A 54,930-nucleotide genomic window follows, 5' to 3' on the forward strand; every position below is an offset into this window, starting at 1 on the left:
GCGGCGGCAACGACTCCCCCAGCAACGACACCCTCGCGGTGAGGTCGGCGGCCTCGTCGCACCACCGCTTGGCGTCGTGGGCGTCCACGTGCCACAGGTCGCCCACCAGCCGGGAAGTCCCCCGATCGCCCGTCTGCTCGGCGACCCCGGCGGCCTCGAGCGCGGCGATGTCCTCCAACAACCGGAACTGCTCGGCGCGCAGCGCGACCATCCGCGCCCGAGCACGCTCGAGCAGCACCCGCCCGGCCGCTCCCAGTGATTCGCTCACGTGTTCGAACCTAGCGCCGACCCCCGACACTCCCGCCCAGGACGCTGAGACCCGTCTCAGGAAGACCCGGACCCGGCGCCGTCGGCGAGGCGGTGCGCCGACGCCGCGAAGGTGTCCGCGGCGCGGAGGCGGGCGCTGAGGGAGCGCTTGCCGACGTCGGTGAGCCGGTAGCGGCGGGGGTCCGAGGACGGGCGGCTCACGAGGCGGTTGCGCTGGAGCCGGTGCAGGGTGGGCACGATCCGGGAGTAGGGCAGGTCGAGCGCGTCGCCGACCTGCCTGCGCAGCGTCTCGGCGATCTCGTCGTGCCGCTTCGCGCCGTCGGCCAGCGCGGCCAGGACGAGGGCGTCGATCTGGCCGCGGTCGCGGATGCGGGCCCGCGAGCCGGTCGGGCGTGCAGTGGTCATGGTCAGCAGGATCGCCCGCCTCGACCGGCGCACAAACGACGCCGAAGGGCTCAGCACACGGGCCCGGACGGCCCATTCGCCCAGGTCACGCGGCCCCGGTCGCCCGGGGCGCCGTGCGCGCGAGGACCTCGTCGTACAGGTCGCGGTAGCCGCGCGCCATGACCGCGGGGGTGAAGCGGCGTCGGGCCGCGGCGCGGCAGGCGTCCCGGTCGAGGGTGCGGTCGGCGCCCGCGGCGAGCAGGTCGGCGAGGGTGTCCTCGTCGTCCCGCGCCACCAGCAGACCTGTGCCGGGCTCGTCGAGCAGCTCGGGCAGGCACCCGCGGGCGTAGCCGACGACGGGCGTGCCCAGCGCCAGCGACTCCACGATCCCGGTGCCGCCCGGCTCCTCCCACCGCAGCGGGCAGAGCTGCGCCGAGGCGGAGGCCACGAGCCGGTCGCGTGCGGTGCCGCCCAGCGCGCCCACCCACCGGACGCGGTCGCCGTCGAGCAGCGGGGCGACCCGGTCGCAGAACCACGCGACGTCCGGGTGCTCCCGCGCCCGCGGGTCGGTGGCGAGCGCGTCCGCCAGCGCTGCCTCGGAGTGGTGGGGCCCGACCGGGCCCGCGAGCACCACCCGGCGTCCGGTGCGGTGCGCCAGGCGGGCGGCGACGTCCTGGCCCTTGCCCGGGGTCAGGCGCGCGAGCACCACGAGGTGGTCCTCGACGCCGACGTCCGGCCCGGGGCGGTCGGCCAGCGGGGTGGCGAGGTGGACGTGCCCGAGCGCGTGGCGGCGCAGCGCGGCCGGGGCGCCGGCGAGCTGGGCCGCGGACACGCCGTTGACGACCACCCGGCCGCGACCGTCGAAGCGCCCGTAGAGCTCCGGGTGCTTGCCGAGGTCCCAGTGCAGCGTGTGCAGCACCGGGACGCCCGCATCGGCGTAGGCGACCAGGCCCCACGCCTCGAGGTGCGAGTGCACGAGGTCGACCCCGCCGTCGACCCCGCCGTCGCCACCGTCGCGGCCGCGCAGCTCCCGCAGGACCGCGTCGACGTGGGCGGCGGCCACGCCCATGACGCGGTTGTAGGGCGCCGCGATGTCGGCGAACCGCGGCTCGGGGAACGTCGTGATCTGCTCGTCGACCTCGAGCCGGCTCGCCCCGACCGTCGCCAGCACCACCCGGATCCCGAGCCGCCGCAGCTCCGGGACGAGCGTGGCGAGCACCGCCTCGATCCCGCCGTAGCCCTGCGGCGGCACGGGCAGCCACGGGCCGGCGTCGACGAGCACCGTCAGCGGCCGGCCCATCACGCCACCGGCCGCGAGGCTGCGAGGACCTCGCGCAGCGGCGGGCGCTCCTCCACCGCCACGTCGGTCTCGACGACCTCGCGGTCCAGCCCTCCCGGCCCCGGCTCGGACGGGCGCCGGAACTGCACGAGCGACGTCGCGGGGACGCAGGTCAGGGCGCCCTCGCGGGCCATCCGCGCCGCCGCCGCGAGCTGGATCTGCGCGGACATCCGCCCGAGGGCGGCCAGGTCGTGGTGCCGGTGGATCCGGACCCCGAGGTCGACCTGCGCCATGGCGTCGAGGCCGACGTGGTCGAGGACGTCGACGAGCATCGCCAGCTCGACGCCGTAGCCGGTGGCGAACGGGATGGCCTCGAGCAGCTCCCGGCGGGCCGCGAACTCGCCCGCCAGGGGCTGGACGAACCCGGCGAGCCGCGGCCAGGCGAGGTTGAGCAGCGGGCGGGCGACCAGCTCGCTGACCCGCCCGCCGCCGTCGACGTCGACGGTGCCGTCGCCGATCAGCGGCCGGTGGTAGAAGCCCTTGACGAACGCGACGTCCGGGTCCGCGAGCAGCGGTCCGAGCAGGCCGGTGACGAACGCGGGCTCGACGTCGCGTAGGTCGGCGTCGATCGCGGCGACCAGGTCGCCCGTGCTCGCGGCCAGGCCCTTCCACAGGGCCTCGCCCTTGCCGCGCGCGGGCGGCAGGTCCGCGAGCACGGCATCCTGGCCGACGACGGCCGCGCCCGCGGCGGCCGCGATCGCGGCGGTGGCGTCGCGGGAGCAGGAGTCGACGACGAGCACCTCGTCCACGAGCCCGGTCCGCTCGACGAGCGCCTCCCGGACGACGGTGACGATCCGGCCGATCGTCGCGGCCTCGTCACGGGCGGGGAGCACGACACTGATCCGCCGACGACCCTTGCGTTCGACCATCCGGTCGACGAGCCACTGCTCGGTACGGCTGGTGCGGCGCGTGAGCCACTGGCGGACCTCGGGAAGCACGCGGCGTGGTGCCCGATTCCCTCGTCCGGGTACCAGGGCGGCCGTGCACACCACGGGCTGTCGTGTCGGGATCGTCGGCGCGGGCGGGGTCGCCCGCCGGCACGCCGCGGCGCTGGCCGCGATGCCGGACGTGGCGGTGATCGGCGTGACCGACCCGGACGCCGCCCGCGCCGCGGACCTCGCGGGGACGGTCGCCACCACGCCGGCGGACGACGTCGACGACCTCGTCGCGCGCGGCGTCGATGCGGTGTGGGTGTGCGTGCCGCCGTTCGCGCACGGCGAGGTCGAGGAGCGCCTCGCGGCCGCCGGGGTCGCGCTGTTCGTGGAGAAGCCGCTCGGCCTCGACGTCGCGATGGCGCAGCGGGTGGGCGCGGCGGTGGCGGCGTCCGGGGTCCCGACGTCGGTGGGCCACCACTGGCGCTCGTCGACGGTGGTGGCCCGGGCGCGCGAGCTCCTCGCGGGGCGCACCGTGCGGCTGGTGGGCGCGACGTGGCTGGACAAGGTGCCCCCGGTGCCGTGGTGGGCGCAGCGGGGGTCGTCGGGCGGCCAGGTGGTCGAGCAGGCCGTGCACGTCCTCGACCTCGCCCGGCTCCTGGCCGGCGAGGTCACCGCGGTGCACGCCGTCGCCGACGCCGCCCCACCGGCCGGCGGTGACGTGGACTCGGCCACCGCCGGCACCCTGCGCTTCACCGGCGGCGCGGTCGGGACGCTCGCCGCCACCTGCCGCCTGGGCTGGAAGCACCGCGCGGGCGTCGAGGTCTACGCCGACGACCTGGCGCTGGGCGTCACCGAGGAGCAGCTGACGGTCCGCGACGGCGACGGGTCCTGGTCGGTCGAGGTCGACCCGGCCGACGCCCGCACCGCGGCCGACCGGGCGTTCGTCGACCACCTCGCCGGACGCGCCCCGTCCGGGCCGGGCGCGGTCGTCGGCTACGACGAGGCCCTGCGCACCCACCGGCTGGCCTGCGCGCTGGCCGACTCCGTGGCGTCGGGCGCGCCGGTGGTGCTGGATGCCTGAGGCACGGGTCCTCGTCGTCGACGGCCCCGGCCGCGTGCGGTTCGTGCCCGACGAGCCCACCGGTCCCCGCCCCGAGGGCGGGTTCGACGTCGTCACGCGGTTCTCGGGACTGTCCGCCGGCACCGACCTGAGCTGGGTGAAGGGCACCAACCCCATGCTCGCGACCGCCTGGGACCCGGAGCTCGGCCTGTTCGACGACACCCGTCCCGGCGCCGGCTACCCGGTGCGCAAGGTGGGCTACATGCAGGTCGGGGAGGTGGTCGACGCCGGCCCCGCGTCGGGGCGCACCGCCGGCGACCTCGTGGCGATGACCTACGGGCACCGCACCGCGCACCGTGCCGACCCGGCGACCGAACGGGTCGTCCCGCTGCCGCCCGGCCTCGACCCCGTGCTCGGCATCTACGCCGCGCACATGGGCCCGATCTGCGCCAACGGCGTGCTGCACGCGGCGGCCGAGGACGGCGGCGACACGCTCGACGCCGGGGTCCGCGACCGCGTCGTCGCCGTCGTCGGTGCCGGCGTCGTCGGCCTGCTGACCGCGCTGTTCGCGGCCGAGCTCGGGGCGGCGTCGGTGACCGTGCTCGACCCCACGCCCGGCCGGCGCGCCGTCGCCGAGGCGCTCGGTCTCGCCGCCCGGGACCCCGACGAGCCGGGCGCCGTCGCGGACCTCAAGCGCGGCTGGCGCCACGGCCCGGGCGACCACGGCGCCGACGTCGTCTTCCAGTGCCGCGGGCGGGCGACGGCGCTGGCGACGGCCCTGCGGCTGCTGCGGCCCCAGGGGACGGTCGTCGACCTCGCGTTCTACGCCGACGGTGCCGACGCCGTGCGGCTCGGCGAGGAGTTCCACCACAACGGGCTCGGGGTGCGGTGCGCGCAGATCGGGCGCGTCCCACGGGCGCTGCGCGGGACCTGGGACCGCGACCGCCTCTCGGCCCTGACGCTGGACCTGCTCGCGGCGCGGGGCGACGACCTGCTCGCGCACCTGGTCACCGACCGCGTCCCGCTGGCCGACGCCCCCGAGCACCTCGTGGCGCTCGCGGACGGCCGCCGGCACGCCGGCATCCAGACGGTCTTCACGGCCTGAACCCGCTCGCGGTCCGCTCGGCCGCCGTCCTAGCCTCCGCCCCGTGGAGACGACGACCGGCCGGGAGGCCGTGCGCGAGGCGCTGGCGGCGGCCGGGGCGCCGCGGGAGATCCGGACGTTCACGACCGCGGTGCCGTCGGCGGCGGCCGCGGCCGAGCAGCTGGGCTGCCCGGTGGGCGCCATCGCCAACAGCCTCGTGTTCACCGCCGGCGACGGGGTGGTGCTCGTGCTGGCGTCGGGCGCCCACCGCGTCGACCCCGGCCGGGTCGCCGCGCACCTGGGCGTCGCCAAGCGCCGGGTCAAGCGCGCCGACCCCGAGACCGTCCTGCGCGCGACGGGCCAGCGTGTCGGCGGCGTGGCGCCCGTCGGGCACCCGGCGCCGCTGCCGTGCGTCGTGGACGTCGCGCTGACCGCCTTCCCGACGGTCTGGGCCGGCGCGGGCGACGAGTACGCGATGTTCCCGACGACGGCCGCCGAGCTCGTGGGGCTCACCGGCGGGACGCTGCTGGAGGTCGCCGCCGGCTGAGCCGTGGCGCCGGTCGCCGTGACCGTCGGCACACCTCGAGATATGGACGCTGTGTCCTTATCGTGGTTCTATATGGGCACATCGTCCACATCAGGACCCGGAGGAGACCATGAGCAGCACCGAGACCACCCGCACCGCGCTCGTCACGGGCGGCTCCGGCGGCATCGGCCGGGCGGTGGCCGAGCGCCTCGCCGCCGACGGGATGGCGGTCGGCGTCCACTACGCGGGCAACAAGGCCCGGGCCGAGGAGGTCGTCGGCGCCATCGAGGCCGCCGGCGGGCGGGCGATCGCCGTCGGCGGCGACGTCGCCGACCCCGAGGAGATGGCCGCCGCGTTCGACGCGGTGGAGCAGGCCTTCGGCGGCGTCGACGTCGTCGCCAACACGGCCGGGATCATGATCCTGGCCCCGATCGCCGAGCTCGACCTCGACGACCTCGACCGCATGCACCGCACCAACATCCGCGGCACGGTCGTCGTCGCGCAGCTGGCCGCGCGCCGCGTCCGGGCCGGCGGCGCGATCATCGCCTTCTCGACGACGGTGACGCGCCTGTCCTTCCCGACCTACGGCGCCTACGTCGCCAGCAAGGGCGCCGTCGAGGCGCTGGTGCCGGTGCTCGCCCGCGAGATGCGCGGCCGCGACGTCACCGTCAACGCCGTCGCACCCGGGCCGACGGCGACCCCGCTGTTCCTCGACGGCAAGTCCGAGGAGCAGGTCGCGTCCCTCGCCGCGGCCCCGCCGCTCGAGCGCCTCGGACAGCCGGGCGACATCGCCGAGGCCGTCGCGTTCCTCGCCGGACCCGCGCGGTGGGTCAACGGCCAGACCCTGTTCGCCAACGGCGGGCTCGCCTGAGGCACGGAGGAGAGATCATGATCATCGTCATCAGCGGCGCCTCGAGCGGCTTCGGCGCCATGACCGCCCGCGCGCTGGCGCAGGCGGGACACACCGTCCACGCCGGCATCCGCGACACCGCCGGCCGCAACGCCGGCGCCGTCGCCGACGCCGCGGCCTTCGCCGCCGAGCACGGGGTGGACCTGCGGACCGTCGAGCTCGACGTCGCCGACCAGGCGTCGGTGGACGCCGCGGTCGCGCGGGTGGTCGCCGAGAGCGGCGGGCTCGACGTGGTGGTCCACAACGCCGGGCACATGGTGCTGGGCCCGACCGAGGCGTTCACCCCCGAGCAGCTCGCGAGCGTCTACGACACCAACGTCGTGTCCACCCAGCGGCTCAACCGCGCCGCGCTCCCCCACCTGCGCGCGCAGGGCCACGGGCTCGTGCTGTGGGTCGGGTCGACGAGCACGCGCGGCGGCGCCCCGCCCTACCTCGCGCCGTACTTCGCGGCCAAGGCGGGGATGGACTCGCTCGCGGTCAGCTACGCCGCCGAGCTCGCCCGCTTCGGCATCGACACCTCGATCGTCGTGCCCGGGTCGTTCACCAGCGGCACCAACCACTTCGCGCACGCCGGCCACGCGGCCGACGAGGCGGTGGCCGCCGCCTACGAGGAGCGCTACGGCGGGCTGATGGACCAGGTCGGGGCGCGCCTCGCCGAGCTGGCCCCGGCCGACGCCGATCCCGCCGAGGTCGCGCGGGCGATCGTGCGGGTCGTCGACACCCCGGCCGGCGAGCGCCCGTTCCGGGTGCACGTCGACCCGGCCGACGACGGTGCCGAGGTCGTCAACGCCGTCGGCGACCGCGTCCGCACCGAGTTCTACCGGCGCATCGGGCTCGACGACCTGCTGCACCCCCGGGCGCTGGCGTGACCGTTACCGTCACCCCGGTGACCGAGCAGCAGACCCCGCGGCGGGGCCGTGGGCGCCGACCCGCGGACGAGGTCCGCGGTGAGGTGCTCGCCGCCGCGGGGGATCTACTGCTCGCCGAGGGCATGGCCGGCTTCACGTTCGAGCGCGTCTCGGCGATCTCGGGCGCGAGCCGGACCACGCTGCACAAGTGGTGGCCCTCCCGCGGCGCGCTCGCGGCCGAGGCGTACTTCCGCACGGTGGAGAGCACGCTCGCCTTCCCCGACACCGGCGACATCGCCGCCGACCTCACCGAGCAGCTGCTCGCCTTCGTGCGGCTGATGACGCGGACGGCCGCGGGGCGGGTGATCGCCGAGCTGATCGGGTCGGCGCAGACCGACCCGGAGCTCGCCGCCGCCTACCGCGAGCACTACTCGGCGCCGCGCCGCGCGCTCGCGGTCACCGCGGTCGAGGCGGCCCGCGACCGCGGCCAGGTGCGCGACGACGTCGACGCCGAGGCCGTCGTCGACCAGCTGTGGGGCGCCTGCTACCACCGGCTGCTGATCCCCGACCAGCCGCTGACCGAGGCCTTCGCCCGCACGCTGGTCGACCAGCTCGTGCGGGGCCTCAGGCCCGCCTGAACAGGAACAGCCCGTACTGCCACACGGGGTCGATCCACTCGGTGTCGAGCGCGAAGCCCGCGGCCGCGGCCTCGGCGACGAACTCGGGGCGCCCGAACTTCACCGAGTAGCCGTGGACCAGCGAGTCCCCGCGGCGCAGGTCGAGGGTGTGGTCGAGGCCGCGGAAGGTGACCGTCTGGTCCTCGGTGGCGTAGAGGTGCCCGACGACCGCGGAGACCCCCGGGTCCCACCGGGCGCGCGGGTAGAACCGGTCGGTGCGGGCGTCGCCGTCGAAGACCCGCGTGAAGTGCTCGAGCTGGTTGAGCCGGAACCGCGCCTGGGCGGTGGCGCCGGGCGGGTCGTTGTAGGCGGCCTCGAGCACGTCGCCGGGCTTCCAGAGGTCGGCCGTGACGAGGAAGTGGTCGCCGGGCTCGAGGGTCGCGGCCACGTCGTCGAGCAGGGCGGCGCGCTCGCCGGTGGTGGTGTTGCCGACGGCGCTGCCCAGCCACACGACGGTGAGCGGCCCGGGCCGGTGCTCGCGCAGGTGGGCCAGGGCGGCCTCGTAGCGTCCCCACAGCCCCTGCACGGCCAGCCCGTCGATCTCGGCGGGCAGCTCGGCCGCGCTGCGCTCGAGCATCGCGCGGGTCACGTCGATCGGCAGGTAGGTCGTCGGGCGCCGTCGCTGACAGGCCCCGAGCAGGAGGCGGGTCTTGGCCGCGCTGCCGCTGCCCAGCTCGGCGACGTGGGCGCCGACCCGCTCGGCGACCTCGTCGGCGTGGCGCTCGAGCAGCCCGAACTCGGCCGGCAGCAGGTAGTAGGACGGCAGCTGCGAGAGCTCGACCCACAGGTCCGCGCCGACGGCGTCGTAGCCGTACCAGGCGGGGATGCGCGGCGGTGTCTCGCGCAGGCAGGCGACGACGGCGTCGCGGTCGTCCCAGGACGCGGCGTCCTCGACGGACTCGACGGTGAGGATGTCGAGTGACGTCGACGGTGTCGCGGTCACGCGTCACCCCCCGCGCGCATGAAGGTGACGACGAGGACGTCCCGGCGCGCGGGCTTCGCCGGGTCGACGGGGCGGATCGGGTCGACGCCGTGCCAGGTGCGCCGGTCGTCGCCGACCAGCAGCGTCCCGTGCTCGGCCAGCGTCGTCGTCAGGATCTCCCGGCCGTCGCCGTCGACGACCGTGCTCGTGCCGCCGGTGGCGTTGCCCCGGTCGACGAGCAGCGAGGACACCAGCGTGACCCCGTCCTGGTGGCGCCCCTCGGGGGTCGCGTCGCCGCGGCTGTCGGCGGAGCCGAGCACGCGGAACGGGTGGACGTGGACGTCCCAGCGCGGCGGGTCGTCCAGCGCGGCGGCGATCCCGCCGAGCAGGGCGAGGACCCCCTCGAGGATCGGGTCGGTGAGGAAGGCCTCGGTCAGCGGCTCGAAGGCGCGGCCCTCGTCGACGAACAGGGGGTTGGTGTCGGCGGGCTGGCGGAACTCGCCGTGGGGCGTGAGCTCGCGCCGCCCGTCCGGGGTGACGGCGAACCGGCCGTACCGGCGGCGGCGCTCAGTGCCCGAGCGCGCGGCGTAGGGGTCGGCGGCGAGGTCGTCCCAGTGGTCGGCGAAGGCCGCCCAGCGCGTCTCGTCGGCCGCGAGGAGGCGCAGCACGTCGGCGCCCGGCACGACGTGGGCGCCGGGGTCGACGACGGCCGCGCGGGCCCGGTCGAGGACGGGGTCGTCGCCGGTGTCCGTGGCTGCCTCCGTGGCGGGGGTCCGGGGGGTCCGGTGCTCGCTCGTCACACGCATGGACGTTCGGCTACCCACCCGGACGGGCGTCCTGCACGCGGGGCGACGGTGGCGCGCGACGAGGTTCGGCGTAGCATTGACGAGGCGCTACTGGATCGATCCGGAACCTCCTCGGCTCCGGATCCCCGGCCGGCGCCCGGGACCGCCCGGTCGACACGCCGGGAGGCCACCGCTCCCCGTACACCCTGTTGCGAAGCGAAGGTTCCCGTGTCCCTCAGCACCACCCCCGAGCCCGAGGTCGACGCCCTCGACACCGAGATCGCGGAGCTGCGCCAGCTCCTCGACCGGCTCGACGGCCTGACCCACCAGGCGCGCACCCGTCTGCGGCGCATCGAGCAGCACCGCAACGGCGTCGACGCCCGCTGGATCGACCGGACGCGCTGACGATCGTCCCCCAGGCCCGCCCCGACCCCGTCGGGGCGGGCCGACGTGTGTCCGGGCCCGCTCAGGCCGCCAGCGCCGCGTAGCGGCCCTCGCGGTCGACCAGCTCGGCGTGCGTCCCGCTCTCGACCACGCGGCCGTGGTCGAGCACCGCGATGCGGTCGGCGTGGCGCACCGTCGAGAGGCGGTGCGCGATCGTCAGCGTCGTGCGGTGGCGCGCGAGGTCGTCGAGGGCGAGCTGCACCGCGCGCTCGGTCTCGGTGTCCAGGGCGCTGGTGGCCTCGTCGAGGACGAGCACGCGTGGGTCGCGCAGCAGCGTGCGGGCGATGGCGATGCGCTGCTTCTCGCCGCCGGAGAACCGGTGGCCGCGGGCCCCGACCATCGTGTCGTAGCCCTCGGGCAGCGCGGCGACGACGTCGTGGATGCGCGCCGCGCGGGCGGCCGCCTCGACCTCGGCGTCGGTCGCGTCGGGCTTCGCCGCGCGCAGGTTCTCGCGCACGGTGGTGTGCAGCAGGTAGGTCTCCTGGCTGACGACGCCGACGACGCGCGCGAGGTCGGCGAGGCGCAGGTCGCGCAGGTCGACGCCGTCGATCGTGATGCGGCCGGCGTCGGGGTCGTGGAGGCGGGCGACGAGCGCGCCGAGCGTCGTCTTGCCCGACCCGGTCTCCCCCACCAGCGCGAGCGTGGTGCCGGCCGGGATGGTCAGGTCGACGTCGTCGACGGCGGGGCGGTCGCCGCCGGGGTGGGTGAACGTGACGCCCTCGATCCGGACCTCGCCCCGCACGTCACCCAGCTCGACCGGGTGCTCGGGGTCGGCGATGTCCACGGTCAGGTCCTGGTACTCGAAGATCCGCGCGAACAGGGCCAGCGAGCTGGCGACCTGCACGCCGACGTCGAGCAGGCCCGAGAGCGGGCGGAAGATGCCGGCCTGCAGCGAGGTGAAGGCGACGAGCGTGCCGATCGAGAGCTCGCCGACGGTCCAGGGCAGCCCGGCGCCGAGGTAGATCAGGGCCGGGATCGCGGCGAAGACCACGCTCATCGTGGCCATGCGCCAGCGGCCCGCGAGCTGGGAGCGCAGCTCGAGGTCGGTGAGGCGCGCCGAGGACGCCGTGAAGCGCTCGACCAGCGCGGGGCCGGTGCCGAGCGTGCGGTGCAGCGCGGCGGCGTCGACCGACAGGCCCTCCTCGATGGTGACGTTGAGGTCCGCGAGCTCGCGCTGGCGGGCGGCGGTGAGCTCGCGGCGCATCCGGGCGACGCGCCGGCTGATGAGGATCGCCGGCGGCAGCACCACGAGCGTGACCAGCGAGAGCTGCCAGGACAGCGCGACCATCGCGACGGCGGTCGCGACGACGGTGGTGAGGTTGGCGGCGATCGACGTCGCGGTCGAGGTGACCACGGTCTGCATGCCGCCGATGTCGTTGGTGATGCGCGACTGCACCTCACCGGTGCGGGTGCGCGTGAAGAAGCCCAGCGACTGGCGCTGCAGGTGGGCGAAGACGTCGGTGCGCAGCCGGTGCATGACGCGCTGCCCGACGCCGGTGGAGATCCAGGTCTGGACGACGCCGAGCGCGGCGGTGACCGCGGCGACCGCGACCATGCCGCCGGCGAGCCAGGCGAGCAGGGGCAGGTCGCGGTGCGGGAGCGCGTCGTCGATGACGGCGCGCAGCAGGAACGGCGAGGCCATCGCGACGATCGACGACGCGGCGATGACGGCGACGACGACCGCGAGCGGTCCGCGGTGCGGGCGGAACAGGCGCGCGATGCGCCGGAGGGACACGTGCCGGGCCTGTTCGGCATCACGGGCGCGGGTCTCGGGAGAGGTGTCGACGGGGCGGGGCAAGGGGCGGCTCCCTGCGGTGGGGTGGCGGTGGTGGTGGTGGCCTTGTGCTGAGGCAACCTCAACATGAGGCTACAACAGCACCTCGCCTAGACTATTCCCCGTGGAGGAGGACGGCTCGCTGGCCGCGGCGTTCTGGCAGGTCGCCCGCCGCCTGCGACACCAGTCGCGCGAGGCCCTCGCCCCCTGGGGCGTCTCGCCCTCGCAGCTGCGTGCCCTCGACGTGCTGCTGCGCCACGGCCCGGTGCGCCCCGGCGGGCTCGCCGAGCACCTGCACATCGCCCCGCGCTCGGCCACCGAGGTCGTCGACGCGCTCGCCGAGCGGGGTCTCGTCGAGCGCCGCCCCGACCCGGCCGACCGCCGCGCCACCCAGGTGGTGGTCACCGACGCCGGCACCGCGCTGGGCGAGGCCGTCCGCGCGGCGCGCGCCGCCGAGGCCGACCGCGTGTTCGCCGTGCTCTCCGAGGCCGACCGGGCCGAGCTGCACCGCCTGCTGCGCCGGCTCGCCGAGGACTAGACCCGTTTCGTCCCGCGGGACTCGCGGCCGCCCGCGTCCACACGGTCATGATCGCAGGCCCGGTCGGGCACCCTGCGCCATGACGAGCAGCAGGGGACGGACGCTGGCGACGGCCGCGCTCGCGGGCGCGGGCGCGGGGCTGGCCGGCGTGGCCGCGATGACGGCGCTGGAGAAGGTCGAGCAGGCGGTGCTCGGCCGGCCGTCGTCGTACGTGCCGGCCCGGACGCTGAAGGCGGTGCTCGGCGGCGACCCGTCCGACGCCGAGCGCCCGCCGGCGTGGAACCACGCGATGCACTGGGGCACCGGCGCACTCGTCGGCACGCTGCACGGCGTCTGGGCCGCGCTCGGGATGCGGGGCCCGCGCGCGCACCTCGCCCACACCGCGGTCCGGCTGGCGACCGACCAGACGCTCGAGAACGCGACCGGCATCGGCGCGCCGCCGCACACGTGGCCGTGGCGCGAGCAGGCGGTCGACGTCGCGCACAAGGCGGTGTACTCGCTGGTCACGGGCCTGGTGGCCGAGCGCCTCGTGGCGCCGGAGCTCGAGTCGCACCGGGGTCGGGTCAGCCACTGACGCTCACGCGGCGTCCAGCACCTCGCGGAGCGTCGCGGCGAACTCGTCGGGCTTGCCCGGCCAGCCGAACTCGCCGTCGAGGAAGCCGCCGTGGTGGCTCGGGAAGACGACGGCCTCCCGGCCGAGCGCGGCGGCCGTGGCGCGGGCGGTGCGCGCGGTGTAGGTGTCGCCGCTCTCCTCGCCAACGGCGACGACGACGCGGGTGGGCACGGTGGTCAGCCGGTCGACGTCGAGGACGTAGTCGGTGACGGCGAGCGAGCGGTCGGACAGCAGTGGGTCGTCGCGGGAGCCGTCGTCCTCGGCCGGCATGCCGAACGCCGCCGGGTCCGGGGCCGGCTGGGCGAAGTAGGCGTCGGTGAACTCGCCGGACCACGACGACATGGCCATGAAGCCGGCCATCCCGTGCCCCCAGCCCTTGGCCTGGTAGGCCTCGCGGAACCCGCGGGACGCGCGGTCGGTGGCGGCGGCGTCGGGCAGCACGCCGGTGATCGGCGGCTCGTGGGCCACGAGCGTCACGACGTCCTCGGGGTGCGCGGTGACGAGCTGCAGCCCGGTGACCGCTCCTCCGCTGCTGCCGAACACCTCGACGGGACCGGCGCCCAGCTCGGCGACGAGCGCGTGCAGGTCCTCGGCCTGGGTCAGTGGATCGTTGTCGGTCCGGCCGTCACTGCGGGTGCTGCGCCCGAGCCCGCGCGGGTCGTAGGTGACGACGGTGCGGTCGGGGAACCGCGTCGCGAGGGCACGGAAGCCGCTCGCGTCCATCGGCTGGCCGATCATCAGCAGCACCGGGCGGCCGTCGGCGGGCGGCAGCGGGCCCTCCACGTCGTAGACGATCTCGGCGCCGGCCGTCGACAGGACACGCGTCTCCACCACGACTCCTCGGGAGGGTACGAAAAGAGGACCAAGGAGTTGGAGCGTTGCATTCCCCGTGCGGAGGGTCAAGGACGGTGATGAGGTGACCCCATGCCGGAGTCGGACCCCGCCGCCGCGACCACGATCGTCACCACCCCGGAGCAGGAGAAGCTGCGCGGCGAGGTCCGCGAGCTGTGCGCCCGCTTCCCGGACTCCTACTGGCGCGAGCGCGACCGGGCCCGCGAGTACCCCGACGCGTTCGTCGAGGCGCTGACCGAGGCCGGCTACCTCGCGGTGCTCATCCCCACCGAGTACGGCGGCGGCGGGCTCGGGATCACCGAGGGCTCGATCGTGCTCGAGGAGATCAACCGCTCCGGCGGGCACTCGGCCGCGTGCCACGCGCAGATGTACACGATGGGCGCCCTGCTCAAGCACGGCAGCGAGGAGCAGAAGCAGACCTACCTGCCCGCGATCGCCGACGGCACCCTGCGCCTGCAGGCCTTCTCGATCACCGAGCCGGGCGCGGGCTCCAACACCACCGACATCCGCACCACCGCGACCCGCGACGGGGACTCCTACGTCCTCACCGGGCACAAGAACTGGACCAGCCGCCTCGAGCAGTCCGACCTCGCCCTCGTCCTCGCCCGCACGGCGCCCCGCAGCGAGGACCCGGCGGAGCGCACGCGGGGCATCAGCCTCTTCCTCGTCGACCTGCGCGAGATCCGACGCGACCAGCCCGACACGCTGCAGGTCACGCCGGTGCGCACGATGTTCAACTACGCCACCAACGAGGTGCGCTACGAGGGCATGCGCGTGCCCGCGAGCGCGCTGATCGGCGAGGAGGGCCGGGGTTTCCGCTACGTCATCGACGGGTGGAACGCCGAGCGCATCCTGCTCGCGGCCGAGGCGGTCGGCGACGGCTACTGGTTCATCGGCCGGGCGACGGACTACGCGAACGACCGCCAGGTCTTCGACCGTCCCATCGGCGCCAACCAGGGCGTGCAGTTCCCGCTCGCCCGCGCCTACGCCCAGGTCACCGCCGCCGACCTCATGCGCTACCGCGCGGCGGCCCTGTTCGACGCCGGCGAGAAGTGCGGCGAGCAGGCCAACCTCGCGAAGTTCCTGGCCAGCGAGGCGAGCTGGCAGGCCGCGAACGCCTGCCTCGACACCCACGGCGGCTACGGCTTCGTCGACACCTGGGACGTCGAGCGCAAGTTCCGCGAGACGCGGATGTACCAGGTCGCGCCCGTGAACAACAACCTCGTGCTCGCCTACGTCGGCCAGCACGTCCTGGGGCTGCCGCGCTCCTACTAGGTGCGCTTCGCGGCCCTCCGAGGTGGCGGACCGGTCGGGGGGCGCCCCTCAGCGCCCGGCCTGCGCCCGCCGCGCCGCCCCGATCACCTCGGTGAGCGCGCCGTGCAGGTCGCGGAGCTCGCCGACGTCCATCGCGAGGCGCTCGACGATCGCCGGCGGGATCCGCTCGGCCTCCACGCGGAGCGCGACACCGGCGTCGGTGAGGCGCACGGCGAGCGAGCGCTCGTCGTCGCGGCTGCGCTCGCGGGTGAGGTAGCCGGCGGCCTCGAGACGCTTGAGCAGCGGCGAGAGCGTGCCGGGGTCGAGCTCGAGCCGGCGCCCCAGCTCGGTGACCGACAGCGGCGCCTCCTGCCAGAGCGCCAGCATGACGAGGTACTGCGGGTGCGTGAGGTTCATCGGCTCGAGCAGCGGCTTGTACACCGAGATCACGGTGCGGGCCGCCACCGCGAGCGCGAAGCACACCTGGTTCTCGAGGGCCAGGGGGTCGACGTCGTCGGGGAACGCCGGCAGGGCCTTCTCGAGCGCGTCCATCACGGCCTCCCGGTCTCGCCGGGGCTGTGGTGCAGCTCCCGGTGCCCCCAGCTTACGTGGTGCACATACTATTGGGGTGCAAACCATTGGGGCAGCGAGCATGGGAGCCCGCATGACGCCCGAGACGCCCGTCCGCCGGCCGAACCCCCTGCGGTGGCTCTGGTACGCCTACGGGGGCGGGCTACCCGCGCGCCACGCCTCCTGGGTGCTGCACGACACCACGTGCCGGACCTGGTGGTTGCGCCACGTCCTGCGGGCGATCGTGCAGATCGCCCCGTTCGTCATCGCCATCATCGTGTTCGTGCCCGGCCCGCTGTGGCTGCGGACGATGTGCGCGCTCGGCGGCGCGATCATGGGCCTGATCTTCTCGATCAGCTACCTGCACGAGACGGCCGAGCACCGGCTGGTCAAGGCGGGCTACCCGCTGGGCACCGGCCCGGCGACCCGCGCGGAGCGCACCGCCGACCGGGACGCCGCGGCGGCCGATCGCTACGCCGCGCGCTACCGCATGCCGCCCGGCGACTGAGGCCCTCGCGCGCTCCGCGCCCACGTCCACGCCCGCCTGGACAGCGGCACCGGCGAGGTCCTCGACCGGCGCGCCCGCTCGTCCTGCGCGGGTGAGGCACGCGCCCGCGGCGCCGCGACACGCTGGGTCGTCGTCGAGGCGAGGAGGAGAGACGCGATGGCCGACACGAAGCGCACCCCGGCACAGTGGGTGGACGCGATCTACTGGCGGGAGCCGCAGTCGTACGGCACCGACGTCGACGACCGGACCCCCTGGATCCGCTTCGCCGCCGTGATGATGATGCTGATCGGCGCGTTCGCCGTGATCCAGGGCCTGGTCGCGCTGCTGAGCCCCGACTTCTACGTGACGAACGGCGACGGCCGCGTGCTCGTCGTCCTGTCCGCCGCAGGCTGGGGCTGGGTCCACCTCGTGCTCGGCGTGCTCGTCGCCGCGGCCGGTGTCGGGGTCCTCGCCGACCAGCTGTGGGCGCGGGTGGTGGGGATCGTCCTCGCCGCGATCAGCGTCGTGGTCAACCTGGCGTTCATCGCGGCCTACCCGATGTGGGCGGTCGTCGTCATCGCCCTCGACGTCGCGGTGATCTGCGCGCTGGTGGTCGGCCGCCGGTTCCCCCGCACCTGAGGGCGCCGGACAGCACCGCCGGACAGCACCGCCGGACAGCACCCCGGGGTGCTGTCCGGCGGGCCGCTCAGCCGAGGATCCGGCGCTTCTGCTCCTCGAACTCCGCGTCGGTCAGCACGCCCTGGCTGCGCAGCTCCGCGAGCTCCTTGAGCTGGCTGATCGTGTCGCCGCCGCCACCCGCGGGTGGTGGGGGCGGCGGAGGCGCGGACGAGGGCTGCGGTTCGTACGGCGGTGGATACGACGGCGGTGGATACGACGGCGGCGGGGCGGACGCGGCCTCCTGGGCCGCCCACCGCCCGGCCTGGCGGCGCGAGACGCGGTTCGACACCGCGGTCGCCGTGCCCGCCACCAGCGCGGTCCGTGCGAGTCCCCGCAACAGTCCCGGCATGTCCCTCACCCCGTCCCGTCCGCCCCGACGGCCGCGGGCGCGGCGTCGAGGGAGGCCATCACGAGGTCGACGGGGATCCGTCCCCCGGCGACCAGCTGCGCCCCGCCGCGGCGCAGCGCCGAGGCCAGCGGCGCCGCCCACACGTTCTCGTAGACGAGGACCACCGCGGTCGCGCCCGGCGCCAGCACCGAGCCGGCCTCCGCGAGGTCGCCCTCGTCGAGCAGCCCGGACGCGGCGCCGTGGAACAGCGCGAGGTCGAGGGACCCGTCGCCGTCGAGGTCGGCGATCTCGATCCGCGTCACCGAGCGGTCGTCCTCCTTGCGCAGGAAGACCAGGTCGAGGATGCGGATCAGGCCACGGTCCACGAGGTCGAGCAGCAGGGGCAGGCCCTCGCCGGTCGCCGCGCCCGGGGGGAACTCGACGATCAGGTAGTCGATGGGCCCGGTGTCGGGCGGCTGGTCGTCCACGGTCTCCTCCTTCCGTCGGCCCCCGCACGTCGGGAGGCGGGGCCGTGCTCGACGCTCCCGTGCCGGCGACGCCGGGGCATCGCCCGCGGTGGGTGACCGGGCGGGCCCGCCGACCCGGGCCGCCGGCCGGACCGATCATCCCCGCCGGGTGAGCCGCGCGCGCCCGCGCGGTTGTTGTCTCGTGACACCGCCTGGAGGAGGGGTGACCGTGTTCCTGATCTGGTACCTGCGCCGCATCAGCCGGACCGCCCACGACGTCCCCTGGGTCCACCTGGCCATCGGCCTCGTGGGCAACCTCGCGTTCGTCGTCGGCAGCCTGTTCTTCCTCAGCCCGGCGCTGACCCGGGCCGGGACCTGGCTGTTCGTCGTCGCGTCCTGGGGGCTGCTCATCGGCGTGCTCGGCGAGATCCTGGTCCGCTACGAGACGCGGCGGCGGGCGGCGTCCGCCGGGCAGGCGGGGACCGCCCCGGCCGCCGTCGACGGGTGAGCCCTAGGCCGCCGCGGCCTCGTGCGCGGGGCCCGGTGCCGGGCCCAGCCGGGCCGCCGCGACGTGGGCGACGACCACCGCCACGATCACCAGCGGGGTGACGACCAGCCCGTCGTCCGCGAGCAGCAGCACGGCGAGCAGCACCGAGGTCAGGGGCAGCCGCAGCATCACCACGGACATCGCGCCGATGCCCATGGCGACCGCCGGCACGAGCGAGAGCCCGGGCAGCGGGGCGAGCGCGAGCCCGCCCGCCGCCCCGAGGAACATCGCCGGGAAGATCGGGCCGCCGCGGAAGGCGCTGAGGCAGATCAGGTAGCCGAGCCCCTTGCACACCACGAGGACCACGAGGGCGCCCACCGAGTACCGCGCGGGGTCGGCGAGCAGGGCCGGCAGGGCCTCCTGGCCCGAGAAGAGCACGTCGGACGAGGAGTGGCCGGTGGTGAGCGCGTAGAGCGTCGCGAGGGCCGCGACCACCAGCCCCGCGAGGGTCGTCAGCAGGAGCCGCGACCGGTCGACCAGGTCGCGCACCCGCAGGGCGAGCCGCGAGATCGTCGTGCCCAGCAGCGCGGCGGCGATGCCGATGACGACGGCCCAGCCGAACTGGGCGACGGTCGGGTGCGCGAAGTCCGGGAGCCCGGGCAGGGCGAGGGACACGGTGCCGAGCCCGGTCAGCGAGTCCAGCCCGAGGAAGATCAGCGAGCCGATGCCGGACGCCAGGAGGCCCGGGAGCAGGACCAGGCCCAGCGTCGCGCCCCCGATGCCCGCGGCCTCCATGAGCAGGAACGCACCGAGCAGCGGCGAGCCCAGCAGCGTGCTGATCGCGGCGAAGCTCCCGGTGCTCGCGACGACGGTCACCGCTGACGGGGCGGGCGACGAGCGGGCGGCCCGGACCGCGAGGACGGCGAGGCCGCCGCCGATGGCGATCAGCGGCGCCTCGGGGCCGAGCACGGCCCCGAACACCAGGGTCCCGGCGGCCGCGAGGACCACGCCCGGGAGCTCCCGCGCGGTCGGCGGCGGGTGGGGCGCGAAGCCGTCCGCGGGCGAGTGCCCGCCGTGCCCGGGCAGGTAGCGGATCGTCGCCCCGACGAGCAGCCCGCCGACCGCGAGCACGGGCAGCGGCCACCACGCGGGCGACGGGCCGAGGCCGAGCGCCGCCGGCAGCCGGACGAACAGGGCCTCCTGGAGCACCGCCACGCCCTGGAGGAACCCGTACGCCAGGGCCGAGATCGGCACCCCGATCACCGCGGCGAGCGCGAGCAGCCGCAGGTAGGCCGGCGAGCGGAGCAGCTCGGCCGGGCTGGGGCCCGCGGCCGGCCCGTCCGACCCGTCCTGGCTCGCACCGGACGTCGCCGCCTGGTGGTTCCCGGTCGTCCCCGCGGACATCACGACGCCCCCGGGACCGTCGCCACCGGGATGGCGGTGCTCGAGGCCTCCCCCGTCATGCGGTCCAGGTCCGCCTCGATGACCCGGACGAACGGCGTCGCGCGGAGCACGGCCGTCACACCGCGCCGCCCACCGGGCGCGCGTCCCGCTCCGGCGGCACCGGGATCGTGTGGGTCGTCGACGCGGCGGCGGCCGCCAGCTCGGCGGCGTTCGGCCGCGGCCGCCGGCCCGCGCGGCGGGCGAGCGGGATGCCCAGGACGCTGATGATCGCCAGCGCGATCACCGCGCGGGAGAAGGCGGTGGCCAGGGCGTCGGGAGGGGCGGCGCCGGCGGCGGTCCGCGCGGCGTCCGTCGAGGTGTAGATCCCGGAGACGATCGCGGTCACGACGGCGCCGCCGACGTAGCGGGCCATGTTCGAGATGCCCGACGCCGCGCCGACCTGGGCCGGCGGCACCGCGGCCGTCGCGGCGGACGACGCGGGCCCGTTGGAGAAGCTCAGCCCGACGGCGACCGCGAGCAGGCCCGGCAGGAACCACAGGTAGGTCCACGAGGCGTCGACGAACGCCAGCGCGACGAACCCGCCGGTGAGCAGCACGAAGCCGAGCACCACGACGGGGCGGGCGCCGATCTTGTGGGCGAGGGGCGTGATGACGGGCGCCGCCACGACGACGAGCGCGGCCACCGGCAGGCAGGCGAGCCCCGCCTCCAGGCTGCTCATGCCGAAAGCGACGGGGTCCTGGAAGTACAGGCTGAGGAGGAACGAGATGCCGGCGATCGCCCCGGCGCCGATGAGGATGGCGACCGTCGAGCCGACGAGCAGGGCGTTGCGCAGCAGCCCGAGGTCGACCAGGGGCGCGGGGACGCGGCGCTCGACGAGGACGAAGCCGACGGCCGCCAGGGCCGAGACGACGAAGCAGCCGATGGTCGCGGGCGAGCCCCAGCCCCACGTCCCGCCCTCGGTGATCCCGAAGACCAGGGGCGCGAGGATCGCCGCCACGAGGACGGTGCCCCAGAGGTCGATCGAGCGGGGACGGTCCGGGTCGCGCGACTCGGGGACCGCGGCGAGGACCCACGGGATGCAGGCCGCGGCGATCGCGGCGTCGATCCAGAACAGGCCCTGCCAGCCCGTCGCCTCCGCGAGCACGCCGCCGACCACCGGGCCCGCGGCGGCCCCGGCCGCCGAGGCGGCGCCCCACAGCGTCACCGCGCGCAGCCGCGCCGGTCCCTCGGTGGCGACCGAGAGCAGCGACAGCCCCGTCGCGAGGATGGCGGCGCCGGACGCGCCCTGGATCACGCGCCCGAGCACGACCACCTCGCCCGTGGGCGCCAGGGCGATGAGCACGCAGGACGCCACGAAGAGGCCCAGCCCGGCCACGAACATCAGGCGGCGCCCGAAGACGTCGCCCATGGCCCCCGTGGTGACGATGGTGGCCGCCCCGACCAGGAGGTAGCCGGTCACCGCCCACTGCAGCAGCGAGATCGGCGCCGCGAGGTCGGTGCTGATCGAGGGCAGCAGGATGCTCACCGCCGAGGTGTTGGCGTTCACCACGAACGTCGAGAGGCAGCTCGTCGCGAGCACGCTGCCCGCCCCCCGGATCCTGGGCGCCTCCGTGTCGGTCATGCGGCGAGCCTGCGGCCCCGGCCGGGGTCCTCGCCTCATCCACTCCGGGTGAGTCCCGGCCCGTCTCATCCGGTTGGGGTGAGGTCCGCGAGCCCGCCGCGGAGCACCGTCGGCCACCACGATCCGAGGTGTGCCCTGGAGGAGATCATGACCGAACAGCAGACCCCGCCGGTCTCGGGACCGACGATGACGCCCCGTGCGAACGGGAGGACGGCTCCCCGCGACTCGGGCGCCTGGACGGGGTGGGTCCGCTTCGGCGGCGTCGTGATGACGATCATCGGCGGCTTCGCGGTGATCCAGGGCTTCTTCGCGCTGTTCTCGCCGACCTACGTGACGCTGACGGGCGCGGGCGTCCTGTTGCTCGACCTCACGGCGTGGGGCTGGCTGCACATCCTGCTCGGCGCCCTGGTGCTGGCCACCGGCCTGGCCCTCGTGGGCAGCGCGCCGGGCTGGGCCCGCGGCACGGCCATCGTGCTGCTCGCGCTCAACACGATCGTGCAGCTGGCCTACATGCCCGCCTACCCGATCTGGTCGCTCGTCCTCATCGTCCTCGACATCGTCGTGATCTTCGCGCTCATGGTCACGTGGGACGAGGCCTCCGCCTACTGATCCGCCTACTGATCCGCCTATTGATCCGCCGACGGAGCCACCGGACAGGAGGCCGCCGACGAGGCCCGCCCGGGTGACGGGCGGGCCTCTCGTGCGGGTGACGGGAGGGATGCGGCCGTGGAGCCCGAGGCACCGTCGAGACGACGGGTGGCGCTGGTCCTCGCGCGCGCGACGGTCACGATCGTGCTGCTCGTGACGGTCTACTTCGCGCTGCCGCTGCGCGCACGGGAGGACGACGGGACGCTCGTGCTGTTCCTCCTCGGGCTCGCCGCGCTCGTCGCGATGGTCGTCTGGCAGCTCCGCGCGATCACGACGGCCGTGCACCCCGCCCTGCGGGCGGTCGAGGCGTTCGCCAGTGCGATCCCCCTGTTCCTGCTGATCTTCGCGTCCGCCTACGTGGTGCTCGACGGGACGCGCCCCGGGACGTTCACCGAGCCGATGTCCCGGGTCGACGCCCTCTACTTCACCGTCACGGTGTTCGCGACCGTCGGGTTCGGCGACATCGCCCCGGTCAGCCAGACCGCCCGCGTCCTCGTGACCGGGCAGATGGTCGCCGACCTGCTCGTGCTCGGTCTCCTCGTCAACGCGATGCTCGAGGCGGTCCGGCGGGGGCGGTCCCGCCGCGCGGCTCCGGGCGTCCGCCGTCCTGGCCCCCACCCGACCCCACCCGATCGCGAGGAGTGATCGCCGTGCCCGCGAGTCCCGTGACCCCGGTGCCCCCCACGCCGGAGGAACCGCCGCCGGCAGCGTCGGCGCCGCCGGCGCCGTCCACCGGCTGGCACGTCGACGTGCCCCTCCTCGGCCCGGTGGGGTGGCCGCCGACCGGCACGCTCGCCTTCGTCGTCGTCCTCGGCGGCCTCGTCGCCGTCGACATCCTCGCGTGGCCGGTGGCGGTGGCGATCGGCGCCGGCCACGTCCTCGCCCGCGACCACGACCACCGGATCCTCCGGGAGGTCGGCGAGACCCTGCAGGAGGCGTGATGCTCGACGACGCCGAACGCGAGTCGCTCGCCGAGACCGCACGGCAGCTGGCCCGCACCGATCCCCACCTGGTCGCCCTGCTGCGCGACGGCCACGCGCGCCGCCGCCGCGTCGTGACCGTCACCGTCTGGGTGGTCGGGGTCGTCGCGTCGCTGCTCGTGATGGGCCTGCTCGTCCTCGGCCTCGGGTGGCAGGCGCTCCTCGTCGCGACGCTGGCGACCCTCGTCCTCGGACACCGCCGGGTCCGCGCGCTGCGGCGCCGGCAGCGGCGTCCGTGAGGGGCCCCTGGCGCGACGTACCGGGCGGGTCGTTCCTCCACGGCGACCCGCCGGGTCGCCTCGTGCACGTCGACGGACTGCGCCTCGCGGCGTACACGGTCACCAACGTCGAGTTCCTCGCGTTCGTCCGGGCCACCGGCTACGTGACGAGCGCCGAGGCGTACGGCTGGTCGTTCGTGTTCGCGGGCCTGCTCCCCGACGGCCTGCCCCCGACCCGCGGCGTCGTGGACGCGCCGTGGTGGCGCCGGGTCGCCGGCGCCTGCTGGTGGCGTCCCGAAGGGCCCGGCTCCGCCGTGGCGCGGCGCCCCGACCACCCCGTCGTGCACGTGTCCTTCGACGACGCCGTCGCCTACTGCCACTGGGCCGGGGTCCGGCTGCCCACCGAGGTCGAGTGGGAGCGCGCCGCCCGCGGCGGGCACGAGGGCCGGCGTTTCCCGTGGGGCGACGAGCTCACGCCCGGCGGGGAGCACCGCATGAACGTCTTCCAGGGCACCTTCCCGACCCACGACACCGGCGACGACGGGTACGTCGGGACCGCCCCGGTGACCGCGTTCGCCCCCAACGACTACGGGCTCCACCAGACCACGGGCAACGTCTGGGAGTGGTGCGCCGGTCCCGACCCCGCCGTCGCGACGCCCACGCGGGGCCTGCGCGGCGGGTCCTACCTCTGCCACGCCTCCCACTGCGAGCGCTACCGGTGCGCCGGCCGCACCGAGAGCGGGCCCGACAGCAGCGCGGGCAACGTCGGGTTCCGGGTCGCCGCCCGGGCCTGAGCTACCGGTCCAGCGGGTGCGCCTCGACGACCGTGAGCCCGAGCAGGCGCAGCTGTTCGAGGATGCCGTGCAGGTGGGCGTCGTCGACGACGGTGCCGCGCAGCACCGCGCCGGGCCGGACCTCCTCGACGTCCATGTCGCAGAACGCCTCGCGGGCGGTCCCCGTGAGCAGGCCGTCGACCCGGAACTCGTAGCGCCGATCGGTCATCCGGTCCTCCCCGCGTCGCGGAACCGGAGCGTCGCGGACGGGCGGGCGCCCGCCCTCACCCGCCGAGGATGGTCCGGGGCCCGGCCGGTCCCGTTCATCCCGGTGGGGTGAGCCCGGACGTCACCGGGCCCGCGACGGTCGAGGACCGACAGGGGGCCCGCCGGCCCCCGCGGACCCGGGAGAACACCGACGATGAGCCCGTCCGACCCTGCGCGGAGCATCCTGCCGATCCCCGACCGTCCCGCTCCCGGGCTCACGACCTACGACGCCAAGGACCCCGACACGGCGTTCGCGCCCATCGAGCCGCTGCTCCCCCCGGCCGGCGCGCCGAACGTGGTGGTCGTCCTGCTCGACGACGTCGGCTTCGGGGCCTCGTCGACCTTCGGCGGACCCTGCCGCACCCCCACCGCCGACCGGCTGGCCGCGCGCGGCCTGCGCTACAACCGCTTCCACACGACGGCGCTCTGCGCGCCCACCCGGCAGGCCATGCTGACCGGGCGCAACCACCACTCCGTCGGCATGGGCAGCGTCACCGAGACGGCGACCGCCGCGCCGGGCTACAGCTCCGTGCGGCCGAACACCAAGGCCCCGCTGGCGCTGACGCTCAAGCTCAACGGCTACTCGACGGCCCAGTTCGGCAAGTGCCACGAGGTGCCCGTCTGGCAGACCTCCCCGGTGGGCCCGTTCGACGCCTGGCCGACGGGCGGCGGCGGGTTCGAGACCTTCTACGGCTTCATCGGCGGCGAGAACAACCAGTGGGAGCCCTCGCTCTACGACGGCACGACCCCGGTGGATCCGCCGCGGACCCCCGAGGAGGGCTACCACCTCACCGAGGACCTCGCCGACCGCGCCACCGCCTGGATGCGCCAGCAGAAGGCCCTCGCCCCGGAGCGGCCCTTCTTCCTCTACTTCGCGCCCGGCGCCACGCACGCCCCCCACCACGTGCCGAGGGAGTGGGCCGACCGCTACCGCGGCGAGTTCGACGACGGGTGGGACGCCGCGCGCGAGCGCACCTTCGCCCGGCAGAAGGAGGCGGGGGTGGTCCCGCCGGAGGCCGAGCTGACCGAGCGGCACGAGGAGATCCCGGCCTGGGACGAGATCCCCGACGATCTCAAGCCCGTGCTGGCCCGCCAGATGGAGGTCTACGCGGGCTTCCTGGAGCACACCGACCACCAGGTCGGCCGTCTCGTCGACACCCTCGACGACCTGGGGATCCTCGACGACACGCTGGTGTTCTACATCGTCGGGGACAACGGGGCGTCCGCGGAGGGGACGCTGCAGGGCGCGTTCAACGAGATGGCCAACTTCAACGGCATGGCCGCGCTGGAAACGACCGAGTTCCTGCGCAGCACGATGGACCGGCTCGGCTCGCCGGAGTCCTACAACCACTACGCGGTGGGCTGGGCGTGGGCGATGTGCACGCCCTTCCGGTGGACCAAGCAGGTGGCCTCGCACTGGGGCGGCACCCGCAACGGCACGGTCGTGCACTGGCCCCGGGGCATCACCGACCCGGGCGGCCTGCGCTCGCAGTTCACCCACGTCATCGACCTGGCCCCCACGATCCTCGAGGCCGCCGGCATCCCCGAGCCGACCGCCGTCAACGGCGTGCAGCAGTCCCCGATGGAGGGGACGAGCATGCTCTACACCTTCACCGAGCCGGACGCGGCGGAGCGCCACGACCTGCAGTACTTCGAGATGGTCGGCAACCGCGGCGTCTACCACCGGGGCTGGAGCGCGGTGACCAAGCACCGCACGCCCTGGCTGATGATCGGTCACCAGCCGCCGCCGTTCGACGAGGACGTCTGGGAGCTCTACGACGGGGACAGCGACTACAGCCAGGCCCGCGACCTCGCCGCCGACAAGGCCGAGGTCCTCGCGCACCTCCAGCGGCTGTGGCTCATCGAGGCGACCAAGTACGGGGTGCTCCCGCTCGACGACCGGGCGGCCGAGCGCCTCGAGCCGACCATGGCGGGGCGGCCGACCCTGATCCGGGGCAGCTCGCAGCTCTTCTTCCCGGGCATGGGGCGGCTCTCGGAGAACAGCGTGCTCAGCATCAAGAACCGCTCGTTCGCGGTGACCGCGGAGATCGACGTCCCGGACGGCGGAGCGAACGGGGTCCTCATCGCGCAGGGTGGGCGGTTCGGTGGCTGGTCGGTCCACCTGTCCGAGGGCCGGCCGACGTTCTGCTACAACGTGCTCGGCATCCGGATCTTCACGGTGCGCGGGGACGCGCCCGTGCCCGCCGGCCTCCACCGGGTACGGGCCGAGTTCGCGTACGACGGCGGCGGCCTGGGCAAGGGCGGGGACGTGTCCCTGTCCGTCGACGGCACGGCGAGCGGGTCGGGCCGGGTCGAGATGACGCAGCCCGTGGTCTTCTCGGCGGACGAGACGGCCGACATCGGACGGGACGAGGGCACGCCGGTCAGCCCCGACCACACGGCGGCGACGAGCCGGTTCACCGGGCGGATCCACTGGGTCGCGCTCGACGTCGGCGAGGACGCCCACGACCACCACCTCGACCCCGAGGAGCGGCTGCGCATCGCCATCGCCCGCCAGTAGGACCACCCGCCCACCGACGTTCTCCCCGACGTCGACCGAACGGCCGGTGACCAGCCGCTTCCGCGCCGTCGCCGACTGGTCCGAACGTCCCTTCCTCCAGGGCCGGAGGACCCAGGATGAACGGGGAGGTTGCCCGATTCCGGGGAGGTCGCGCGAGACCTAACGTGGCCATGGCCAGCGATCCGCGCAGCCACCCGAGGTCAACCAGATGGCCCACGTCCCCCGCACCCGTCCCCCGCAGCTCTCGGCCGGCCACGTCCGTCGCCGGGCGCTCGAGGACGTCCTCGAGCGGGGCGCGGACCGGGACCTCACGGTGCTCTCGGCGCCGCCGGGGTTCGGCAAGACGTCGCTGCTCGCCGCGTGGGTGGGCGACGACCACGGGCGTGCCACGGCCTGGGTGTGCCTCGAGCCCGAGGACCGCGACCCGCGCCGTCTCTGGAGCGCGGTCCTCGCCGAGCTGACGGCGCTCTCGGCGGTCCCGCCGTCCAGCCGCCTCCACCGCCTGGTGGTGTCCCGGTCGACGGTGGCGCCCGAGTTCCTCACCGAGCTCACCGCGGCGATCACCGCCCTGCCGTCGCCGGTGCGGCTGGTGCTCGACGACGTCCACCACCTCGCGGATCCGCTCTCCCGGCAGGGGCTGGCGATGCTCCTGCGCGACACCGGCGACCGGCTCGGGCTCGTGCTCGCGGGCCGGCGCGACCCCCCGCTCCCCCTGCCGCGCCTGCGGATGGACGAGCGGGTCACCGAGCTGCGCGCCGAGCAGCTCGCCTTCTCCCCCGCGGAGTCGGCGGCGCTGCTGGCCGCCTGGAGCCCGTCCCTCACGCCCGCGCAGGTCACGGTGCTGCACGAGCGCACCGGCGGCTGGGTGGCCGGGCTGCGGCTGGCGGCGCTGTCGCTGCGCGACCACCCGGACCCCGACCGGTTCCTCGACGGCTTCTCCGGCGACGAGCGACCGGTCGCCGACTACCTCGTCGACGAGGTCCTCGCCGGGCTCCCGGAGTCCCGGCGCGAGGTCCTGCGCCGGATCAGCGTGGCCCCCGAGGTGCCGGCGGGGCTCGCGCCCCGGCTCGCCGGCCGTGACGACGCGGCCGAGGTGCTCGACGACCTCGCCCACACCACCGGCCTGGTCGCCGGCAGCGGCGCCCGCGGGGACGCCTACCGCCTCCCGGAGCTGCTGCGCTCGCACCTCGTGGCCGACCTCGGCCGGCGGGGGCCAGGGCTCGTGGCGGCGCTCGAGAGGACCGCCGCCGTCTGGTGGGCCGCGCAGGGCGCGCCGGTCGAGGCGCTCCGGCACGCGGCCCGAGCCGACGACCCGGCGCTCCTCGCCGACCTCGTCGGACGCTGGGCCCCGTGGCTCGCCGGCCGGGGCGAGCACGCGGCGCTGGCCGCCGCGGTGGGGTCGTCGGAGCCGGTCGGCGACGCCCGCCTCGCCACCGCCGCCGCCCACGTCCACCTCGCCCGCGGGGAGGACGACCTCGCCCGCGCCGCCCTGCGCCGGGCCCGCCGCGACCGGCGGCCTGGCGCCGACGCCGCCGCGTTCCGCGCCGCGACCGAGCGGGTCCTCGGCCGCGCGCTGCCCGTCGCGGACCGCGAGCCGGTGCCCGCCGAGCCCGCGCTCGCGGCGCACGCGCGGATCGGGCGCGGCGCGGCCGCCGTCCGCGCCGACGACCCGTCCCGCGCCCGCACCGAGCTCGGCGCCGGCCTCGCCCTGGCGCACCGGCTCGGCCTCGACGGGCTCGCGCACCGCGGCCGGTGCCTGCTGGCCGCCGCGCTGTGGATCGCCGGCGACGTGCCGCGCGCCGGGGCCGCGGCGGCCCGGGCGCTCGCCGAGCCCGGCGCCGACGGCCCCGGGAGCGCACCGTGGTCGGCGCTCGCGCGGGCGGTCGCCGCGCACGCGGCCCTGCTGCACGCCGACCCGGGGGCGGCGCGGGCCCTGACCGGCGCCGGCGAGGAGGTCGCCGACCCGGTGGTGCGCTTCGCCCTGCTCTGCGCCCGGGGCGGGGCCGCGGTCGACCTCGGTGAGCGGACCGCCGGGCTGCTCGCGCTGCAGGCCGCCCGGACCGCGCTCGGCGACACCGTCGTACCGGGCGCGCTGGCCGCCACCGCGGCGCTGCTCGAGCACCGCGCCGCGGTCGGCCTGGGCCACGCGACGGCGGCCGGCGCCGTCACCGCCTGGCTCGCCGGCCGCGACCCGGCGAGTCCCGCCCTGGCCCTGGTGCGCGGGTGGAGCGCGGCCGCGGCGGGCGAGCTCGCCGCTGCCCGCACCGCGATCGCCGTCCTGCTCGCGCCGCCGGCGCGCCCGTCGCCGGACGCCCTCGACGTCGAGGCCTGGCTGCTCGAGGCCCGGATCCGCCTGGCCCGGGCGGACCGACCCGGGGCCCGGGCCGCCGCGCGGCACGCCGTCGACCTCGCCGCGCCGCGCGACGCGCTGCGGCCCTTCGTCCACGCCGACGGCGGCGTCCGCGCCCTGCTGGTCGACGAGCTCGCGACCGGCGCCGCGCGGGCCGGGTTCGTCGCGCGGGCCCTGGCGGCGGGCGCGACGTCGCCGGCCGGGATCGCGCTGAGCGGCCGCGAGCACGACGTCCTGGCCCGCCTGCCCTCGCTGGAGAGCTTCGACGAGATCGCGGGCGACCTCGACGTCTCGATCAACACGATCAAGACCCACGTCCGGGCGCTCTACGGCAAGCTCGGGGTCACGACCCGGCGGGACGCGGTGCTCGTCGCGCACGAGCAGGGCCTGCTGGGGTGACGGGCGAGCGCCCGGGGCCGTCACCCCGGACCGTCCTCGCACTGCTCGCCGCCCTCATGCTCGTCGACTTCGCCGACCGCCAGGTCCTCGTCGCGGCCTTCCCGTACCTGCGGGCGGAGTGGGGCCTCGACGACGCGACGCTCGGCGCGCTCGTGTCGGCGGTGACGCTGACGGTGGGGCTGGGCGCCCTGCCGGTCGCCGCGCTCGTGGACCGGTGGAGCCGGGTCCGGGCGATCGCGCTCATGGGGACGGTGTGGAGCGCGGCGTCGGCGGCGTCGGCGGTCGCCCCGGGACCCGGCGCGCTCCTCGCCGCGCGGATCGGGGTGGGAGCCGGCGAGGCGGGCTACGGGCCCGCCGGCGGCGCGCTGCTCGCCACCGTGTTCCCGGCGACGCGCCGCGCGGCGGTGCTCGGCGTGTTCCAGGCGGCCGGGCCGCTCGGGACCGTCGTGGGGATGGCGCTGGGCAGCGCGGTCGCCGCCCAGTGGGGCTGGCGGTGGGCGGTCGGCCTGTTCGCCGTGCCGGGGCTGCTGCTCGCGCTCGCCGTGCTGCGGGTGCGCGACTACCCCACCGTCCGCCGCACGCGGGTGCGCGGGACGGTCGCCGGGGTCCTGCGCACCCGGACCGTCGTCGCCACCGTCACCGGCATGGTGCTGCTGCTCGTCGTCGCGTCGGCGCTGTACACGTGGCTGCCCACGCACCTCGAGCGCGACCTCGGCCTCGTCCCGGCGGCGGCGGGCGGGCTGGCCGCGGTCGTCGTGCTGGCCGGGGTCGCCGGGACCGCGGGCGCGGGGGTGCTCACCGACCGCGCCGCCCGCCGGGACCCCGACGTCCGGCTGCGGACGCCGCTGCTCGCCGGCCTCGCGGCGGCCGCGCTGCTCGTGCCGGCGTTCGCGGTCGTGCCCGCCGGTGCCGTCCAGGTGGCCCTCGTCCTGCTCGGGTCGGCGGCCGTGACGGCGGCGATCGGGCCCGCGGCGGCCGCGATCGTGGACGTCACCGACCCCGGGGCGCGGGCGACCGCGGTCTCCGTGCTGGTCGTCGCCCAGAACCTGCTCGGGCTGACCGTCGGCCCGGTCCTGGCCGGGACCCTGGCGGGGGCGGTCGGGCTCGCCACCGCGCTCGCGCTCGTCGCCGGTCTCGGGGTGGTCGCCGCGGTGGCCTTCCGGCTCGCGGGACGCACCTACCCCGGCGACCGCGAGGCGGTGGCCGGCCGGGCACCGCCCCGGGACCCCGCGCCGGCGGTCGGGGCGTAGCGCGGTGGCCGCCCACCGCGCGACGTCCGGGCCCGTGGTCGCGGGGCCGTGGACGGCGGACCCGGCAGCGACGACGGGCGCCCGGCGCGCCGAGGCCGAGCACGCCGTCCCCGTGGCGACGCACGTCGTCGGGCGCCCGCGCCTGCACGCCCTGCTCGACCGGGCCGTGGCCACCGCCGCGGCCACGCTCGTGGCGGGGCCCGCGGGCTGGGGGAAGACGCTGCTCGTCGGGTCGTGGCTCGCCACCGGCGCCGGTGGGAGGGCGGTGGCGTGGGTGACGCTCGAGCCGGGGCACGACGAGCCCACGGTGTTCTGGGCCGCGCTCGCCCGGGCGGTGGGGGCGCAGGCCGGACCGGCGACCGCCGCGGCGCTCGCGCGGATCCACGCCCGCCCCGGCGGCCGGCTCGCCGACCCCGACGAGCTGCCCGGCGCGTTCGCCCGCGCGCTGCGGCAGGCGGAGCGCCCGGTCGTCGTCGTCCTCGACGACCTCCACGAGGTGTCCTCGGCGGCCGTGCACCAGGGGCTGCGCAGCCTCGTCGAGCGGCCCGTGCCGTCGCTCGCGCTCGTCGCCACCAGCCGGCGCGACCCGCCGTGGCCGATCACCCGGCTGCGGCTGGCGGGCCTGCTCGCCGAGATCCGGCCCGACGAGCTCGCCTTCCGCGACGAGGAGGCCGCCGCCCTCTTCGCCCAGCTCGACGTGCGGGCCGACGACGAGCACGTCCGGGAGATGGTCGCGCGCACGGGCGGCTGGGCGGCGGGGATGCGGCTGGCGGCGCTCGACCTGGCCACGCGTCCGGACGTCGACGCCGCGGTCGCCGCGTTCTCGGGCGACGCGCACAGCGTGTCGGCGTACCTGCTCGACGAGGTCCTCGGGCGCCAGCCGGCCGAGCTCGTGGCGTTCCTCGAGCAGATCAGCGTCGTCGACCTCGTCTGCGCCGACCTCGCCGACGCGCTCACGGGGCGCACCGACGGCGAGACGATGCTCGCGGAGCTCTCCGCCGCGCACCTGTTCGTCCAGGCGCTCGACCACCCGGGGCGGTGGTACCGCCTCCACCGCCTGGTCCTCGACGTCCTGCGGGCGCGCCCGCGGCCCCGCCGCGAGCGGCGCGACCGCCACCGCCGGGCCGCCGAGTGGTTCCGCCACCACGAGATGCCGCTCGAGGCGCTGCGCTCCGCGCTGCGCGGGGAGCTCTGGGCGCTGGCCGCCGACGTGGCCGGGGCGCACCTGGTCGCGCTCGTCCTGCGGGGCTCCGCCGACGAGGTCGCCCGCGCCCTCACGGCGGTCCCGGAACCGGTCCTGCTCGACCGGCCCGAGCTCGCGGCAGCGCTGGCCGCGGCCCGGGTGGCGGGCGGCGACACGACGCAGGTCGGGGCCCTCGTCGCGGCGGCCCGGCGCGGTGCCGACGCGCTCGGCGGGCGCCGGCACCGCCTCGAGGTCCACCTCGCGCTCGTCGAGGCCGCCCTCGCCCGCACGCGGGGCGACCTGGAGGCCGTGGCCCGCGCCTACCGCACGGTGCCCCTCGACGTGGCCGCGCTGGACCGCTGGGGCGTGCGGGACGCGGCCGTCGTGCCGGTCGTCGTGATCAACAACCTCGGCACCGCCGAGCTCTGGACCGGGGACCTCGCGGCGGCCGAGGGCCACCTGCGTGCGACCGCCGAGGGCACCGGGCCGGCCCCGCTCCCCCGCGTCAACGCCGCGGCGCACCTCGCCCTGCTCGCGGGCGAGCGCGGCGAGCTCGAGGAGGCCGAGCAGCGGGCCCGGGCGGTGGTCGAGACGGCGACCGAGGCCGGCTGGACACGGATGCCGCAGGTCGCGCCCGCCTACCTGACGCTGGCGCGGGTGACGATCGACCGTGACGAGCTGGGCGCTGCGGAGGTCTGGCTGGCCCGCCTCGCCGCGGTCGAGGAGGTGGCGCCCGAGCCCCACGTGCAGCTCGCCCGGGCGCTGGCGCTCGCCGCCCGCCACGACGCCGCCGGCGACCGCGAGGAGGCGCTGTCCCGGCTGCGGGACGCCCGGGCCCGCGCCGGGTCCTGGACGCCGCCGCGGCCGCTGGACGAGCAGTGCGCGCTCGCGGAGGCCGACCTCCTGGCCCGCACGGGCGCCCCGGACGTCGCGCGGGCGACGGCCGACCGTCTCGGGCCGGCGCGTACCGACGCCGGCCGGGTCGCCGCCGCGCGGCTGCTGCGCCACCTCGGCGAGCCGGTCAGCGACGTCCTGGGCGACACCGTCACCAGCCGGCTGCCCCGCGTCCGCACCGAGGCGTGCCTGGTCGGCGCCCTCGCCGCCGAGCGCGCCGGCGCGCCGGAGCAGGCGACGGCGCTGCTCGAGGAGGCCCTCCTGGCGGCCGCGCCCCACGCGCTGCGCCGACCCTTCCTCGCCGAGCCCGCGCTCACGGACCTCCTGCGTCGCCGCGTCGACCGGGGCAGCGGGGCGGCCGGCTTCGCGGTCGACCTGCTCGAGCGCCTCACGGGCCGGCCCGCGGACCGGGGGGCGCGCCCCGCGCTCGCCGAACCCCTCACCGAGCGGGAGGCGACGATGCTGCGCTACCTCGCGAGCACGCTGTCGAATCCCGAGATCGCCGCGGAGCTCTACGTCTCGGTGAACACCGTCAAGACCCACCAGCGGGCCGTGTACCGCAAGCTCGGCGCGACCGGCCGGCGGGAAGCGGTGCACCGCGCGCGGCGTCTCGGATTGCTGTGAGCCGTCGTGGGCGTGCTCCTGATGTCCTCATCCCCGGCGGACGACGCCGTCTCACCCGCCCCGCCGACACCCTCCGTGGCGACGAGTCGGAGGTCGCCCGAGATGGTCCGCATCCTCGCGAGCAGGACGGCGGTGCCGGCACTGCCCGCCTGGCACGTGCCGCGCCCCGCGCTGTGGCGGCACCTGGAGGCGGCCGATCCCGGGACGCTCGTGGCGGTCGTCGCGCCGGCGGGGTCGGGCAAGACCGTCGTGCTCGCCGAGTGGGCCCGCCACGGCACCGGTCCGACGGCCTGGGTGGGCCTGGACCGGGACGACGCCGACCCGGACCGCTTCTGGTCGGCGGTCCTCGCGGCCGTGCTCGCGACCGGCGCCGTCCCCGCCGGCAGCCCGCTGCACGACCTGGCCGGGGACGGCGAGGCCCTCGCCGACACGTTGCTCGAGGGCCTCGCGGCCCTGCCCGGCCCGTTGCGCCTCGTGCTCGACGACGTCCACGACCTCGCCGACCGGCCGGCCGGGGTCCGCGCGCTGGCCCGGCTGGTGCGCCACCGCCCGCCCGGGCTGCGCCTGGTGATCGCGGCCCGCTCCGACCCGGCCGTCGGCCTGCCCCGGCTCCGCCTCGAGGACGGGCTGCGGGAGCTGCGCGCCGACGGGCTGCGGTTCTCCGTCACCGACGCGGGCGCCCTCGCCGCGGCCAGCGGGGTGACGCTGGGGGACGAGGACGTCGCGACCCTGCACCGACGCACGGACGGCTGGGCGGCCGGGCTGCGGCTCGCGGTGCTCGCCCTGCGCCGCGAGGGCGACGCGCCGGGCTTCCTCGCGCGGTTCTCCGGCGACGATCGCTCGATCGCCGACTACCTCGGCGGCGAGCTCCTCGCCGGCCTCGACCCCGCCGACCGCTCGCTGCTCGACGACCTCGGCGTCTGCCGCCGCCTGCCGGACGCGCTCGCGGTGACGCTCTCCGGGCACGCCGACGTCGCCCGGCGGCTGGAGGAGCTCGCCCACGGCCTGGGGATGGTCGAGCGCGTCGCCCCGGGCGAGCACCGCCTCCACGTCCTGCTGCGCGCGCACCTGGCCGCGGACCTCGCCCGGCGGCGGCCGGAGCGTCACCGCCGCCAGCACGCCATCGCGGCGCGGTGGTGGGCCGAGCGCGCCGAGCACGCCGAGCCGGGCGACGCGGCCCATGCCCTCCACCACGCCGAGCGCGCCGAGGACCCGGCCCTCACCGCCGAGCTCCTCGGCCGGCTCGCCGTGCCGCTGCTGCTGCGCGGCGAGCTCGTCACCCTGCGCCGGGCCCTGCGGACGGCCGGCACCGACGCCCTGCGCGCCGCCCCGACCGTGGCGCTGGTCGCGGCGCTCGCCCACCTCCACGCAGGCGAGCGCCCGGCCGCCGCGGTGCGGCTGCGGCTGGCCCGGCAGGCCTGGCCCGCCGCCCCCGGCCCGGACCTCGCGGCCCTGCGCGCGGCCTGCGAGCTGCTCGCCGGCGTCCGGACCACGGTCCGGAAGGACACGGTCGCCGACGACCCGGGCGTCGCCGGCCTCCTGCACCTCGCCCGCGGGACCGCCCTGCTCACCGCGCCCGGCGACGCCGCCGGCGCCGCCACCGCCCGCGGTGAGCTCCACCGCGCGCTGGCCGCGGCCCGCGGCGAGGGCCGTACCCCCCTCCCCCACCTCGAGCAGGCCGCCCTCGCCGAGCTCGCGCTCGCCGCGGTGGCCGAGGGCGACGCCGCCGGAGTGGCCGGCCCCGGGGAGGCCGCCGTGAGCGCCGTGAACACCGTGAGCGCCCCGGAGCACCGGCCCCGCACGGCGCGCACCGTCGCGCTGCTCGCCTGGTCCGACCTGCTGCGCGGCGACCCCGCCCGCGCCGCGGACCGCTGCGCGCGCCTCCTCGACGACGCGGGCGGCACGGGCGGCGCGGGCGGCACGGGCGGCACGGACGGCCCAGACGGCCCGGGCGGCACGGGCGGCACGGGTGGCCCCGGCCCGCTCGCCCCGGCCGACCGGTACGCCCTGCGCGCGGTGCACGGCAGCGCGGTCGGCGACCTGGGGTGCCGCGGTGAGGGGCTGGCCGCGGCCCGCGCGGCCCGGGCCGACCTGGGCGCCGCGCCCCTGCCCGCCCCGCTCGCGGAGGCCCTCGCGCTGCTCGAGCACCGCGCGGCGCTGCGGCTGGGCAACCTGCGCGCCGCGGGCGAGGTCGCCGCGTGGCTCGCCGAGCGGGTCGGCACGTCGACGGACGCCGAGGCCCTGATGCGGGCGTGGACCGAGGCGGCGACGGGACGCTGGGAGGCCGCCCGGGCCGCGGTGGCCCCGCTGCGCCGTTCGCCGGCGACCGTGCTCGTCGAGGCCCGTCTCGTCGAGGCCGAGGCCGCCCTGCGGGCCGGCGACCCCGCCGGCGGCCGGGGTGCGCTCGACGCCGCCCTCGCCCTCGGGCGGACCCGCGACCTCGTGCGCCCCTTCGCACTCGCCGGCCCGCTGGTCCGGGCTCTGGTCCTGGAGCAGCCGGCCACGCCGGCCACGCCGGTCGCCCGCGGCCACGCCCGCCGGCTCGCCGCCGCCTGCGCCGCGGTCACCGACGAGCCCGCCCCGCCGCTGTCCGAGCGGGAGCTCGTCGTCCTCGCCCTGCTCCCCTCGCTGCTCGACGCCCCGACGATGGCCGAGGAGCTCGTGGTCTCGGTGAACACCGTCAAGACCCAGATCCGGTCGATCTACGCCAAGCTCGGGGTGTCGACCCGGCGGGGCGCCGTCGCCGAGGCGCGGCAGCGCGGACTGCTGGTCTGACCCCCGTCCCGATCCCGTTCCGCCCCCGTTCACCTGCCCGGGATGAGGCGGGCGCACCGTTCCCGCGACGAGCATCGGGACCGTCGGCGGCCGACCGGGCCCCGTGGGAGAGGCGAGGAGACGGCGGTGGCGGGACGCTTCGAGATCCGGGTCAGCGGGCGGCTCTCCGACCGGGCGCGGGCCGCCTTCGCGGACATGGCCGTCGTCGAGGTGCCCGCGGAGACCGTCCTGTCGGGCTGGTCGCACGACGCCGACGAGGTGCACGGGATCCTCGACCGCATCCAGGAGCTGGGGCTCGAGCTGGTCTCGTTGCGGCAGGTCCGGGAGTCGGGCGACGCCTGACGCGCCGCCCGACCCCCGGGGGTCCGGGCTCAGGCCTTCACCGGCTCCTGCTCGTCGACGTCGGAGAACACCTCACGCAGCTGCGTCTCCTGGTCGCTCGAGAGGTTGGTGTGCAGCAGCTCGGCGTGACTGCCGCGGAACGCGTCGGCGACCTTGTCGGTGACGGCGTTCGCGGTCAGGGCGAACAGCGCCGACGTTCCCGGCGTCACCTTGGAGCGCACGTCGTCGATGAAGTCGTCGTCGATCCCGACGTCCGACATCGCCCCGGCGGCGGCGCCGGCCGCGGCGCCGACGACGAGCCCGAGCAGCGGGACGAAGAAGATCAGGCCGAACAGCAGGCCCCAGAAGCTGCCGCCGAGGGCACCGCCGCCCGCCAGGTTGTGCAGCTGCCGGGTCTTCGGCCGCTTGCGGTCGGCGGGCCAGGTCACGACGGCCGCGTCCAGGACCTGGATCAGCTCCTCCTTCTGGAGCCGTTCGAGCGTCGCGAGCGCCTGGTCCGCCCCCTCCGGGGTCGGGAACTTCCACGCGGTCAGGGTCGCCATCGGTCATCCTCCTCGGTGCCACGGGCCGCCCTCGGGCACCGGCGCGATCGACGGCGCGGAGGGCTCGCCCGGACTCTCGCCGCGGGCGTCGCCCGCGACCTCATCCGCGCGGGGTGAGCCCGCCGGCGGACGGGCGGGGAGGCCGACCGCCACGAAGTGACCCACGAGCGCGCCGCCCAGCATCACGACCCCGAAGGCCACGAACCACGACAGCAGCACGAAGACGATCCCGAGCGGCCCGTACTGTCGGTAGTGCGACGTGATCGCCGGCGACAGCACGAGCGTCGCGGCGAGCCGCAGACCCACGAGCCCGAGGCCGATGAGCACGGCGCCCGGCAGCAGGCGCGGCCACGGGACGCGGCCGGCCAGCAGGAGGTACTGGGTCCACCACGCCCAGGCGATCGCGAGCGGGGTCCCGACGGCGAGGACCACGACGAGCCACACGACCCCCTCGAGGACCGGATCCACGAGCGCAGCCGCCCCGACGATCGCGAGGAAGCCCAGCAGCCAGACGAGGGGACGCCACAGCGCGCGGACGGTGCCGTGGGGCACGTCCCACACGAGCTCGTACCCGCGCTGGAGCGCGAGCGGCCAGCGCACGGTGAGGACCACGGTCAGGACCAGCCCGATCCCGGTCGTGGCCCCGGAGACGGTCGCGGTGGTGGGGAAGAGCTGCTGCAGGTCGTGGGCGGCCTGCGGGGTCAGCCCGAGCCGGCGGACGAGCCCGGCCACGGCGCCGTCGGGCTCGCCGAGCGGCACGACCGCGGCGAGGGTGACCAGGGCGGGGACCACGAGCATGAGGGCGAGGGCGGCGAGGAGCAGGGCCTGCCTGGTGAGCTGCACGTCGACGATCCGGCGCGTGAGCACGCCGACCGACGACGCCTCGTAGCGCGTCCGCGTGTCCCGCAGACGGTCGCGCCAGGCGGGCGGCGCACCGGGGTCGTCGGGGCCGCCGTCGGGCGGGCCGGTGGGGATGGTCATCGTGCCGGATCAGTGCAGCGCGGCCTTGAGCAGCACGATCGCCGATCCGACGAGCAGCGAGGCGACGGCCCACGCGAGCTGGACGGCGGGGCGACGGCGTGCCGCTCGCCCGCCCAGCAGGCTCAGCACCGCGAGCGCGGCCACCCCGACCCAGAGCGTGATGTCGATCAGCGGGCCGGCATCGAGCCCCGTGACGGTCAGCACGACCAGGATCACCCCCGCGGCGACGCCCGGCAGCGCCGTGCCGAGACAGTCCGCGACCACGGCCCGCAGGATCCGCCGCCCCGAGTGCGGTCGCCCGGTGAGCGTGCGGGCGAGCACGCCCGCGTAGGTCTCCGCGAGGAAGATCACGACGCCCGTGCCCGCCACGGTCACGGCCGCCACCCCCGGCCGTGGGTCGTAGTCGCCCAGGTAGGCGAGCACCGACATCGCCATCAGGGTGCCGTAGGTCGTGGCGCGCAACCGGTCGTGCTTCAGGACCGCCGGCGTGCGGGTCGCGGCCGTCGACGGGGCGTCCGGGGACGTGGTCACGCTGTCTCCTCCGGGGTGGACGGGACGGGCGGACGCCCGGCGGGAGGGCGCGACCACGGACGCTAGGCAGCGGCCGCCGCCCGGTGCTCACCCCGCACGGGTGAGCCTCGACGCGGCCCCCGGTCCTAGCGTCGCCGGGCATGTCGACCATCACCGCGACGACGGGCACCGCGACGACCGGCACCGACTCGCGGGCACCACGCGCCGGGGTCCCCCGTGCCCTGATGCTGCTGCTCGGTGCGGCGGCCATCGTCATCGTCATCGCCGGCCTGCAGGCCGGCGCGTGGCTCGTCGCGCCGATCCTGCTCGCCCTGGTGATCGTGATCGCGGTCAGCCCGATCCAGTCCTGGATGCGGCGCCGGGGCCTGCCCGGGTGGTCGACCGTGCTCACCCTGCTGGTGGTGATCTTCGCTGTCATCGTCGGCCTGGTCTGGGTGCTGCTGGCGTCGGTCGGGCAGCTCATCGCCCTGGTGCCGCAGTACTCCGGCCAGATCCAGCAGACGACCGCCTCGATCTCACGGCTGCTCACCCAGGCCGGGTTCAACCCCGAGCAGGCCCGGGCCGCCGCGTCGTCGGTGGACGTCGGTCAGATCGCGTCCGTGGTCGGCGGCCTGCTCTCCGGGGTGAGCGGCGCGCTGACGAGCCTGGTGTTCATCCTCGCCCTCATCCTCTTCCTCGTCGCCGAGGCCGGGGGCGCCAGCCGGCGCCTGGCGGCCATCGGCGCCGACCGGCCCCACATGGTCGAGGCCATGCAGAGCTTCGCCCAGGGCACGCGGCGCTACCTCGTCGTCACCGCGGTGTTCGGGCTGATCGTCGCGGTCCTCGACTCGATCGCGCTCGCGATCATGGGCATCCCGCTGGTGGTGCTGTGGGGGCTGCTGTCGTTCATCACGAACTTCATCCCGAACATCGGCTTCATCATCGGGGTCATCCCGCCGGCGTTCGTCGCGCTGCTCGTGGGCGGCTGGCAGCTCGCGCTCGCGGTGGTGGTCGTCTACATCATCCTCAACGCCGTCGTGCAGTCGCTCATCCAGCCGCACTTCACCGGCGACGCCGTCGGGCTCTCCACGACCATCACGTTCGTGGCCCTGCTCTTCTGGGCCTGGATCCTCGGCCCGCTCGGGGCCCTGCTGGCGATCCCGGCCACGCTGCTGATCAAGGCGGTGCTGGTCGACTGCGACCCGAGCGCGCGCTGGGTCGAGGCCCTCATCGGCGCCAACAGCCCGCCGAAGCCGGAGAAGCCGGGCGCCGGGACGGCCGCGACGGACGATGCGGCCGCCGAGCGTGACGTGGCCGCCACCGACGGTACTGCCGACGGCGCTCCCGACAGCGCTCCCGACAGCGCTCCCGACGGCGGCCCCGAACGCGGCACGCCCGCGCACCGCGCGGCACCGGTGACCTGAGCCGGGGTCGGGAGGGCACACTGAGCCCGTGACCACCCCCGACGCCACTCCCGACGCCACCACCGGCGACGACCGCGACGCCGGCGACGACCTCGTCTTCGAGCAGCTCGACGAGGCCGAGTCCCTCGACGACCCCGACCTCGCCGACCCCCTCGACGAGGGCATCTCGCCGAACGAGCAGCCCTGGGGCACCGACGCCTGGGGCACCACGCCCCAGGAGGAGCGCGAGGGCCAGCCGCTGGCCGGGCGCCTGCGCCGCGAGGACCCCGACACCACCGACCGCGGCTGGGGCGACGGCATCGGCGACGCCAGCGACACCGACGGCGAGCCGTGGGACGACGAGGTCGGCGAGGGCCGGTCGGGGCGGCTGGTCCTGCGCGAGGACGGCGAGGACTTCTTCGCCGACGACGTCGGCGTCGACGGCGCCGGGGCGAGCGCCGAGGAGGCCGCCGTCCACCTGGTCGACGACGACCGCTGACGCCGCGCCCGCTCCGCGTCCGTCCGTGGTCGCCCCCGTGACGTCCCCCTCGGGACGCGAGGTCGCGCTCGCCGTCATCCGGTCGGTGCTGACCGTGGTGCTGCTCCTGCTCGTCTACGCCGCGCTGCCGCTGCGGACCGCCGACGGCGACGGCGCGTGGCTGCTCTTCCTGGTGGGGCTCCCGGCACTCGTCGCCGTGATCGTCTGGCAGCTGCGCGCGATCGTCGAGGCGCGCCACCCCGCGCTGCGCGCCGTCGAGGCGTTCGCGACGGCGATCCCGCTATACCTCCTGCTGTTCGCGGCGACCTACGTCCTGCTCTCCGCGGCCCACCCCGGCACGTTCACCACGCCGCTGACCCGCATCGACGCGGTCTACTTCACGATGACGGTGTTCGCGACCGTCGGCTTCGGCGACATCGCGGCGGTCAGCCAGACCGGCCGGGTGCTGGTCACCCTGCAGATGGTGGGCAACCTCCTCGTGCTCGGTCTGCTCGTGCGCACGTTCCTCGAGGCGGTCCGGCGCGGTCAGCGCCGGCGCCAGGGGTCCTAGGGGCGTCAGGAGAGCTCGGGCGAGCTCAGGCGAGGTCCGAGAGCGCCACCGCGGACAGCCCCCGCCGCGCGGTGCGCTCGAGCAGCCCGTCGACGGTGCCGGCGACGCCGACGCGCTGCGGGCCCTCGTGCAGGACGACGATCCCGCCGCGGCGCACGACGGGGTCGAGCCACCGCGCGGTGGTGGCCGTCCCGGCGCCGGCGCCGCTGATCGCCACCGCCGTGCCCAGCACGCAGCGCAGGCCCTCCTCCTCGGCGATCGCGAGATGGCGGGGCGTCGGCCACCCGGAGCCGGGCCGGAACCAGCGCACCGGGCCGTGGGCGGCGAGCACCCGCTGCGTCGCGCGCAGGTCCTCCCGGAACTCGGCGGGCGCCAGCCGCCACGTCGGCTCGTCGCGCCAGGTGTGGTTGCCGATCTCGTGGCCCTCGGCGGCGATGCGCGCCACGAGCTCCGGATACGCGCTCGCCCGCTCGCCGAGCAGGAAGAACGTCGCGTGCGCCCCGTGGCGGGCCAGGACGTCGAGCAGCGCGGGCGTCGTCGCCGGGTGCGGGCCGTCGTCGAACGTCAGCACGAACCGCGGGACCCACGTGGGCACGGCGAAGAGCACGCGCCCCCGCAGCACGGGCCCGAGAGCGGTGAGCGGGGTGATCACCGGTCGCAGTCTGCCCCGCTCAGGTGTCGTGGCGCGCGCCCTGCCGGGTGCGGGCGGGGTCGACCTCGCGCTCGGGGAAGCGCCGCAGGTACTCGTCCTCGAGCTCGTGGGTGCGGCGGTCGTGGGCCGCGAGGGCGTCGTCGCTGCCGTGGCGGAACGTGGCGTGCCGCGTCTCGTGGAGGTGTCCCAGCTCCGTGAGCAGGGACTCGTCGTCGAGCTCGCGGGGGTCCCGTCCCGGCGCGCTGCCGTTGTCTGCGGTCATGGGCCCGGGCGTACCCGGCGGGCCCCTCGCGCACCCTCCCGTACCCCCGTGGGAGCTCGCCCCGGATCGGGCACCCCGCTCGCCATGGGACACCCCGAGACCATGATCGACGTCCCCGTCGGCCCCGACACGGTGTGGGCCGTCCTGGAGGACGGCTGGCTCTACCCCCTCTGGGTCGTCGGTGCGACGCACATGCGCGACGTGGACGACGCCTGGCCCGCGGTCGGGTCGCGCCTGCACCACAGCGTCGGTCCGTGGCCACTGCAGCTCGGCGACGACACCGAGGTGCTCGACGTCGACCCCGGCCGCATGCTGACCCTGCGGGCGCGGGCGTGGCCGTTCGGGACCGCGCGGGTGGTCCTCACCCTCGAGGCGACCGAGGTGGGGTGTCGCGTCCGCATGGCGGAGGAGGCCGACCAGGGCCTCGGGTGGCTCGTGCCGAGCATGCTCCAGGCGCCCTTCGTCGAGGCGCGCAACGCCGAGGCCCTGAGCCGCCTGGCCGACATCGCGACCCAGCGGGGCTGACGGGGGCGGCTGCTAGCTTCGCCGCCATGGCCGACGTGCACGACGTCCGCCGGCTCGCGCTCGGCCTGGACGGCGTCGAGGAGCGCGACTGCGACGGCTTCGACTTCCGCGTGGGCGGGCGGGGCTTCGTCTGGTCCTACCCCGACCGCACCGGCGGCCGCCGGGTGCTGCGCACCGACGTCGCTGTGCTGTTCGTCGGCGACGAGGCCGAGCGCCAGGCGCTGCTGCGCGGCGAGCCGGACCTGTTCTTCTCGACGCCGTCGTACGAGGGCCTGCCCCTCGTGCTGCTGCGCCTGGAGGCCGTCGACGTGGCGCGCCTGGGCGAGCTGGTCACCGACGCGTGGCGCATGCGCGTCGAGCAGGGCGCCTGAGCGCGTCACTCGCCGGTGAACGTGGCCTTCCCGTGGCCCTGCTCGACGAACGACGCCATCGCCCCGCGCAGGTCGGCCGTCGCGAACAGCGCGCCCGCCGCCTGCGGGGTCACCTCGTGCGCGGCCTCCAGCCCGCCCTCGGCGAGGTGGCGCAGGATCTCCTTCGTGGCCGCGTGCGCCCGGGTCGGGCCCGTGGCGAGCTGCGTGGCGAACGCCCGCGCGGCGTCGTCGAACCCGTCCTCGGGCATCAGCCGGTCGACGACGCCCCAGCCCTCGAGCTCCTCCGCGCCGAAGCGGCCCGCGGTCATGACGAGCAGGCGCGCCCGCCCCGCGCCGGCGCGCTCGGCGAGGCGCTGGGTGCCGCCCATCGCCGGGGTCAGGCCGACGGTGGCCTCGATGAGCCCGAACGACGCCCGCGGCGTGGCGATGATGAGGTCGCACGCGAGCGCCACCTCGAACGCCCAGGTCAGCGTCAGTCCGTGGGCGGCGAAGACGGTCGGGAACGGCAGGTGGTGGATGCGCCGGCCGATGTCGACGAGCTCGGCGAAGTACGCGGTGCCGCCCCCGACGTCGCCGGCCTGCGCCATCGGGTGGAAGACCTGCTTGACGTCGACGCCGCCGCTGACGACCTTGCCCTCCGCGCGCACCAGCGCCGCGCGGGGCCGGGCGCCCTCCAGCTCGGCGACGGCCGCGCGCAGCGCCTCGTGCAGGTCCTCGTCGTAGAGGTTGAGCGGCGGGTGGTCGATGGTCACCACGGCGAGGCCGGCGTCGTCCACGTCGACGGTCACGGGGGGCGTCATGACGGAGAACCTGCCCTACACCGGCCGTCCGAGCAGCGCGAGGAGCACGTCGCGGGGCTCGTCGCTGCGCGGGGTCACCGGGGCGGCCCACAGCCCGGGGCCGGTGAGCATGACCGGCTCGCCGCGGACGTACGCGAGCGCGCGGTCCACGCCGACCGGGTCGAGCTCCTCGTCGAGGCCGGCGCCGCGCGCGAGGTCCCACTCGTGGACGGTGAGGTCGAGCAGCATCTGCTCGGCGTACTCCTCGACCGGGATCCACCCGAACGACGTGTGCACGCGGGGGGCGTGGGTGTCGGTCGCCGTCCAGGCCGGCCGCGACCGGGCGACGGCGCGCTCCCACGCACCCCGCGGGTCGCCCTGGAGCAGGTCGCCCTCGTAGCGGTCGCCGACCACGTCCATCGTCGTGCCCGCCAGGACGTGCGGTGCCCAGAGGTGCTCGAGGCAGAGGTGCGCGACGAGGTCGCCGACGGTCCACGCGGTGCACGGGCTCGGCGCGGCCCAGGCGTCGGGGCGCACGGCGCGGACCCGGGCGGTGACGCGGTCCACGGCGCCGGGGAGGAGGGGGCGGGCGTCGGCGGTGTCGGTCACGGACGCCGACCCTGCTCCTCGCCGGCCGCGCCGTCGAGAGCACCCCGGACGGTCAGTCGCGCGGGGCCGCGACGAGCACGCCGACGGGTGCCGCGGTGGGGATCGTCCGCTCGAGGCGCAGGCCGGCGCGGTCGAGGAGGGCCGCGTACTCCCGCTCGGTGCGCTCCCGGCCCCCGACCAGGGCGATCATCATGATGTCGAGCAGCTTGCCGACGTGCGGCTCGTCGCCCTCGGGCAGCACCACCTCGAGGACGAGCAGGCGACCGGCCGCGTCCATGGCCGTGCGCACGTTCCTCGCTGAACACGCCGCGCGAGGACGAGCGCGGCGGGGGCCGCGAGAGCGTCACGATTCGACCCGCGGGGTCGCCGGACGCGCGGCTACTGGCGCGCCGGGGTGAGCCCGCTCGTCGGGAGGTGGAGGGTCAGGCGCACCGTCGTCCCGTCGCGGGGGTCGCTGTGGACCTGCACGAGGTCGCAGAGCTGGTGGGCCAGCCGCAGGCCGTAGCCCCGGCCCTCGGCGGGGCCGCAGGGGTGGCGCCCGACGAGCGGGTCGGCGATCCAGCCGCTGTCCTGCACCTCGCAGACCACGGCGGCCGGCTCCACCGCCTCCCAGCCCGGCGCGCCCGCGCCACGGGTCCACAGCGCGAGGAGGCCCGGGCGCCCGGTGTGCACCACGGTGTTCACCGCGACCTCGTAGGCGGCCAGGGCGAGGTCTGCGGCCCGGTCCTCGTCGAGCCCGGCGCGCAGCGCGTGCTCGACGACGGCGGTGCGCACCGTGCGTGGCCCGGTCGGCGCGCTGAACACGAGCGTCTCGCCGAGCTCGGTCGGCTCGGCGAGCGGCCCGGCGACGCCCTGCGCGAGCTCGGTGGGGTCGACGTAGCGCCCGCTCGACGTGGTGTGCCCGTGCTCGACGAGGACGGGGTGCGTGCGCTGCGCGTCGGCGATCGCGGCGGGGGCGAGTGCGGTGGTGTCGTACGGGCAGAGCACGGTCGCCGGGCGGTCGGCGAGCGCGACGTTGATGAGGGCCTCGTGCTGGACCGCGGCGGCGTACTCCTGCGGGCTGCGCCCGGCCCAGATCGGTTCGCCGATGATGCGCACCCGCCCACGGTCGGCGTGCTCGTCGACGAACGCCCGCAGGACCCCGGCGATGATGCGGCCGGGGTTGCGACCGGCGAGCGTCATGTCGTGGAGGGCGACCCGCGCCGCGAGCGGGCCCAGGGCGTCCTCCACGAGGGCGAGACGGCTGGGCGGCGCGGCCATCATGACGGGCTCGTCGCGCTCCAGACCCTCGCGCAGGAAGGGGACCGTCCCGGCGACGTAGGCGTCGTCGTCGGCGTAGAACAGGGCCGGGTGGACGAGCGTGCCGGCCCCGCCGTCGCGGCTCGACGACGCGTGCGCGTGTCCGGCACTCACTGCAGCGACTCCGTGGTGTCGAGGTCCTGGCGCCGCCATCATGCCTGGTCCAGGGCCTGATCACCGCCCTCACCCGCCGGTTCTCACCGACCACGGGCGAGGTGAGCAACAGCGTGGTGCCGATGCCCCGGTGACCTTCCCCCGGTTGCGCCACCACGGCGCGGCGACGGCGCGGGGACGCCTCAGCGGCGGCCCTTGCTCTGCCAGTAGCCCGGGCCGGGGGTGTCGACCGTGTGACGCCGGCTCTTCGCGTTCCACGACCAGCGGCCGGCGCCCAGCCCCCAGCTGACGCCGTCGGGCCCGACGTGCAGGCGCAGCGGCCCGAACCGGAACGTGCGGCGCATGTGGTGGCGCGGATGGACGTGGGGCAGCAGGCGAAATCCCACGGGGACCTCCTTCATGGCTGTCGGTGCGACAACGGCTGCCCGACCCACGGGGTTCCCGAACGGCGCCATCCGGACGAACCGGGTGCGCGGTCAGGTGGTGGCGGGGATCTCGGCACGCGCGGCGGCCCGGTCCGCGGCCGCCGCGCGGTGGCGCAGCAGCATCCGCCGCCCGACGAGCACGCCGAGCCCGGCGACGAGCATCGCCGCCGCGGCGACGACCCAGGCCACCGCGAACGAGAGCCCCGTGGCGAGCAGGCCGAACCCGACCGGCCCCAGGCACCCGCCCGCGTACACCCCGACCTGCACGATCGCGGTCGCCGCGGCCGGCGCGGCCGGGTTGAGGCGCACCACGGCGAACTGCAGCAGCCCGGGCCACGACCAGCCGAGCCCGAAGCCCAGCACCGTGCCGACGACCAGCGCGAGCGAGCCCGGCACCGCGAGCAGCAGGACACCCGCCGCCCCGAGGATCAGGCACCCCGCGACCACCGCGACGTGCCCGCCGCCGCGCCGGTCGGCGAGCCACCCGTGGAGCATGCGCATGGCCACCGCGACGACGCTGCCCAGCGTCAGCACCAGGCCGGCGAGCCCGGGGGCGACGCCGCCGTCGACGGCCGAGGCGACGAGGAAGATGCTCAGGCCCGTGGAGCTCGCCGCGCCGAGGCCGGCCGCGATCCCGATGACGACGAGCGCACCGGTCGCGCGCTCGGCGGTGCGGTCGGCGGAGCGCTCCTCGGGCCCCGACCCGTGCGGCGCCACGGCCAGCGCCGCCAGCGCGATGGCCGCGCCGATCACGTACGCCCAGCGCCAGCCGACCGTCAGCCCGACGGCCGGCACCGCGAGGCCGGCGAGGAGGGTCGCCAGCGGGACGCAGGCCTGCTTGACCCCGAACGACAGCCCGAGCCGCGCCGCCGGCATCGCGCGGGCGAGGGTGAGGTTGGTGCTGAGCTGGCCCATGACGTTGGTCCACGCCCCGAGCAGCACGATGGCGACGACGGCCGTGGAGCTGCGGGCGAGCCAGGCCGTCGCCAGCATCGCGACGGCGGCGCCGACCAGCCCGATCCGGCTGGTCCGCCGCGACCCGAGCCGCTCGACGAGCTTGCCGACCGGCAGTGACACCAGCGCCGACACCCCGAAGTAGGCGGACACCACGAGGCCCAGCGCGGCCGGGTCGAACCCCAGCTCCGCGCCGATCTGCACCGACAGCGCGCCCAGCAGGAACACCGGCAGCACCGTGGCGGTGGTGATCGCGACGGCGCCCGCCCCGGTCCGCAGTGCCGACTGCTCGCTCATCGTGAGCAATGCTAACCGACGTCGGGGGACGAACGGGACGCCCGCTCCTCGAGGTAGCGCTGCTCGGCGCGGTTGAGCGCGGCGCGGGCCGCCCGCCGGTAGTGCTCGCACGCGCCGGCGTGGTCGCCGAGGCGCTCGAGCAGGTGCGCGCGGACGGCATCGGGGCGGTGGCTGCGGCGCAGGCGGGGGTCGTCGGCGACGGTGTCGAGGACGGCGAGCCCGGCCCGCGGCCCCTGCGCCATGCCGACGGCGACCGCGCGGTTCAGCGTCACCACCGGGTTGTCGGTGCGGCGCTCGAGCAGGCCGTAGAGGACGACGATCTGCGCCCAGTCGGTGTCGGCGTCGCCGGCCGCCTCGGCGTGCACGGCCGCGATGGCCGCCTGGAGCTGGTAGGGGCCGAGCGGGCCGGCGGCGAGCGCGGCCGCGAGCAGCGTGGTCGCCTCGGCGATGGCCGCGTGGTCCCAGCGCGCGCGGTCCTGCTCGGCGAGCCCGACCATCCGCCCGTCGGGCCCGACCCGCGCGTCGCGGCGGGCGTCGGTGAGCAGCATGAGAGCGAGCAGACCCGCGACCTCGCCGTCGCCGGGCAGCAGGCGGTGCAGCCGGCGCACGAGCCGGATCGCCTCGGCGGTGAGGTCGACGCGGGTCAGCGACGGCCCCGCGGTGGCCGTGTAGCCCTCGTCGAAGACCAGGTAGAGGACGTGCAGGGCGCTGGCCAGGCGTGCGTCGCGGTACGCGGGCGGGGCGTCGAGGCCGGCGTCGGCGATCGTCGCCTTCGCCCGGCCGATCCGCTGGGCCATCGTCGCCTCGGGGACGAGGAACGCCCGCGCGATCTCGCGGGTCCGCAGACCGCCGACGGCGCGCAGGGTCAGCGCGATCCGGCTGGGCTCCGACAGCGCGGGGTGGGCGCAGAGCAGGAGCAGCGCGAGGGTGTCGTCGGCGGGGTCGCCGTCGACCGTCCGCGGGCCGGCTCCCCGGACCGGTCGCGCGCCGCCAGCGCGTCCTCCCGGCGGCGGCGCGAGGACTCGCTGCGCTGCAGGTCGGTGAGCCGCCGTCCGGCCACCGTGACGAGCCAGGCGACCGGTTCGTCGGGGACCCCGTCGCGCGGCCAGCCGGTGGCCGCGGCGAGCAGCGCCTCCTGGACGGCGTCCTCGCACAGCGCGAACTGCCCGTGGCGGCGGACCAGCGCGCCGAGGACCTGCGGCGCCGCGGCGCGCAGCAGCTCCTCGACGGCGCGGTCGGCGCTCACGGGGTGTCCGGCTCCCCCAGCCCGTAGCCCGCCGTGAAGATCACCGGGCGGACCTCGACGGGGAGCCGGTCGGTGCCGGGGATCATCGCCGCGAGCTCGTACGCGCGCTCGGGACCGTCGCAGTCCACGACGTAGAAGCCGCCCATGTACTCCTTGGCCTCGAGGAACGGGCCGTCGGTCACCGTCACCGCGCCGGGCCGGCCGCGCACCACCGCGCTCTGCGACGGGTCGGCGAGCGCGTGGGTCCCGACCATCTCCCCCGACGCGGTGATGGTGTCCATGAACCCCTGCTGGCCGGAGGCGATCTCGTTCCGCTCGTCCTCGGACAGCGACTCCCAGACCTCGGGGTTCATCTGGATGATCAGCAGGTACTTCACGGGTCCTCCTCGGTCGCCGGCCCCGCGTACCGGGGCCGTCCGGCAGCACGTCGGAGCCGGCCGCTCGCCCCTCGACATCCTCGTCGTGTGACGACGGTCACGGCACGACGACGTCGAGGTGACCGGGTCGGCTCCGACCGCGGGTCATGACCTCCCCGCGGACCGTCCGACACGCGACCCGGCCCTCGCCCTGGTGGGGCGGCTCGACCCCGCGAGCGTCGCGCTCTCGCTGCTCGCCGTGCTGCCGGTGGTGTGGGGCGTCAAGGTCGCGGCCACCGGGACGGCGCCGCTGGTGGCCGCCGGAGCCGCGCTCGTCGGCGGCATCACGGTGGGCGTGGTGTTCGTCCGCCGGCAGCTCCGCCTCGAGCGCCCGCTGCTCGACCTCGGCCTGTTCCGGCGGCGGCGGGTGACGGTCGTGCTCGGCGCGCTGGTCGGCGCCGGCGTGGCGATGGCGGGCACCGGCCTGCTCGTCACCCAGTACCTGCAGGTCGTGGTCGGTCTCTCCCCCGTCGCCGCGGCGATCTGGTTCGCGCCCATGGGGCTCGGCGTGGCCGCGGGGACGCTGCTGACGCCGGTGCTGGTCCGCCGGGTGCGCCCGCACGTCGCGGTGGCCGGCGGGCTCGCGCTCGCGGCCCTCGGCGCGCTGCTCCTCGTGCTCGTGCCGGTCGAGGGCGGCGCACCCGTCGCGGTCCTGGCGGTCACCGTGCTCGCGCTCGGGACCGGCCCGCTCTTCGCGCGGGGCATCGGGAGCATCGTCGGCGCCGTGCCCGCGACCCGGGCCGGCGCGGCCGCCTCGCTGGCCGAGACGGGCAACTACCTCGGGGGCGCGCTCGGCCTCGCCCTGCTGGGCACCCTGGCCGCCGCGGCGTACCGGGGGGCGATGGGGACGACCGACGGCGCGGCGCGCGAGACGGTCAGCGGCGCCGCCGCGGAGGCCGCGACCCTGCCCGCCGGAGAGGCCGGCGAGCTCCTGCGCGCGGCGCACGAGGCCTTCACCGGCAGCCTGCACCTCGTCGGCGTCGTCGCCGCGGCGCTCTTCGTCGTCCTGGCCGTGGCGACGAGCCAGGTCCGGCCGGACACGCCGTGACGACGGGGGCTGTGGCCCCGCGGGTATGAGGCGCGGGACCACAGCCGGTAGGCCGAGCGCGCCCCTGACGGCGCGCTCGGCCAGGTCACCCGGTCGAGGGGGTGATCAGAGCGCGCGGACCGAGTCGGCCTGCGGGCCCTTCTGGCCCTGGCTCCACTCGAAGCTGACCCGCTGGTTCTCCTCGAGGGACTTGAAGCCACCACCCTCGATGGCCGAGTAGTGGACGAAGACGTCCTTCGCCCCGTCATCGGGGGCGATGAAGCCGAACCCCTTCTCGGAGTTGAACCACTTGACCGTGCCTTCGGACATGCATCCTCTTTCGTTCGTGGCCGGACGACGGGATGTCGCCGGCAGGTGATTGCCCGACGGCACGCACCGAAGAGAGATCGTCTGTGCGAGCGGAGTCGAAATCGACCAATCCACGGAGCTCGAGCACAGAGGACAAGAAGAAGGCAACTGCACTCACCGTAGCACCCGACCGCGAGTGCTCAGACCGCCGCCGTCCCGATCAGCCCCTTGCGCGTGACGAGCCCGGCGAGCTCGGCCTCGGTGAGGTCGTCGGTGCCCTCGGGGCGGCGCGGCAGCACGAGGTAGCGCGACTCCGCGCTGGCGTCCCACACCGTGATCCGCGTCGACGCCGGCAGCTCGAGCCCCAGCTCGCCCAGCACCCCGCGCGGGTCACGGACCACCCGCGAGCGGTACGCCTCGCTCTTGTACCAGCTCGGCGAGGGCCCGAGGAGCGCGATCGGGTAGCAGGAGCACAGCGTGCAGACGACGACGTGGTGCTCGTCGGCGTCGTTCGCGACCACGATCAGCTCCTGCTCCTGGAGCGCGCCGCCCATCGAGAACCCGAGCTCGCCGATCGCCGCGCTCGCGTCGGCGAGCAGCCGGGCGCGGAAGTCCGGGTCGATCCAGGCCCGCGCGACGATCGCCGCGCCGTGCGCCGGGGAGCCGCCGGCGGCGAAGGCGTCGAGACGCTCGTCGATCTCGCCCGGTGCGAGCCAGCCCCGCTCCTCCAGCACGGCCTCCAGGTGCCGCACCTGCGCCGCGAGCGGCGCGTCGTCGTGGGTGGTGCTCACCGGCTGCTCCTCTCCTCGTCCGGTTCGAGGTAGTCCTCCCAGAGCTCGACGACCACCGCGTGGTCGCCCTCGCCGAACAGGTCGCGGGCGGCGAAGCGCACGTGGTGGACCGCCCGCGGCGCCGAGGGGAGGCCGCGGGCGCGCTCGTCGGCGAGCGGGTGGTGCCCGGCGGTCGAGACGATCACTCCGCGCGCCCCGCGGGCGTAGCGGGGCAGGCGGGTGTGGCCGGGCGGGTCGGTGATGCGGGTGCGCACGGGATCCCCCGGGGCGAAGCGGTCGGGGTGGTCAGGCACCGGCGAGCTCCGCCGGGGTCACGACGCCCTTCTCCGCGAGCAGCGTGGTGATCGCCCGCAGCCACTTCTCGTAGTACGACGCGGCGAGGTACTGGTCGGGCGGGATGCGCTCGATCGCGTCACGGAACTCGTCGAGGTTGTAGACGCCCCGGCGGATCATCGCCGCGTTGAGCGCGACGACGTGCGCCTCCCAGTCGGCGTGGAACGCGGGCTCGTCCGGCTCCTCGACGATCGGCGGGAACCCGACCATCCCGCCCACGTCGTTGATGCGGCTCACGGGACAGTCCTACCGCGCCGGCGCCGTCCTTGACACCGCCTCCCGCCGGGACCTACCTCTGGACCGACCACGGGGCGAGGAGCGCGCATGGCGACGGAGCCGATCACCGGCCGAGGCATGACCCTCAGCGACATCCTGGCCCGCTGGGCCCGGGTCACGCCCGACGCGGAGGTCCTCGTCGACGCCGGCACGGGGGTGCGGCGGACCTACGCCCAGTCGGACGACCGGATCACGCGCCTGGCGAACACGCTGGTCGCCGAGGGCGTCGAGCCGGGCGACCGGGTCGCGGTCCTGGGGCTCAACAGCGCCGACCTGCTCGAGTCCTACATCGCCGTCCTGCGCGCCGGGGCGATCTGCGTGCCGGTGAACTTCCGGCTCGTCGCCGCCGAGGTCGCCTACGCGCTGCGCGACTCGGGCGCCGTCGTCGCGATCGCCGACGTCGTCACCGCCGGGGCCCTGCGCGACGCCCGCGCCGACGCCCCCGACGTCCGCCGGACGATCACCATCGGCGACGACCTCGAGGACGTCCTCGCCGCCGCCGACCCCACCTACCGCGAGCTCGCCGTCCCGGACGAGGCCACCGCGTTCATCATGTACACCTCGGGGACCACCGGCGCCCCGAAGGGCGCGATGCTCACCCACCGCAACCTGTACCTGCACGCCTTCTCGACCACCATGCACCTCGGCGGGCCCGGCGGCCCCGGCGTCTGGCTCTCGGGCACGCCGCTGTTCCACATCGCGGGCGTCGCGGGCTTCCTGCCGACGCTCTTCGCGGGCGGCACCACGGTCATCCCGCCGTCGACCGGCTTCGACCCCGACGCCGTGCTCGATGTCCTCGAGCGCGAGCGGGTCACGGCGTGCTTCTTCGTCCCGGCGCAGTGGGCGGCGCTCTGCGAGCGGGTGGCCGCGCAGGACCGCGACCTCTCGGCGCTGCGCAAGGCGGCGTGGGGCGCGGCGCCGGCGTCGACCGCCCTGCTCCGCACGATGATCGCGACCTTCCCGGACGCCGACATCGTCACCTCGTTCGGCCAGACCGAGTGCAGCCCGGTCACCACGACGCTGCGCGGCGAGGACGCCGTCCGGAAGATCGGCTCGGTGGGCACCCCGATGATCAACGTGGAGTGCCGGGTGGTGGACGACGAGATGCGCGACGTCGCGCCGGGCGAGGTCGGGGAGATCGTCTACCGCGGCCCGCTGGTGATGTCGGGCTACTGGGACAAGCCCGAGCAGACCGCCGAGGCGTTCCGCGGCGGCTGGTTCCACTCGGGCGACCTGGTCCGCCAGGACACCGACGGCTACTACTACGTGGTCGACCGCAAGAAGGACATGATCATCTCGGGCGGCGAGAACATCTACTGCGCCGAGGTCGAGAACGTCCTCGCCGGCCACCCGCAGGTCGCCGACGTCGCCCTCATCGGGGTCGCCGACGACAAGTGGGGCGAGACACCGCTCGCGGTGATCGTGCCGACGAAGCCCGACGACCCGCCCGCCCCCGGGTCGATCGACGAGCACTGCCGCGCCCAGCTCGCGCGCTACAAGCGCCCCCGGCGCATCGCGGTGGTCGACGCCCTGCCGCGCAACGCCACCGGCAAGGTCCAGAAAGCGGTGCTGCGCGAGCGGGCGCAGGCGGGCGCGCTGACCTCGGAGACCGTCTCCTGAGACGTCAGTCGGGCTTCCCGCCCGCCTCGCCGACCAGCCAGCGGGCGACGTCCACGAGCTTGATGTTCGTGTCCTGCGAGCTGCGCACCAGGCGCTGGAACGCCTCGTCGTCGCTCAGGCCGAAGCGCTCCATGAGGATGCCCTTGGCGGTGCCGATGACGTCGCGCGAGCTCACGGCCCTGTCGAGCTGGGCGGCCCGCTGGGCGCCGCGCAGGGCGAGGCCCGCCTGGTTCGCGAACAGCGCGCCGAGGACGCGGTCGTCCTCGCCGAAGGCGTGGGTACGGCGGCTGAAGAGGTTCAGCGACGCCGCCCGCTTGTTCTCGCTGTAGAGCTGGAACGACAGCGAGCTGTGGACCCCGTGGTCGAGGGCGCGACGCACGAAGTGCGGCCAGCGGTCCTCGTGCTCGGCGAAGTCCTGGACGAGCACGATCTCCTCGTCGTAGATCGACTCCACGCACGGGCCCTCGCCGGTGTCGGCCTGCACCTGGTCGAGCTCGTTGACCACCTCGTCGGTGGTCGCCGGCGAGACGATCTTCCCCCGGCCCTCGAGCAGCAGCACCCCGGCCATGTCGGTGGCGGGCGAGGTGTCCACGGCCGCGGCGAGGATCAGGGCGAGGGTGTCCTCGACGCTCGTCGCGGCGCCCATCTGTCGCCCCGAGGTCAGGAGATCACGCAGACGTGCGTCGTCCTCGGCGAACACCGTCGGGGTCACCCGCCTCTCGTCGGCCTGGGGCGCAGGCCTCGACGGAGGCCTCCACCGGGCCTCCACGGACCGGCCGACCCTAACGTCCGGCCGGACCCCGCGCCGACAGCGGCCCGGCTCAGACCTGCGCCCAGGTCGGATCCCGCAGGAGCTCGACCGCGACGTCGACGTCGTCGGTCAGCGGGCGGTCCTCCGTGCGCGGGTCGAGGACCTCCTCGGCGCGGGCCAGCGCCTCCTCCACCGGGACGGGCCCGCCGGTCGCCGCGCTCGCCGTCGGCAGCCCCGCGCGGCGCCGCAGGCGCAGGGCCCGTACCGCCGCCACGAGCTCGCACGCCAGCACCCGGGTGTAGGCCGTCGCCACCTCGGCGGTGGCCCGGGCGGCCTGGGTCGAGAAGCTCGCGTGGTCCTCCAGCCCGCGGGACACGACCGCGCTCCCCAGGGTCACCGGCAGCGCGGCCTGGCGGAGCGCCGCGAGGGCGTCGTGGCTCATGTACTCGAGGATCATCACCCCGGAACTGCCGGGCGGACCGTCGGCGAGGAACGCCCGCAGGCCGGTCTGCTCGGGCTCGACGAGGTCGCCGAGGCGGGCCGCGGAGAGCTCGGCGACACCGTGCACGCAGGCCCGCACGTGGTCGAGCGCGCCCGCCACGTAGGCGGTGTGGAAGTGCGCGTGGTGGTAGGCGTCGTCCTCGGCGACGGCGATCATGGGGTTCTCCGCCCCGGCGTTGACCTCGACGTCGAGCACCCCGTGCAGCGTCGTCAGCGCGTCGATGGCCGGCCCGTTGACCTGCGGGAACGCGCGCAGCCCGAACGGGTCCTGGATGCGCCGGCCGCGCGGCGGGGTGCGCTCCATGCCGAGCAGGTGGCGCATCCGCTGCGCGCAGCGCACCTGGCCGGGGTGCGGGCGGGCGCGGTGCACGGGGTCGGCGTACGCCTCGGGGCTGCCGTCGAGCGCGAGGTAGGACAGCGCCGCCACGGCGTGGCTCGACGCGACCACGACGTCGAGCGTGCCCGCCGCG

Annotated in this window: 62 protein-coding genes and 2 pseudogenes (1 of these 64 only partly in view); 31 read left to right on the top strand and 33 right to left on the bottom strand. The window is 76.2% G+C overall.

The window, feature by feature from the left end:
- The 4 genes from PGB27_RS23390 to PGB27_RS23405 form a co-directional block, all read right to left on the bottom strand.
- A partial coding sequence (locus PGB27_RS23390) for a hypothetical protein (RefSeq protein WP_274202833.1) occupies positions 1-268 on the bottom strand: 268 nt, incomplete at its 3' end.
- Positions 269-324: 56 nt separating this feature from the next.
- Positions 325-672, bottom strand: coding sequence for a PadR family transcriptional regulator (locus tag PGB27_RS23395; protein ID WP_274202834.1), 348 nt, complete (start codon positions 670-672; stop codon positions 325-327).
- Positions 673-757: 85 nt separating this feature from the next.
- Positions 758-1,951: a glycosyltransferase gene (locus PGB27_RS23400; protein WP_274202835.1), complete on the bottom strand. Its 1,194-nt coding sequence runs from the start codon at positions 1,949-1,951 to the stop codon at positions 758-760.
- Positions 1,951-2,928 (bottom strand): glucosyl-3-phosphoglycerate synthase, encoded by a 978-nt coding sequence (locus PGB27_RS23405; RefSeq protein ID WP_274202836.1) that lies wholly within the window; start codon positions 2,926-2,928, stop codon positions 1,951-1,953. Before PGB27_RS23405 ends, PGB27_RS23400 begins: the two co-directional genes overlap by 1 nt.
- A gap of 43 nt (positions 2,929-2,971) precedes the next feature.
- Between PGB27_RS23405 and PGB27_RS23410 the strand changes: the two genes are divergently transcribed.
- The 6 genes from PGB27_RS23410 (at position 2,972) to PGB27_RS23435 (ending at position 7,931) form a co-directional block, all read left to right on the top strand.
- Entirely contained in the window at positions 2,972-3,946 is a 975-nt protein-coding gene (locus tag PGB27_RS23410) for a Gfo/Idh/MocA family protein (RefSeq protein ID WP_274202837.1), read from the top strand.
- Entirely contained in the window at positions 3,939-5,030 is a 1,092-nt protein-coding gene (locus tag PGB27_RS23415; protein WP_274202838.1) for a zinc-dependent alcohol dehydrogenase, read from the top strand. The genes PGB27_RS23410 and PGB27_RS23415 overlap by 8 nt, the downstream gene beginning before the upstream one ends.
- Positions 5,031-5,073: 43 nt before the next feature.
- The gene (locus PGB27_RS23420) at positions 5,074-5,556 is read left to right on the top strand and encodes a YbaK/EbsC family protein (RefSeq protein ID WP_274202839.1); all 483 of its coding nucleotides are present in this window, start codon (positions 5,074-5,076) and stop codon (positions 5,554-5,556) included.
- A 109-nt stretch (positions 5,557-5,665) separates the two neighbouring features.
- The gene (locus PGB27_RS23425) at positions 5,666-6,406 is read left to right on the top strand and encodes an SDR family oxidoreductase (protein ID WP_274202840.1); all 741 of its coding nucleotides are present in this window, start codon (positions 5,666-5,668) and stop codon (positions 6,404-6,406) included.
- A 17-nt stretch (positions 6,407-6,423) separates the two neighbouring features.
- Complete coding sequence (locus PGB27_RS23430) at positions 6,424-7,314, top strand: SDR family NAD(P)-dependent oxidoreductase (RefSeq protein WP_274202841.1); 891 nt, start codon at positions 6,424-6,426, stop codon at positions 7,312-7,314.
- Positions 7,315-7,331: 17 nt separating this feature from the next.
- The gene (locus PGB27_RS23435) at positions 7,332-7,931 is read left to right on the top strand and encodes a TetR-like C-terminal domain-containing protein (protein WP_274202842.1); all 600 of its coding nucleotides are present in this window, start codon (positions 7,332-7,334) and stop codon (positions 7,929-7,931) included.
- Here PGB27_RS23435 and PGB27_RS23440 read toward each other — a convergent pair.
- Both PGB27_RS23440 and PGB27_RS23445 read right to left on the bottom strand, forming a co-directional pair.
- Entirely contained in the window at positions 7,918-8,913 is a 996-nt protein-coding gene (locus PGB27_RS23440; RefSeq protein ID WP_274202843.1) for an L-histidine N(alpha)-methyltransferase, read from the bottom strand. The genes PGB27_RS23435 and PGB27_RS23440 overlap by 14 nt on opposite strands.
- Positions 8,910-9,698, bottom strand: coding sequence for a 2OG-Fe dioxygenase family protein (locus tag PGB27_RS23445; protein WP_274202844.1), 789 nt, complete (start codon positions 9,696-9,698; stop codon positions 8,910-8,912). The genes PGB27_RS23440 and PGB27_RS23445 overlap by 4 nt, the downstream gene beginning before the upstream one ends.
- A 207-nt stretch (positions 9,699-9,905) precedes the next feature.
- Here PGB27_RS23445 and PGB27_RS23450 point away from each other — a divergent pair, with 207 nt between their 5' ends.
- A complete protein-coding gene (locus PGB27_RS23450; protein ID WP_274202845.1) occupies positions 9,906-10,082 on the top strand; it encodes a hypothetical protein in 177 nt (58 codons plus the stop codon).
- A gap of 61 nt (positions 10,083-10,143) precedes the next feature.
- Here the strand turns inward: PGB27_RS23450 and PGB27_RS23455 are convergent, their stop codons facing one another.
- A complete protein-coding gene (locus tag PGB27_RS23455; protein WP_274202846.1) occupies positions 10,144-11,919 on the bottom strand; it encodes an ABC transporter ATP-binding protein in 1,776 nt (591 codons plus the stop codon).
- Positions 11,920-12,019: 100 nt separating this feature from the next.
- Here PGB27_RS23455 and PGB27_RS23460 point away from each other — a divergent pair, with 100 nt between their 5' ends.
- Both PGB27_RS23460 and PGB27_RS23465 read left to right on the top strand, forming a co-directional pair.
- Positions 12,020-12,433 (top strand): MarR family winged helix-turn-helix transcriptional regulator, encoded by a 414-nt coding sequence (locus tag PGB27_RS23460; protein WP_274202847.1) that lies wholly within the window; start codon positions 12,020-12,022, stop codon positions 12,431-12,433.
- A gap of 79 nt (positions 12,434-12,512) precedes the next feature.
- The gene (locus tag PGB27_RS23465) at positions 12,513-13,007 is read left to right on the top strand and encodes a hypothetical protein (protein WP_274202848.1); all 495 of its coding nucleotides are present in this window, start codon (positions 12,513-12,515) and stop codon (positions 13,005-13,007) included.
- A gap of 3 nt (positions 13,008-13,010) precedes the next feature.
- Here PGB27_RS23465 and PGB27_RS23470 read toward each other — a convergent pair whose 3' ends face one another.
- A complete protein-coding gene (locus PGB27_RS23470) occupies positions 13,011-13,880 on the bottom strand; it encodes an alpha/beta fold hydrolase (RefSeq protein WP_408630112.1) in 870 nt (289 codons plus the stop codon).
- Positions 13,881-13,970: 90 nt separating this feature from the next.
- On the opposite strand from PGB27_RS23470, the gene PGB27_RS23475 reads away from it, so the two are divergent.
- The gene (locus tag PGB27_RS23475) at positions 13,971-15,173 is read left to right on the top strand and encodes an acyl-CoA dehydrogenase family protein (protein ID WP_274202850.1); all 1,203 of its coding nucleotides are present in this window, start codon (positions 13,971-13,973) and stop codon (positions 15,171-15,173) included.
- 48 nt (positions 15,174-15,221) lie between these two features.
- On the opposite strand, the gene PGB27_RS23480 is transcribed toward PGB27_RS23475, so the two are convergent.
- Positions 15,222-15,704 (bottom strand): MarR family winged helix-turn-helix transcriptional regulator, encoded by a 483-nt coding sequence (locus PGB27_RS23480; protein ID WP_274202851.1) that lies wholly within the window; start codon positions 15,702-15,704, stop codon positions 15,222-15,224.
- Positions 15,705-15,816: 112 nt separating this feature from the next.
- Between PGB27_RS23480 and PGB27_RS23485 the strand changes: the two genes are divergently transcribed.
- Positions 15,817-16,230, top strand: coding sequence for a DUF5313 family protein (locus PGB27_RS23485; RefSeq protein ID WP_274202852.1), 414 nt, complete (start codon positions 15,817-15,819; stop codon positions 16,228-16,230).
- 156 nt (positions 16,231-16,386) lie between these two features.
- Positions 16,387-16,848, top strand: a complete 462-nt coding sequence (locus PGB27_RS23490; protein ID WP_274202853.1) for a DUF7144 family membrane protein — start codon at positions 16,387-16,389, stop codon at positions 16,846-16,848.
- A 67-nt stretch (positions 16,849-16,915) separates the two neighbouring features.
- Here the strand turns inward: PGB27_RS23490 and PGB27_RS23495 are convergent, their stop codons facing one another.
- A complete protein-coding gene (locus PGB27_RS23495) occupies positions 16,916-17,236 on the bottom strand; it encodes an SHOCT domain-containing protein (RefSeq protein WP_274202854.1) in 321 nt (106 codons plus the stop codon).
- A gap of 5 nt (positions 17,237-17,241) precedes the next feature.
- Entirely contained in the window at positions 17,242-17,703 is a 462-nt protein-coding gene (locus PGB27_RS23500; protein WP_274202855.1) for a DUF6325 family protein, read from the bottom strand.
- A 202-nt stretch (positions 17,704-17,905) separates the two neighbouring features.
- On the opposite strand from PGB27_RS23500, the gene PGB27_RS23505 reads away from it, so the two are divergent.
- The gene (locus tag PGB27_RS23505; protein ID WP_274202856.1) at positions 17,906-18,190 is read left to right on the top strand and encodes a YrhK family protein; all 285 of its coding nucleotides are present in this window, start codon (positions 17,906-17,908) and stop codon (positions 18,188-18,190) included.
- 3 nt (positions 18,191-18,193) lie between these two features.
- On the opposite strand, the gene PGB27_RS23510 is transcribed toward PGB27_RS23505, so the two are convergent.
- Complete coding sequence (locus PGB27_RS23510) at positions 18,194-19,573, bottom strand: chloride channel protein (protein WP_274202857.1); 1,380 nt, start codon at positions 19,571-19,573, stop codon at positions 18,194-18,196.
- Between the two features lie 115 nt (positions 19,574-19,688).
- The gene (locus PGB27_RS23515; protein ID WP_274202858.1) at positions 19,689-21,194 is read right to left on the bottom strand and encodes an MFS transporter; all 1,506 of its coding nucleotides are present in this window, start codon (positions 21,192-21,194) and stop codon (positions 19,689-19,691) included.
- Between the two features lie 147 nt (positions 21,195-21,341).
- Here PGB27_RS23515 and PGB27_RS23520 point away from each other — a divergent pair, with 147 nt between their 5' ends.
- The 5 genes from PGB27_RS23520 to PGB27_RS23540 all read left to right on the top strand — a co-directional run bounded on the left by PGB27_RS23520 (position 21,342) and on the right by PGB27_RS23540 (position 23,834).
- Positions 21,342-21,803 (top strand): DUF7144 family membrane protein, encoded by a 462-nt coding sequence (locus PGB27_RS23520; RefSeq protein WP_274202859.1) that lies wholly within the window; start codon positions 21,342-21,344, stop codon positions 21,801-21,803.
- A gap of 117 nt (positions 21,804-21,920) precedes the next feature.
- Positions 21,921-22,487 (top strand): potassium channel family protein, encoded by a 567-nt coding sequence (locus PGB27_RS23525; RefSeq protein ID WP_274202860.1) that lies wholly within the window; start codon positions 21,921-21,923, stop codon positions 22,485-22,487.
- Positions 22,488-22,492: 5 nt separating this feature from the next.
- Positions 22,493-22,783, top strand: coding sequence for a hypothetical protein (locus PGB27_RS23530; protein WP_274202861.1), 291 nt, complete (start codon positions 22,493-22,495; stop codon positions 22,781-22,783).
- On the top strand, positions 22,783-23,061 hold the full coding sequence (locus tag PGB27_RS23535) for a DUF3040 domain-containing protein (RefSeq protein ID WP_274202862.1): 279 nt from the start codon (positions 22,783-22,785) through the stop codon (positions 23,059-23,061). Before PGB27_RS23530 ends, PGB27_RS23535 begins: the two co-directional genes overlap by 1 nt.
- Positions 23,058-23,834, top strand: coding sequence for an SUMF1/EgtB/PvdO family nonheme iron enzyme (locus PGB27_RS23540; protein WP_274202863.1), 777 nt, complete (start codon positions 23,058-23,060; stop codon positions 23,832-23,834). The genes PGB27_RS23535 and PGB27_RS23540 overlap by 4 nt, the downstream gene beginning before the upstream one ends.
- A gap of 1 nt (position 23,835) precedes the next feature.
- Here the strand turns inward: PGB27_RS23540 and PGB27_RS23545 are convergent, their stop codons facing one another.
- Positions 23,836-24,042, bottom strand: a complete 207-nt coding sequence (locus PGB27_RS23545) for a hypothetical protein (RefSeq protein ID WP_274202864.1) — start codon at positions 24,040-24,042, stop codon at positions 23,836-23,838.
- 192 nt (positions 24,043-24,234) lie between these two features.
- Here PGB27_RS23545 and PGB27_RS23550 point away from each other — a divergent pair, with 192 nt between their 5' ends.
- The 6 genes from PGB27_RS23550 to PGB27_RS23575 all read left to right on the top strand — a co-directional run bounded on the left by PGB27_RS23550 (position 24,235) and on the right by PGB27_RS23575 (position 36,418).
- On the top strand, positions 24,235-26,601 hold the full coding sequence (locus PGB27_RS23550; RefSeq protein WP_274202865.1) for an arylsulfatase: 2,367 nt from the start codon (positions 24,235-24,237) through the stop codon (positions 26,599-26,601).
- Between the two features lie 208 nt (positions 26,602-26,809).
- Positions 26,810-29,350, top strand: a complete 2,541-nt coding sequence (locus PGB27_RS23555; RefSeq protein WP_274202866.1) for a helix-turn-helix transcriptional regulator — start codon at positions 26,810-26,812, stop codon at positions 29,348-29,350.
- Positions 29,347-30,600: an MFS transporter gene (locus PGB27_RS23560; RefSeq protein WP_274202867.1), complete on the top strand. Its 1,254-nt coding sequence runs from the start codon at positions 29,347-29,349 to the stop codon at positions 30,598-30,600. Before PGB27_RS23555 ends, PGB27_RS23560 begins: the two co-directional genes overlap by 4 nt.
- A 4-nt stretch (positions 30,601-30,604) precedes the next feature.
- The gene (locus PGB27_RS23565; protein ID WP_274202868.1) at positions 30,605-33,301 is read left to right on the top strand and encodes a LuxR C-terminal-related transcriptional regulator; all 2,697 of its coding nucleotides are present in this window, start codon (positions 30,605-30,607) and stop codon (positions 33,299-33,301) included.
- Between the two features lie 102 nt (positions 33,302-33,403).
- Entirely contained in the window at positions 33,404-36,076 is a 2,673-nt protein-coding gene (locus tag PGB27_RS23570; protein WP_274202869.1) for a LuxR C-terminal-related transcriptional regulator, read from the top strand.
- Positions 36,077-36,202: 126 nt separating this feature from the next.
- Entirely contained in the window at positions 36,203-36,418 is a 216-nt protein-coding gene (locus PGB27_RS23575) for a hypothetical protein (RefSeq protein ID WP_274202870.1), read from the top strand.
- 29 nt (positions 36,419-36,447) lie between these two features.
- Here PGB27_RS23575 and PGB27_RS23580 read toward each other — a convergent pair whose 3' ends face one another.
- The 3 genes from PGB27_RS23580 to PGB27_RS23590 are packed head-to-tail and all read right to left on the bottom strand — an operon-like array spanning position 36,448 to position 38,472.
- A complete protein-coding gene (locus tag PGB27_RS23580) occupies positions 36,448-36,960 on the bottom strand; it encodes a DUF1269 domain-containing protein (RefSeq protein ID WP_274202871.1) in 513 nt (170 codons plus the stop codon).
- Between the two features lie 3 nt (positions 36,961-36,963).
- A complete protein-coding gene (locus PGB27_RS23585) occupies positions 36,964-37,941 on the bottom strand; it encodes a YhjD/YihY/BrkB family envelope integrity protein (protein ID WP_274202872.1) in 978 nt (325 codons plus the stop codon).
- Between the two features lie 9 nt (positions 37,942-37,950).
- Positions 37,951-38,472, bottom strand: coding sequence for a hypothetical protein (locus tag PGB27_RS23590; RefSeq protein ID WP_274202873.1), 522 nt, complete (start codon positions 38,470-38,472; stop codon positions 37,951-37,953).
- A gap of 140 nt (positions 38,473-38,612) precedes the next feature.
- Here PGB27_RS23590 and PGB27_RS23595 point away from each other — a divergent pair, with 140 nt between their 5' ends.
- The 3 genes from PGB27_RS23595 to PGB27_RS23605 are packed head-to-tail and all read left to right on the top strand — an operon-like array spanning position 38,613 to position 40,903.
- Positions 38,613-39,875 carry an AI-2E family transporter gene (locus PGB27_RS23595; protein WP_274202874.1) on the top strand — a complete coding sequence of 421 codons (1,263 nt, stop codon included), beginning with the start codon at positions 38,613-38,615 and terminating at the stop codon, positions 39,873-39,875.
- 28 nt (positions 39,876-39,903) lie between these two features.
- The gene (locus PGB27_RS23600) at positions 39,904-40,353 is read left to right on the top strand and encodes a DUF5709 domain-containing protein (RefSeq protein ID WP_274202875.1); all 450 of its coding nucleotides are present in this window, start codon (positions 39,904-39,906) and stop codon (positions 40,351-40,353) included.
- A 37-nt stretch (positions 40,354-40,390) separates the two neighbouring features.
- On the top strand, positions 40,391-40,903 hold the full coding sequence (locus tag PGB27_RS23605; RefSeq protein WP_274202876.1) for a potassium channel family protein: 513 nt from the start codon (positions 40,391-40,393) through the stop codon (positions 40,901-40,903).
- Positions 40,904-40,928: 25 nt separating this feature from the next.
- Here PGB27_RS23605 and PGB27_RS23610 read toward each other — a convergent pair whose 3' ends face one another.
- Both PGB27_RS23610 and PGB27_RS23615 read right to left on the bottom strand, forming a co-directional pair.
- Entirely contained in the window at positions 40,929-41,555 is a 627-nt protein-coding gene (locus tag PGB27_RS23610; RefSeq protein WP_274202877.1) for a polysaccharide deacetylase family protein, read from the bottom strand.
- Positions 41,556-41,574: 19 nt separating this feature from the next.
- Positions 41,575-41,817: a DUF6158 family protein gene (locus tag PGB27_RS23615; protein WP_274202878.1), complete on the bottom strand. Its 243-nt coding sequence runs from the start codon at positions 41,815-41,817 to the stop codon at positions 41,575-41,577.
- Positions 41,818-41,901: 84 nt separating this feature from the next.
- Here PGB27_RS23615 and PGB27_RS23620 point away from each other — a divergent pair, with 84 nt between their 5' ends.
- Together PGB27_RS23620 and PGB27_RS23625 are read left to right on the top strand one after the other, a co-directional pair.
- Positions 41,902-42,342, top strand: coding sequence for an SRPBCC family protein (locus tag PGB27_RS23620; protein WP_274202879.1), 441 nt, complete (start codon positions 41,902-41,904; stop codon positions 42,340-42,342).
- Between the two features lie 26 nt (positions 42,343-42,368).
- A complete protein-coding gene (locus PGB27_RS23625; protein ID WP_274202880.1) occupies positions 42,369-42,713 on the top strand; it encodes an MmcQ/YjbR family DNA-binding protein in 345 nt (114 codons plus the stop codon).
- 5 nt (positions 42,714-42,718) lie between these two features.
- On the opposite strand, the gene PGB27_RS23630 is transcribed toward PGB27_RS23625, so the two are convergent.
- The 8 genes and pseudogenes from PGB27_RS23630 to PGB27_RS23665 all read right to left on the bottom strand — a co-directional run bounded on the left by PGB27_RS23630 (position 42,719) and on the right by PGB27_RS23665 (position 48,813).
- Positions 42,719-43,513, bottom strand: a complete 795-nt coding sequence (locus PGB27_RS23630) for an enoyl-CoA hydratase/isomerase family protein (RefSeq protein ID WP_274202881.1) — start codon at positions 43,511-43,513, stop codon at positions 42,719-42,721.
- A gap of 15 nt (positions 43,514-43,528) precedes the next feature.
- A complete protein-coding gene (locus tag PGB27_RS23635; RefSeq protein WP_274202882.1) occupies positions 43,529-44,101 on the bottom strand; it encodes a TIGR03086 family metal-binding protein in 573 nt (190 codons plus the stop codon).
- A 52-nt stretch (positions 44,102-44,153) separates the two neighbouring features.
- On the bottom strand, positions 44,154-44,390 hold the full coding sequence (locus PGB27_RS23640) for a methyltransferase (protein WP_274202883.1): 237 nt from the start codon (positions 44,388-44,390) through the stop codon (positions 44,154-44,156).
- A gap of 89 nt (positions 44,391-44,479) precedes the next feature.
- On the bottom strand, positions 44,480-45,514 hold the full coding sequence (locus tag PGB27_RS23645) for a sensor histidine kinase (protein WP_274202884.1): 1,035 nt from the start codon (positions 45,512-45,514) through the stop codon (positions 44,480-44,482).
- Between the two features lie 182 nt (positions 45,515-45,696).
- Positions 45,697-45,900 carry a DUF4236 domain-containing protein gene (locus tag PGB27_RS23650; RefSeq protein ID WP_274202885.1) on the bottom strand — a complete coding sequence of 68 codons (204 nt, stop codon included), beginning with the start codon at positions 45,898-45,900 and terminating at the stop codon, positions 45,697-45,699.
- A gap of 90 nt (positions 45,901-45,990) precedes the next feature.
- On the bottom strand, positions 45,991-47,190 hold the full coding sequence (locus PGB27_RS23655; protein WP_274202886.1) for an MFS transporter: 1,200 nt from the start codon (positions 47,188-47,190) through the stop codon (positions 45,991-45,993).
- 11 nt (positions 47,191-47,201) lie between these two features.
- Positions 47,202-48,436, bottom strand: a pseudogene (locus PGB27_RS23660) (RNA polymerase sigma factor).
- A complete protein-coding gene (locus PGB27_RS23665) occupies positions 48,433-48,813 on the bottom strand; it encodes a YciI family protein (protein WP_274202887.1) in 381 nt (126 codons plus the stop codon). The pseudogene PGB27_RS23660 and the gene PGB27_RS23665 overlap by 4 nt, the downstream one beginning before the upstream one ends.
- A gap of 118 nt (positions 48,814-48,931) precedes the next feature.
- On the opposite strand from PGB27_RS23665, the gene PGB27_RS23670 reads away from it, so the two are divergent.
- Positions 48,932-49,900, top strand: a complete 969-nt coding sequence (locus PGB27_RS23670; protein ID WP_274202888.1) for an MFS transporter — start codon at positions 48,932-48,934, stop codon at positions 49,898-49,900.
- Between the two features lie 105 nt (positions 49,901-50,005).
- Here PGB27_RS23670 and PGB27_RS23675 read toward each other — a convergent pair whose 3' ends face one another.
- The 4 genes from PGB27_RS23675 to PGB27_RS23690 all read right to left on the bottom strand — a co-directional run bounded on the left by PGB27_RS23675 (position 50,006) and on the right by PGB27_RS23690 (position 51,549).
- Positions 50,006-50,209: a cold-shock protein gene (locus PGB27_RS23675; protein ID WP_274202889.1), complete on the bottom strand. Its 204-nt coding sequence runs from the start codon at positions 50,207-50,209 to the stop codon at positions 50,006-50,008.
- Between the two features lie 179 nt (positions 50,210-50,388).
- A complete protein-coding gene (locus tag PGB27_RS23680; protein WP_274202890.1) occupies positions 50,389-50,979 on the bottom strand; it encodes a nitrile hydratase subunit alpha in 591 nt (196 codons plus the stop codon).
- A complete protein-coding gene (locus PGB27_RS23685; protein WP_274202891.1) occupies positions 50,976-51,272 on the bottom strand; it encodes an SH3-like domain-containing protein in 297 nt (98 codons plus the stop codon). The genes PGB27_RS23680 and PGB27_RS23685 overlap by 4 nt, the downstream gene beginning before the upstream one ends.
- A complete protein-coding gene (locus PGB27_RS23690) occupies positions 51,265-51,549 on the bottom strand; it encodes an SH3-like domain-containing protein (protein WP_274202892.1) in 285 nt (94 codons plus the stop codon). Before PGB27_RS23690 ends, PGB27_RS23685 begins: the two co-directional genes overlap by 8 nt.
- A gap of 87 nt (positions 51,550-51,636) precedes the next feature.
- Between PGB27_RS23690 and PGB27_RS23695 the strand changes: the two genes are divergently transcribed.
- Positions 51,637-53,208: a long-chain-fatty-acid--CoA ligase gene (locus PGB27_RS23695; protein WP_274202893.1), complete on the top strand. Its 1,572-nt coding sequence runs from the start codon at positions 51,637-51,639 to the stop codon at positions 53,206-53,208.
- 4 nt (positions 53,209-53,212) lie between these two features.
- On the opposite strand, the gene PGB27_RS23700 is transcribed toward PGB27_RS23695, so the two are convergent.
- Both PGB27_RS23700 and PGB27_RS23705 read right to left on the bottom strand, forming a co-directional pair.
- On the bottom strand, positions 53,213-53,920 hold the full coding sequence (locus PGB27_RS23700; protein ID WP_274202894.1) for a GAF and ANTAR domain-containing protein: 708 nt from the start codon (positions 53,918-53,920) through the stop codon (positions 53,213-53,215).
- 109 nt (positions 53,921-54,029) lie between these two features.
- Positions 54,030-54,930 (bottom strand): annotated as a pseudogene (locus tag PGB27_RS23705) (aromatic amino acid ammonia-lyase) (it continues 601 nt past the right edge of the window).

It is taken from the genome of Actinomycetospora lemnae, from assembly GCF_028737315.1.
GTDB classification, from domain to species: domain Bacteria; phylum Actinomycetota; class Actinomycetes; order Mycobacteriales; family Pseudonocardiaceae; genus Actinomycetospora; species Actinomycetospora lemnae.

Bases quoted from the DNA above. Each gene is read 5' to 3' on its own strand.
- PGB27_RS23395 (WP_274202834.1), bottom strand. From the start codon at position 672: ATGACCACTGCACGCCCGACCGGCTCGCGGGCCCGCATCCGCGACCGC.
- PGB27_RS23400 (WP_274202835.1), bottom strand. From the start codon at position 1,951: ATGGGCCGGCCGCTGACGGTGCTCGTCGACGCCGGCCCGTGGCTGCCC.
- PGB27_RS23415 (WP_274202838.1), top strand. From the start codon at position 3,939: ATGCCTGAGGCACGGGTCCTCGTCGTCGACGGCCCCGGCCGCGTGCGG.
- PGB27_RS23425 (WP_274202840.1), top strand. From the start codon at position 5,666: ATGAGCAGCACCGAGACCACCCGCACCGCGCTCGTCACGGGCGGCTCC.
- PGB27_RS23430 (WP_274202841.1), top strand. From the start codon at position 6,424: ATGATCATCGTCATCAGCGGCGCCTCGAGCGGCTTCGGCGCCATGACC.
- PGB27_RS23445 (WP_274202844.1), bottom strand. From the start codon at position 9,698: ATGCGTGTGACGAGCGAGCACCGGACCCCCCGGACCCCCGCCACGGAG.
- PGB27_RS23465 (WP_274202848.1), top strand. From the start codon at position 12,513: ATGACGAGCAGCAGGGGACGGACGCTGGCGACGGCCGCGCTCGCGGGC.
- PGB27_RS23475 (WP_274202850.1), top strand. From the start codon at position 13,971: ATGCCGGAGTCGGACCCCGCCGCCGCGACCACGATCGTCACCACCCCG.
- PGB27_RS23480 (WP_274202851.1), bottom strand. From the start codon at position 15,704: ATGGACGCGCTCGAGAAGGCCCTGCCGGCGTTCCCCGACGACGTCGAC.
- PGB27_RS23485 (WP_274202852.1), top strand. From the start codon at position 15,817: ATGACGCCCGAGACGCCCGTCCGCCGGCCGAACCCCCTGCGGTGGCTC.
- PGB27_RS23490 (WP_274202853.1), top strand. From the start codon at position 16,387: ATGGCCGACACGAAGCGCACCCCGGCACAGTGGGTGGACGCGATCTAC.
- PGB27_RS23495 (WP_274202854.1), bottom strand. From the start codon at position 17,236: ATGCCGGGACTGTTGCGGGGACTCGCACGGACCGCGCTGGTGGCGGGC.
- PGB27_RS23510 (WP_274202857.1), bottom strand. From the start codon at position 19,573: ATGTCCGCGGGGACGACCGGGAACCACCAGGCGGCGACGTCCGGTGCG.
- PGB27_RS23515 (WP_274202858.1), bottom strand. From the start codon at position 21,194: ATGACCGACACGGAGGCGCCCAGGATCCGGGGGGCGGGCAGCGTGCTC.
- PGB27_RS23520 (WP_274202859.1), top strand. From the start codon at position 21,342: ATGACCGAACAGCAGACCCCGCCGGTCTCGGGACCGACGATGACGCCC.
- PGB27_RS23535 (WP_274202862.1), top strand. From the start codon at position 22,783: ATGCTCGACGACGCCGAACGCGAGTCGCTCGCCGAGACCGCACGGCAG.
- PGB27_RS23545 (WP_274202864.1), bottom strand. From the start codon at position 24,042: ATGACCGATCGGCGCTACGAGTTCCGGGTCGACGGCCTGCTCACGGGG.
- PGB27_RS23550 (WP_274202865.1), top strand. From the start codon at position 24,235: ATGAGCCCGTCCGACCCTGCGCGGAGCATCCTGCCGATCCCCGACCGT.
- PGB27_RS23555 (WP_274202866.1), top strand. From the start codon at position 26,810: ATGGCCCACGTCCCCCGCACCCGTCCCCCGCAGCTCTCGGCCGGCCAC.
- PGB27_RS23570 (WP_274202869.1), top strand. From the start codon at position 33,404: ATGGTCCGCATCCTCGCGAGCAGGACGGCGGTGCCGGCACTGCCCGCC.
- PGB27_RS23580 (WP_274202871.1), bottom strand. From the start codon at position 36,960: ATGGCGACCCTGACCGCGTGGAAGTTCCCGACCCCGGAGGGGGCGGAC.
- PGB27_RS23585 (WP_274202872.1), bottom strand. From the start codon at position 37,941: ATGACCATCCCCACCGGCCCGCCCGACGGCGGCCCCGACGACCCCGGT.
- PGB27_RS23595 (WP_274202874.1), top strand. From the start codon at position 38,613: ATGTCGACCATCACCGCGACGACGGGCACCGCGACGACCGGCACCGAC.
- PGB27_RS23615 (WP_274202878.1), bottom strand. From the start codon at position 41,817: ATGACCGCAGACAACGGCAGCGCGCCGGGACGGGACCCCCGCGAGCTC.
- PGB27_RS23620 (WP_274202879.1), top strand. From the start codon at position 41,902: ATGGGACACCCCGAGACCATGATCGACGTCCCCGTCGGCCCCGACACG.
- PGB27_RS23625 (WP_274202880.1), top strand. From the start codon at position 42,369: ATGGCCGACGTGCACGACGTCCGCCGGCTCGCGCTCGGCCTGGACGGC.
- PGB27_RS23630 (WP_274202881.1), bottom strand. From the start codon at position 43,513: ATGACGCCCCCCGTGACCGTCGACGTGGACGACGCCGGCCTCGCCGTG.
- PGB27_RS23655 (WP_274202886.1), bottom strand. From the start codon at position 47,190: ATGAGCGAGCAGTCGGCACTGCGGACCGGGGCGGGCGCCGTCGCGATC.
- PGB27_RS23675 (WP_274202889.1), bottom strand. From the start codon at position 50,209: ATGTCCGAAGGCACGGTCAAGTGGTTCAACTCCGAGAAGGGGTTCGGC.
- PGB27_RS23695 (WP_274202893.1), top strand. From the start codon at position 51,637: ATGGCGACGGAGCCGATCACCGGCCGAGGCATGACCCTCAGCGACATC.